General features: G+C 70.0%; 45 protein-coding genes and 4 tRNA genes (1 of these 49 cut by a window edge). 8 read left to right on the forward strand and 41 right to left on the reverse strand.

All coding sequences use genetic code 11. From position 1 onward, the window contains the following. Positions 1–26 precede the first annotated feature (26 nt). A tRNA-Ala gene (locus ACFWVV_RS15580) sits at positions 27–99 on the reverse strand. A gap of 171 nt (positions 100–270) precedes the next feature. Between ACFWVV_RS15580 and ACFWVV_RS15585 the strand changes: the two genes are divergently transcribed. Then, positions 271–1,599 carry a glycosyltransferase 87 family protein gene (locus tag ACFWVV_RS15585; RefSeq protein ID WP_384342185.1) on the forward strand — a complete coding sequence of 443 codons (1,329 nt, stop codon included), beginning with the start codon at positions 271–273 and terminating at the stop codon, positions 1,597–1,599. Here ACFWVV_RS15585 and ACFWVV_RS15590 read toward each other — a convergent pair. The 7 genes from ACFWVV_RS15590 to ACFWVV_RS15620 all read right to left on the reverse strand — a co-directional run bounded on the left by ACFWVV_RS15590 (position 1,578) and on the right by ACFWVV_RS15620 (position 6,016). Continuing rightward, the gene (locus ACFWVV_RS15590; protein ID WP_185026367.1) at positions 1,578–1,811 is read right to left on the reverse strand and encodes a hypothetical protein; all 234 of its coding nucleotides are present in this window, start codon (positions 1,809–1,811) and stop codon (positions 1,578–1,580) included. The two genes, ACFWVV_RS15585 and ACFWVV_RS15590, sit on opposite strands and share 22 nt — an antisense overlap. Before the next feature lie 108 nt (positions 1,812–1,919). After that, positions 1,920–1,992: transfer RNA gene (locus ACFWVV_RS15595), tRNA-Ala, on the reverse strand. A gap of 146 nt (positions 1,993–2,138) precedes the next feature. Next, the gene (locus ACFWVV_RS15600; protein ID WP_384342187.1) at positions 2,139–2,804 is read right to left on the reverse strand and encodes a histidine phosphatase family protein; all 666 of its coding nucleotides are present in this window, start codon (positions 2,802–2,804) and stop codon (positions 2,139–2,141) included. Then, complete coding sequence (gene rsfS, locus ACFWVV_RS15605; protein WP_384341785.1) at positions 2,801–3,244, reverse strand: ribosome silencing factor; 444 nt, start codon at positions 3,242–3,244, stop codon at positions 2,801–2,803. The genes ACFWVV_RS15600 and rsfS overlap by 4 nt, the downstream gene beginning before the upstream one ends. Positions 3,245–3,369: 125 nt before the next feature. Beyond that, positions 3,370–5,109 (reverse strand): LytR C-terminal domain-containing protein, encoded by a 1,740-nt coding sequence (locus tag ACFWVV_RS15610; RefSeq protein WP_384341787.1) that lies wholly within the window; start codon positions 5,107–5,109, stop codon positions 3,370–3,372. Positions 5,110–5,156: 47 nt separating this feature from the next. Continuing rightward, positions 5,157–5,798, reverse strand: coding sequence for a nicotinate-nucleotide adenylyltransferase (gene nadD, locus ACFWVV_RS15615; RefSeq protein ID WP_384341789.1), 642 nt, complete (start codon positions 5,796–5,798; stop codon positions 5,157–5,159). A 50-nt stretch (positions 5,799–5,848) separates the two neighbouring features. Further along, positions 5,849–6,016, reverse strand: coding sequence for a hypothetical protein (locus tag ACFWVV_RS15620; RefSeq protein WP_384341791.1), 168 nt, complete (start codon positions 6,014–6,016; stop codon positions 5,849–5,851). 221 nt (positions 6,017–6,237) lie between these two features. On the opposite strand from ACFWVV_RS15620, the gene ACFWVV_RS15625 reads away from it, so the two are divergent. After that, positions 6,238–7,359: a M48 family metallopeptidase gene (locus ACFWVV_RS15625; RefSeq protein WP_384341793.1), complete on the forward strand. Its 1,122-nt coding sequence runs from the start codon at positions 6,238–6,240 to the stop codon at positions 7,357–7,359. Between the two features lie 60 nt (positions 7,360–7,419). On the opposite strand, the gene ACFWVV_RS15630 is transcribed toward ACFWVV_RS15625, so the two are convergent. The 6 genes from ACFWVV_RS15630 to galE all read right to left on the reverse strand — a co-directional run bounded on the left by ACFWVV_RS15630 (position 7,420) and on the right by galE (position 13,853). Beyond that, positions 7,420–8,550 (reverse strand): hypothetical protein, encoded by a 1,131-nt coding sequence (locus ACFWVV_RS15630; protein ID WP_384341795.1) that lies wholly within the window; start codon positions 8,548–8,550, stop codon positions 7,420–7,422. A gap of 167 nt (positions 8,551–8,717) precedes the next feature. Then, positions 8,718–9,311 (reverse strand): hypothetical protein, encoded by a 594-nt coding sequence (locus ACFWVV_RS15635; protein ID WP_384341797.1) that lies wholly within the window; start codon positions 9,309–9,311, stop codon positions 8,718–8,720. Positions 9,312–9,399: 88 nt separating this feature from the next. Beyond that, positions 9,400–10,707, reverse strand: coding sequence for a glutamate-5-semialdehyde dehydrogenase (locus tag ACFWVV_RS15640; RefSeq protein WP_384341798.1), 1,308 nt, complete (start codon positions 10,705–10,707; stop codon positions 9,400–9,402). An 87-nt stretch (positions 10,708–10,794) separates the two neighbouring features. Then, a complete protein-coding gene (locus ACFWVV_RS15645; RefSeq protein WP_384341800.1) occupies positions 10,795–11,367 on the reverse strand; it encodes a hypothetical protein in 573 nt (190 codons plus the stop codon). Positions 11,368–11,538: 171 nt separating this feature from the next. Beyond that, positions 11,539–12,624 (reverse strand): glutamate 5-kinase, encoded by a 1,086-nt coding sequence (gene proB / locus ACFWVV_RS15650; RefSeq protein WP_384342189.1) that lies wholly within the window; start codon positions 12,622–12,624, stop codon positions 11,539–11,541. 260 nt (positions 12,625–12,884) lie between these two features. Then, positions 12,885–13,853, reverse strand: a complete 969-nt coding sequence (gene galE, locus ACFWVV_RS15655; RefSeq protein WP_384341802.1) for a UDP-glucose 4-epimerase GalE — start codon at positions 13,851–13,853, stop codon at positions 12,885–12,887. 250 nt (positions 13,854–14,103) lie between these two features. On the opposite strand from galE, the gene ACFWVV_RS15660 reads away from it, so the two are divergent. Beyond that, the gene (locus ACFWVV_RS15660) at positions 14,104–16,962 is read left to right on the forward strand and encodes a CDP-glycerol glycerophosphotransferase family protein (RefSeq protein ID WP_384341804.1); all 2,859 of its coding nucleotides are present in this window, start codon (positions 14,104–14,106) and stop codon (positions 16,960–16,962) included. After that, positions 16,959–18,119 (forward strand): glycosyltransferase family 4 protein, encoded by a 1,161-nt coding sequence (locus tag ACFWVV_RS15665; RefSeq protein WP_384341806.1) that lies wholly within the window; start codon positions 16,959–16,961, stop codon positions 18,117–18,119. The genes ACFWVV_RS15660 and ACFWVV_RS15665 overlap by 4 nt, the downstream gene beginning before the upstream one ends. A gap of 152 nt (positions 18,120–18,271) precedes the next feature. On the opposite strand, the gene ACFWVV_RS15670 is transcribed toward ACFWVV_RS15665, so the two are convergent. The 19 genes from ACFWVV_RS15670 to ACFWVV_RS15760 all read right to left on the reverse strand — a co-directional run bounded on the left by ACFWVV_RS15670 (position 18,272) and on the right by ACFWVV_RS15760 (position 44,602). Continuing rightward, the gene (locus ACFWVV_RS15670; RefSeq protein ID WP_384341808.1) at positions 18,272–19,888 is read right to left on the reverse strand and encodes a glycosyltransferase family 2 protein; all 1,617 of its coding nucleotides are present in this window, start codon (positions 19,886–19,888) and stop codon (positions 18,272–18,274) included. Between the two features lie 163 nt (positions 19,889–20,051). After that, positions 20,052–21,491 (reverse strand): GTPase ObgE, encoded by a 1,440-nt coding sequence (gene obgE, locus ACFWVV_RS15675; RefSeq protein ID WP_384341810.1) that lies wholly within the window; start codon positions 21,489–21,491, stop codon positions 20,052–20,054. 151 nt (positions 21,492–21,642) lie between these two features. Next, entirely contained in the window at positions 21,643–21,900 is a 258-nt protein-coding gene (gene rpmA, locus ACFWVV_RS15680) for a 50S ribosomal protein L27 (RefSeq protein WP_018103204.1), read from the reverse strand. Positions 21,901–21,911: 11 nt separating this feature from the next. Then, a complete protein-coding gene (gene rplU, locus ACFWVV_RS15685) occupies positions 21,912–22,232 on the reverse strand; it encodes a 50S ribosomal protein L21 (RefSeq protein WP_185026398.1) in 321 nt (106 codons plus the stop codon). A gap of 182 nt (positions 22,233–22,414) precedes the next feature. Continuing rightward, positions 22,415–23,515: an iron-containing alcohol dehydrogenase family protein gene (locus ACFWVV_RS15690; protein ID WP_384341813.1), complete on the reverse strand. Its 1,101-nt coding sequence runs from the start codon at positions 23,513–23,515 to the stop codon at positions 22,415–22,417. After that, positions 23,503–24,240, reverse strand: a complete 738-nt coding sequence (locus tag ACFWVV_RS15695; protein WP_384341815.1) for a sugar phosphate nucleotidyltransferase — start codon at positions 24,238–24,240, stop codon at positions 23,503–23,505. Before ACFWVV_RS15695 ends, ACFWVV_RS15690 begins: the two co-directional genes overlap by 13 nt. Before the next feature lie 69 nt (positions 24,241–24,309). Continuing rightward, on the reverse strand, positions 24,310–25,218 hold the full coding sequence (galU, locus tag ACFWVV_RS15700; protein ID WP_384341816.1) for a UTP--glucose-1-phosphate uridylyltransferase GalU: 909 nt from the start codon (positions 25,216–25,218) through the stop codon (positions 24,310–24,312). 188 nt (positions 25,219–25,406) lie between these two features. Then, on the reverse strand, positions 25,407–30,029 hold the full coding sequence (locus ACFWVV_RS15705) for an Rne/Rng family ribonuclease (protein WP_384341818.1): 4,623 nt from the start codon (positions 30,027–30,029) through the stop codon (positions 25,407–25,409). Positions 30,030–30,257: 228 nt separating this feature from the next. After that, positions 30,258–31,061, reverse strand: a complete 804-nt coding sequence (locus ACFWVV_RS15710; protein ID WP_384341820.1) for a TIGR03936 family radical SAM-associated protein — start codon at positions 31,059–31,061, stop codon at positions 30,258–30,260. Positions 31,062–31,673: 612 nt separating this feature from the next. Further along, positions 31,674–33,599, reverse strand: a complete 1,926-nt coding sequence (locus tag ACFWVV_RS15715; RefSeq protein WP_384341822.1) for a TIGR03960 family B12-binding radical SAM protein — start codon at positions 33,597–33,599, stop codon at positions 31,674–31,676. A gap of 216 nt (positions 33,600–33,815) precedes the next feature. After that, positions 33,816–35,354, reverse strand: a complete 1,539-nt coding sequence (locus ACFWVV_RS15720; protein ID WP_384341824.1) for a CHAD domain-containing protein — start codon at positions 35,352–35,354, stop codon at positions 33,816–33,818. Between the two features lie 62 nt (positions 35,355–35,416). Then, on the reverse strand, positions 35,417–36,619 hold the full coding sequence (rodA, locus tag ACFWVV_RS15725) for a rod shape-determining protein RodA (RefSeq protein ID WP_384341826.1): 1,203 nt from the start codon (positions 36,617–36,619) through the stop codon (positions 35,417–35,419). A 1-nt stretch (position 36,620) separates the two neighbouring features. Further along, complete coding sequence (gene mrdA, locus ACFWVV_RS15730; protein WP_384341828.1) at positions 36,621–38,852, reverse strand: penicillin-binding protein 2; 2,232 nt, start codon at positions 38,850–38,852, stop codon at positions 36,621–36,623. Between the two features lie 43 nt (positions 38,853–38,895). Beyond that, complete coding sequence (mreD, locus tag ACFWVV_RS15735) at positions 38,896–39,561, reverse strand: rod shape-determining protein MreD (RefSeq protein WP_384341830.1); 666 nt, start codon at positions 39,559–39,561, stop codon at positions 38,896–38,898. Between the two features lie 12 nt (positions 39,562–39,573). Then, positions 39,574–40,614: a rod shape-determining protein MreC gene (gene mreC, locus ACFWVV_RS15740; RefSeq protein WP_384341832.1), complete on the reverse strand. Its 1,041-nt coding sequence runs from the start codon at positions 40,612–40,614 to the stop codon at positions 39,574–39,576. 103 nt (positions 40,615–40,717) lie between these two features. Beyond that, positions 40,718–41,737, reverse strand: a complete 1,020-nt coding sequence (locus tag ACFWVV_RS15745) for a rod shape-determining protein (protein WP_362410885.1) — start codon at positions 41,735–41,737, stop codon at positions 40,718–40,720. Positions 41,738–42,090: 353 nt separating this feature from the next. Beyond that, the gene (gene ndk, locus ACFWVV_RS15750; RefSeq protein WP_384341834.1) at positions 42,091–42,504 is read right to left on the reverse strand and encodes a nucleoside-diphosphate kinase; all 414 of its coding nucleotides are present in this window, start codon (positions 42,502–42,504) and stop codon (positions 42,091–42,093) included. A 216-nt stretch (positions 42,505–42,720) separates the two neighbouring features. Beyond that, positions 42,721–43,065, reverse strand: coding sequence for a DUF4233 domain-containing protein (locus tag ACFWVV_RS15755; RefSeq protein WP_384341836.1), 345 nt, complete (start codon positions 43,063–43,065; stop codon positions 42,721–42,723). Positions 43,066–43,072: 7 nt separating this feature from the next. Next, positions 43,073–44,602: a bifunctional folylpolyglutamate synthase/dihydrofolate synthase gene (locus ACFWVV_RS15760; protein ID WP_384341838.1), complete on the reverse strand. Its 1,530-nt coding sequence runs from the start codon at positions 44,600–44,602 to the stop codon at positions 43,073–43,075. A gap of 130 nt (positions 44,603–44,732) precedes the next feature. Between ACFWVV_RS15760 and ACFWVV_RS15765 the strand changes: the two genes are divergently transcribed. Then, positions 44,733–45,794, forward strand: a complete 1,062-nt coding sequence (locus ACFWVV_RS15765; protein ID WP_384341840.1) for a rod shape-determining protein — start codon at positions 44,733–44,735, stop codon at positions 45,792–45,794. 105 nt (positions 45,795–45,899) lie between these two features. On the opposite strand, the gene ACFWVV_RS15770 is transcribed toward ACFWVV_RS15765, so the two are convergent. Beyond that, the gene (locus tag ACFWVV_RS15770; protein WP_384342191.1) at positions 45,900–47,054 is read right to left on the reverse strand and encodes a sensor histidine kinase; all 1,155 of its coding nucleotides are present in this window, start codon (positions 47,052–47,054) and stop codon (positions 45,900–45,902) included. 141 nt (positions 47,055–47,195) lie between these two features. Beyond that, on the reverse strand, positions 47,196–49,820 hold the full coding sequence (locus ACFWVV_RS15775) for a valine--tRNA ligase (protein ID WP_384341842.1): 2,625 nt from the start codon (positions 49,818–49,820) through the stop codon (positions 47,196–47,198). Between the two features lie 150 nt (positions 49,821–49,970). On the opposite strand from ACFWVV_RS15775, the gene ACFWVV_RS15780 reads away from it, so the two are divergent. Beyond that, positions 49,971–50,975, forward strand: a complete 1,005-nt coding sequence (locus ACFWVV_RS15780) for a hypothetical protein (protein WP_384341844.1) — start codon at positions 49,971–49,973, stop codon at positions 50,973–50,975. A 75-nt stretch (positions 50,976–51,050) separates the two neighbouring features. On the opposite strand, the gene clpX is transcribed toward ACFWVV_RS15780, so the two are convergent. From clpX to ACFWVV_RS15805, 5 genes are all read right to left on the reverse strand, one after another. Continuing rightward, positions 51,051–52,343: an ATP-dependent Clp protease ATP-binding subunit ClpX gene (clpX, locus tag ACFWVV_RS15785; RefSeq protein ID WP_384341846.1), complete on the reverse strand. Its 1,293-nt coding sequence runs from the start codon at positions 52,341–52,343 to the stop codon at positions 51,051–51,053. A 169-nt stretch (positions 52,344–52,512) separates the two neighbouring features. Then, positions 52,513–53,178 carry an ATP-dependent Clp protease proteolytic subunit gene (locus tag ACFWVV_RS15790; protein WP_384341847.1) on the reverse strand — a complete coding sequence of 222 codons (666 nt, stop codon included), beginning with the start codon at positions 53,176–53,178 and terminating at the stop codon, positions 52,513–52,515. A gap of 64 nt (positions 53,179–53,242) precedes the next feature. Next, positions 53,243–53,860, reverse strand: a complete 618-nt coding sequence (locus ACFWVV_RS15795; protein WP_384341849.1) for an ATP-dependent Clp protease proteolytic subunit — start codon at positions 53,858–53,860, stop codon at positions 53,243–53,245. Positions 53,861–54,213: 353 nt separating this feature from the next. Further along, positions 54,214–55,614 (reverse strand): trigger factor, encoded by a 1,401-nt coding sequence (gene tig, locus ACFWVV_RS15800; protein ID WP_384341851.1) that lies wholly within the window; start codon positions 55,612–55,614, stop codon positions 54,214–54,216. Positions 55,615–55,889: 275 nt separating this feature from the next. Further along, a tRNA-Pro gene (locus tag ACFWVV_RS15805) sits at positions 55,890–55,966 on the reverse strand. A 144-nt stretch (positions 55,967–56,110) separates the two neighbouring features. Between ACFWVV_RS15805 and ACFWVV_RS15810 the strand changes: the two genes are divergently transcribed. Beyond that, positions 56,111–56,181: transfer RNA gene (locus ACFWVV_RS15810), tRNA-Gly, on the forward strand. Positions 56,182–56,247: 66 nt separating this feature from the next. Here ACFWVV_RS15810 and ACFWVV_RS15815 read toward each other — a convergent pair. Further along, complete coding sequence (locus tag ACFWVV_RS15815) at positions 56,248–56,442, reverse strand: hypothetical protein (protein ID WP_384341853.1); 195 nt, start codon at positions 56,440–56,442, stop codon at positions 56,248–56,250. Between the two features lie 227 nt (positions 56,443–56,669). On the opposite strand from ACFWVV_RS15815, the gene ACFWVV_RS15820 reads away from it, so the two are divergent. After that, positions 56,670–57,671, forward strand: the 5' portion of a protein-coding gene (locus tag ACFWVV_RS15820) for an acyltransferase family protein (protein WP_384341855.1). 297 nt of this gene lie beyond the right edge of the window; only the first 1,002 of its 1,299 coding nucleotides appear in the window; it begins with the start codon at positions 56,670–56,672; its stop codon lies off the right edge, out of view.

Raw genomic sequence — 57,671 nt, forward strand, 5'->3', positions numbered from 1 at the left:
CGATCGGACGGCCCGCTTCTTTTCTGTGGAGCTAAGGAGAATTGAACTCCTGACCTCCTGCATGCCATGCAGGCGCTCTACCAACTGAGCTATAGCCCCGTGCTGTGCACTTCGTGTCGTTTTCCGTGGTCTCCCCCGGCGACATCGACAACTTTAGACGGTGGATCGCCGCATCACCAAATCCCTTTTCCCGCTCCCAACCGACCCCCCTCACATGCGCACGTCGTAACGATAACGTCACGCCGTGTGACTGCCACTCTCGTTCAGCGCATCGCCGCCGCATGCGGCGGACGCGCCCCGCGCCCGCCGATCGCCGCAGGTGCCGCCTGTCTTGTGTCCTTCGCCATTTTCTGGGTGGCGCAGCGGCTCGCGCAGGTGTCAATGATCGATCTGACGGTCTACCGGGCGGAAGGGGCGACCGTGCTGACGGGCGGTGACCTCTATGCCCTGCGTGTCACCGCCGCGCACCTCCCGACGACGTATCCGCCCTTCGCCGCGATTCTGTTCACCCCTCTGCCCCTCCTGGACAGCGGTCTGCTGCGCACGCTCGCCACGGCCGGCAATCTGGGTCTCCTGATCGCCCTGGTGCATCTGTCGCTCCGGTTGCTCGGCCACGCAGGGCCGGCCGCCACCCTGTGGATCGCGGCCGTCGCCGTCTGGTGCGAGCCGGTCTGGACGACCTTGCGCTACGGCCAGGTCAATCTGGCTCTCGCAGTCGTCGTGTTGTGGGACCTGACGCGTCACGACCGGCACCGCTGGGCCGGTGCGGGCATCGGCCTCGCCGCGGCGGTGAAGCTCACGCCCGGGCTCTTCGTCGTCTTCCTGCTGCTGACGGGGCTGCTGCTGGCCCGCCACCGCGGGTCGTACGGACTCGGCGGCAACCCATGGCTGCGGAGGGCCGCCGCGGCCTGTGCCGCGTTCCTCGCCGCCACCCTCGCGTCGGCCGCGGTTCTCCCGGCCGATTCCTGGAACTTCTGGACGCGGACACTCTTCGAGTCCGCGCGGGTCGGCCACACCGAGGACACCGCCAACCAGTCGCTCGGCGGGCTCCTCGCGCGTCTTCTGCACACCGGCGCGCCGGGTGGCTGGTGGGCCGCCTGCGCGGCGCTCGTGGCTGTTCTCGGGTTGTACGCGGCGGCCGACGCGGCGCTCCGCGGCGACCGTGCCCGCGCGGCACTGACCTGTGCCGTGACGGCCCTGCTCGTCAGCCCGATCTCGTGGTCGCACCACTGGGTGTGGTGTGTGCCGCTGGTGCTGTTTCTCGCCGACGGCGCCGTACGCGGCGGGCGGGTGCGGCGGGCGGTGGTCTGTGCGGCGGGAGCCGTCTTCTTCTCGTACGCCCTGTGGGCCGTGCCGCACGGGAAGCAGGACCGGCCGGAACTGCATCAGGGCGTCGGGGAGTTCGCCCTGTCCGCCCTCTACCCCTCGGTCGGCCTCGCCTTTGTGCTGGCGGGCGTCTGCCGTTCCTTTTCCCACGGGACCCTCGCCCGCGGGTCGTTCGTACCCGCACCGCCCTGCGGGCAGATCGCTCCGCGCCCGGATGCGCGGCACCCGGGGCCGGTTGACACGCCGACGGGTCAGGCCCTGGCGAAGGAGTAGAACCTTTTGAGGGTGCAGTGTTCGTCGAGCAGCCGACCGTAGATCGGCTCGCCCTCCAGCTCCCGGTACGTCTCGATCGGGTCGCCTTTTATGATCAGCGCGCGTGCGCACTCCTCGCACCAGTACTGGTACTCGGAGTTGACCGGTTCCATGTCCCGGACGATCGGCGTACCACTGCCGCACCAGTCGCATTTCCGCCTGTGTGCGCCCATCGTCCCCTCCCCTGCCGCGGTCGCCCCCTCCGGCGGTCGATTCTGTCACGGCTCCGCAAGAGGGACAGCAAAAGATCCCGCCCCCAGACGGGGACGGGATCCTGATTGTGGAGCTAAGGAGAATTGAACTCCTGACCTCCTGCATGCCATGCAGGCGCTCTACCAACTGAGCTATAGCCCCGCGTGTTCTTGGTGCTGTGCGGTTGTTTCCCGCTCTGCGCTGCGAACAAGAAGAACTCTAGCCTGCGACCTGCCGGAAAGCGAAATCCGGGTGGGCCGCCGTTCCGGGAACCTCCCGGCGCGGTGCCGGGAGTGCTGCCGGACTGCTCAGTCGTCGTCTCCGAGCACGGGTTCCGGGAGCGTCCCGGCGTTGTGCTCCATGAGCCGCCAGCCGCGGGCGCCCTCACCGAGGACGGACCAGCAGCAGTTGGAGAGGCCGCCCAGGCCTTCCCAGTGGTGCGACTCCAGGCCGAGGAGACGGCCGATGGTGGTACGGATGGTGCCGCCGTGGCTGACGACGACCAGCGTGCCGCCGTCCGCGAGCTTGTCGGCGTGTGCCAGGACGACGGGGGCGGCCCGGTCGGCCACCTCGGTCTCCAGCTCGCCGCCACCTCGCCGGATGGGCTCGCCGCGCTTCCACGCCGCGTACTGATCGCCGTACTGCGCCACGATCTCGTCGTGGGTGAGGCCCTGCCAGGCGCCCGCGTACGTCTCGCGCAGGCCGGCGTCGTGCGTGACGTCGAGCCCGGTGAGGGCGGCCAGTTCACCGGCCGTGTGCGCCGCCCTCCTGAGGTCGGAGGCGATGATGACGTCCGGCTTCAGCGAGGCGAGCAGCCGGGCCGCCCGGCGGGCCTGCGCCACCCCGGTGTCCGTCAGCCCGATGTCCGTGGTGCCCTGGAAGCGGCGCTCCAGGTTCCAGGAGGTCTGGCCGTGCCGCCACAGAACTATGCGACGGCCCCGGGTCACCGGGCCGCCGCTCTGGCCGCCGTTCAGAACAGGTCTCCTTCTCCGTCCAGCTCACCCGCGGGGTTCAGCTTGGCGTGCTCCTCGGCCTTGCCGCGGGTCTTCACCGCGTCCTCGGGCAGAGCGATTTCCGGGCAGTCCTTCCACAGGCGCTCCAGCGCGTAGTAGACGCGCTCCTCGCTGTGCTGGACGTGCACCACGATGTCGACGTAGTCGAGAAGGATCCAGCGGGCCTCGCGGTCGCCCTCGCGGCGGACCGGCTTGGCGCCGAGCTCCTTGTTGAGCCTCTCCTCGATCTCGTCGACGATCGACTTGACCTGGCGGTCGTTGGGCGCGGAGGCCAGCAGGAAGGCGTCCGTGATGGACAGCACGTCGCTGACGTCGTACGCGATGATGTCGTGCGCGAGCCGGTCGGCGGCCGCCTGTGCGGCGGCGTTGATGAGCTCGATGGAACGGTCAGTGGCGGTCACAAGCAGGCTTTCGTCGGCGGTCGGTGATTACCACAAGGGTCTCACGTGACGCCGCCGTGCCCCGCCGGAGTTTTCCGGCGGGGCAAAGAGGGGCGAGCGGGGCTGCCGGTTGCGGCGACCTGGGCCTATTGCGGTGCCGGCACCTTGTAGTCCTGGCCGAGAGTGACGGAGACCTCCGCGTTCTGGGCCGGTGCGCCCTTGGTCACCGCGGACGCCGGCAGGCCCAGGGTCTTGGCGACCTCTTCCGCCTTCGCCTTCTGTGCCGCGTCCGCGTAGGTGACCTTCGACGACGCGGTGACGGTGGCCCGGCCCGCGTCCGTGAACGCGTAGCCGCCGTTGACCAGGGCGATGCGGGCTGCCTCGGTGGCGGGCTGCTTTCCGCTCGCGTTGCGGACCCCCACCCGTACGGCAGAGCCCTGCTCGGGGGCGCTGGCGGTGCCGCCCAGGACGCTTTTGACGACGGTGTCGGACTCGCTGACCCGGCCGTCGGCACGCACCGGCAGCGGCACCGTCCGGTAGGCACCCTTCTTGGCGTGCTCGGCGAGCCTGGCCAGGGAGGCGGCGAGGGACTGTTCGGTGAGTGACGGGTCGAGGATCAGCACCAGGTGCTTGACGGTGATCTCGGCGACCTTCGGGTCGTCCGAGATCTTCTTCAGCACCCCTTGCATGACCGCGCCGAAGCGGGCGAGCTGCTTGGCCTCCGGCTCGCCGGGTGCACGGTAGGTGGAGTACGCGACGGCCATCCGCCCGCTGAGTGTCTGCCGGGCGCCCCGGTTCACCAGAGGGGAAGTACCCTTCTGGGTGTCGGGCACGGCGGTGTCGGTGTCGATCTCGATGCCGCCGACCATCTCGACGAGGTTCTCCAGGTACGGAGTGTCCAGCCGCCAGGTGCCGCCGATGCTGGTGCCGAGGGCGCTGCCGAGGGACTCGCGGGTGCCGGCGCCGCCGTCGTCCTCGACGGACTTCGCGAGGGTGGTGGTGACGCCGTTGTCGTCGGCGAGGGCGAGTGCGTTGGGCAGCAGGACGGTGGTGCCCTGCCGGGTGGTGGCGTTGTTGACGAGCAGCACGGTCGAGGTCGTGCCGGGCTTGTCGGTGTGGTGCAGGTGCAGGGCGATGACGTCGCGCTTCTGGGCTCCGTTGGCCACCGGTGCCTCGTTCTTGCCTGAGGACATGCCGGGCAGCATGTCGGCGTACCAGAGATAGCCGAGACCACCGGCCACGACGAGGGCGAGGACGACGCCGAGGGCCACGATGCGGGAGCGGCCGCGGCGCTTGGCCTCTTCCCGGCGCTCGGTGCGGCTCTCGGAGAACTTCAGCCAGTCGATGACGTCTTCGGAGTTCTCGTCCGGTTCCTCGACGAAGGAGAACTGTTCAGTGGCGTACGCGCCGCCGTCCGGACGTGGCCGTCCGGGAGCGGCTTCCGCCCGGGGAGTCCGGGGGACGTCGTCGGGGCCGTCCGCCCGGTGGCCCCGCTGCTGCGCGGGAATCTGCTGCGGCTCGGCCGCCTGCGGCCGCTGGGGGGCGTGCTGCGGCGCGGGCGCCTGCTGCGGGATCCACTCCTGCTGCGTGCCGGTGCCGTAGCCGTACGTCTCGCCCGGGTGCGGCGCCGTCTGCTGCGGGGCGGGGGCGTACGGGTCGTACGGGGCGGGCTGCTGCGCCTGGGAGGTGTACGGGTCGTATCCGTAGGCCTGCTGCTGGGGCGGCTGCTGCTGGGCGTAGGGGTCGTACTGCGGCGTCTGTTCCGGCTGCTGCTGCGCGGGCTGCTGGTACACCGGCTGCCCGTACGCGTCGTAGCCGATGAGTTCCGGCTGCTGCGCGTACGGCTCGTGCGCATATGGGTCGTACGGGTTCTGGCGGTCGTTCACCGGTGCCCCATTTCCGTGCTGCTCCTGCTGCTCCGTGCCGCTCGCCGTCAGTCCCGGTACAGCTCGCGCTTGTCGATGTAGCGGACCACTCCGTCGGGCACGAGGTACCAGACCGGGTCACCGGCGCGCACCCGCGCGCGGCAGTCCGTCGAGGAGATCGCGAGAGCGGGCACTTCCACCAGGGAGACCCCGTCCTCGGGCAGCCCGTCGGACGTCAGGTCGTGTCCGGGACGGGTGACACCGATGAAGTGGGCGAGGGAGAACAGCTCCTCGGCATTGCGCCAGGTGAGGATCTGGGAGAGCGCGTCGGCGCCAGTGATGAAGAACAGGTCCGCGTCGGCGTTGTCCGCGCGCAGATCCCGCAGGGTGTCGATCGTGTACGTCGGCCCGCCGCGGTCGAGGTCGATGCGGCTGACCGAGAACTGCGGATTGGACGCGGTCGCGATGACCGTCATCAGATAGCGGTCTTCGGCGGGCGTGACCAGTTTGTGGCTCTTCTGCCACGGTTGGCCGGTCGGCACGAAGATCACCTCGTCGAGGTGGAACAGCGCGGCCACCTCACTGGCGGCCACCAGGTGACCGTGGTGGATCGGGTCGAACGTGCCGCCCATGACGCCGATGCGGCGCTTGTCCGTGCCGCTCGCGCTGCTCCCACCGGCCGGGCCGGTGGGCGTTACCTGCTCTCCCATGCGTGCAGACCCTACTGGCCCGGCTGCCCGGCCCGGTCCCCCGGTCCGGTTCAGCGGTCCCGGTTGAAGCGGGTGGTGATCCACAGCAGCAGCATCAGCGCGATGAAGGCGCCGCCGCCAGTGACGAGGGGGCTGATGGAGGCGTGCTCATCGACGTGCTTGGAGCCTTCGCCGGAGGCGAGGGTCACGAGGTTGGCTGCGGTGCTGTGAAAACTCATCTTCGGCGGACCTATCGGGAGACGTCAGGGGAGACTTCGGCAACATCGTATGCGGCACATGCGGGCACGCTCACGCCGACTCAGTCGTTGAGGCGATATCGGCGCCCGGGCAACCGGCCCGGGCGGGGCGGCGTCAGCACAGGAGAGGTTCCCCGGCTGCGCCTCTAGGCTGGGGCCGTCCGGGGGACGGGACATGTCTCGTACGAGAGCAGGGGTCTTTCATGACAGACGGCAATCACGAGCAGGGACAGGGCAGTGAGCAGGGGGGCGGCGGGGCCGCGGGAGGGCAGGAGCGGCTGCCGGGGCGGCAGCGCAGGCGCTTCCCCGGAATCTCCTCCCGCGCGTACGAGCACCCGGCGGACCGGTCCGCCCTGGTGGCACTGCGCAAGCTGAGCGGTTTTGACACGGTCTTCAAGGCGTTGAGCGGGCTGCTGCCCGAGCGCAGTCTGCGGCTGTTGTTCCTGTCGGACTCGGTGCGGGTGGGCGACGAACAGTTCGCGCATCTGAACTCGATGCTGCGGGACGCCTGTTACATCCTGGACCTGGAGAAGGTTCCGGCGATGTACGTGACGCAGGACCCGAAGCCCAACGCGATGTGCATCGGTCTCGACGAGCCGATCATCGTCGTGACGACGGGGCTGGTGGAGCTGCTGGACGAGGAGGAGATGCGGGCTGTCGTCGGGCACGAGGTCGGGCACGCGCTGTCCGGGCACTCGGTCTACCGGACGATCCTGCTGTTCCTGACGAGTCTGGCGCTGAAGGTCGCGTGGATTCCGCTGGGCAACATCGCGATCATGGCGATCATCACGGCGCTGCGGGAGTGGTTCCGGAAGTCCGAGCTGTCGGCGGACCGGGCGGGGCTCCTGGTGGGCCAGGACCTGCAGGCGTCGATGCGCGGGCTGATGAAGATCGCGGGCGGCAATCACCTGCACGAGATGAATGTGGACGCGTTCCTCAAGCAGGCCGAGGAGTACGAGGCGGGCGGCGATCTGCGCGACTCCGTACTGAAGATCATGAATGTGCTGCCGAGGTCGCACCCCTTCACCACCGTGCGCGCGGCGGAGCTGAAGAAGTGGTCCGGGAGCCGGGAGTACCAGCGGGTCATGGACGGCCATTACCCGCGCCGGGACGAGGACAAGGACACCTCGGTGACGGACTCCTTCAAGGAGTCGGCGTCCCACTATGCGGACACGGTACGTACCAGCAAGGACCCGCTGATGAAGCTGGTCGGCGATCTTGCGGGCGGGGCCGGGGACCTGGGGAGCAAGCTGAAGGGGGCGTTCGGCGGGGGTAACGGGGCCGGCAAGGACTCCGGTTCCGCGTCCGCCGGTGGCGGGGCCTGACGTAGGGGCTCCTGTGCGGGACGGGGCGAGGTCCGGCACGGGGGCCTCGCCCGGCACCGTTCAGGAGGCTGGATTCCTGACGCCGGGCATCGCGCTGGGCGACAGCGTGCCGCAGAGGGCTCCCGTCGGCGCTCCTGGGGCGTAGGGGTCGGTGGGCGCGGCCGGGTGCGCGGATGCCTCCTGGCCGGCCAGGAGAGGGCTCCAGGACCGTGGCGACCCGGGGGGCCCGCCCGCGCCGCAGGACTGCGGGCCTCCGACGGCGTACGAGCCGAGCAGTTCCGTACGGTGGCGGCGCAGGTCCTCCGCGTCGTAACGGAAGTGCAGTATCCGCCGGACGGTGAACAGGGAGGCTTCGTCTGCCCGTTGGCGGGCCGCTCCGGTGACCGGGCGCAGCGGGTAGACGAAGGTGTGGTCGGAGGTCACGTCGAGGATGTCGGGGCCGGTTTCGGTGACGCGCAGGCGGCCGTTCGCACGGACTGAGCCTGCCAGGGCGACCTCGGCCGGGTCGAAGCGCACGAGCCAGCCGGCCGCCGCGGAGGCTTCCCTGCCGCGTGACGCGCGTGCGGGGTCGAGGTCGGCGTCGTACTGCTCCAGCTGGTCCGGGTCGAGGAGCAGGCGGGCGGAGCGGACCGTGCCACCGGTCAGGACGCCGGGGTCGACGGACGACTGGACCAGGTAGTCCTTGGCGATGGTGAGGGCGGCCAGGACCTGGCTTTCGGAGAAGTGGGCGGTGCTGCGGGCCACGGGCAGCTGGATGCCTTCGGCGCCGGTGCCGAACTGGGCGGCCGGGCTGTGCAGGAAGAGTTCCACAGGGATACCGCCCGGCACCTTTCCCTGCGGGGCCAGCGGTACCACCGTGGCACGCAGGGCCTCGGGCCGACGCTCGACGGTGGCCGCAGCGGGTGCACGTATGCCCATGTAGACCGCGGTGGCGAAGGCCAGTACGACGAGCAGCAGCAGTACGAGCACCTGCTTGCGGCCGCTGCCCGTGACGGCGGGGGCGGCGACCGGCGCGGGGAGGGTACGGACGGCCGGGGCATGGTCCCCCACCCGTTCCGACGCAGCGTATTCCTGGAGCCGGGCGGCGCGGACGAACGATTCGTCGAAGACGACGGACCGGTAGTCGTCGTCACCGCTGTTGGGGAAGCCCTCGGGCGGTGTGCCCTCGGGCGGTTCCGATCGACCTGTCATCGCTTCTCCCTGAGCACTGGGCCCTGCGGTGGGGAGAGGAGTCTCTTCTTTCAGAGTAGGTCGCGAGAGGCGAAGGTAAACGCCCCGGTACGCCAGAACTTCGCCCGAACTCGGTCTCGTTCGAGGCGAGTTGCAGGTTTCAGCCGGGAAACCGGGGTGCGGGGCGGTCAGGGGGTGCGGGGCTGGGCGGACGCCGCCGGTGCGGTGGATTCGGCCGACGCGGCCGGCTCACCGCGCGCCCGGCCGGCCCCTGCGCCGGTGCCTGTGTCGGCACCGGTCGCCGGTGTGTCGACGCCGGTGGCCGCCGGTGAGGGCACGTGTCCGTCCCTGCTTCCGGAGGCGCCGCGGTAGACGGCGGCGAAGGCGAAGGCGACCATGCCGATGCCCATCAGCAGTGCCAGCAGCCAGGCGACGGGGCGGTGCCAGCGGGCGGAGTTGCGGTACGGGCGCAGCGCGCCGCCATGACGTCCGTAGGGGCCGTCGAAGACCTCCAGGCCGTCCGTGTCGCCGTAGGGCTCGCGCGCGTCGTACGGTTCGCCGCCAGGGGGGCGCCGGCCTGCCCAGGGGTGGGCGGCCTCGGCGTCGGCACGCGCCTGTGCGGCGGCCAGCAGTCGCTCCACCGCGCTCGGTTCATGAAATTCGGCGGCTTTGACGAAGTCCTCGTCGAATACCACGGAGGCGAAGTCCTCGTCCGCGCCCCCGCGGTCGTCGTCGGGCTCCCAGCCATCCGGGAACGGCTTGCCCTCCACGTCGTCCGGCACTCGTTCAGCGTAGACCCGGTAGGTCGTTTTGGGCAGAGAACGGGCGCAGCGGGCGGGCGCGAAGTGTTCCGTGGAGGGCGGCGGCGACTCAGCGGATGTGGCCGTCGCCGGTCACGATGTACTTCGTCGACGTCAGCTCGGGCAGTCCCATCGGCCCGCGTGCGTGCAGCTTCTGCGTGGAGATACCGATTTCGGCTCCGAAGCCGAACTGCCCGCCGTCGGTGAAGCGGGTGGAGGCGTTGACCGTGACCGTGGTGGAGTCGACGAGCTGGGTGAAGAGGCGGGCGGCGGTCTGCGAGGTGGTGACGATGGCCTCGGTGTGCCCGGAGGACCAGCGACGGATGTGCGCGACGGCGTCGTCGAGGGAGCCGACGACGGCCGCCGCGATGTCGTAGGACAGGTATTCCGTCTCCCAGTCGGCGTCGACGGCGGGCACGACGGTGGCCTTCGACGTGCTTGCGTAACCGAGGACCGTGGTGTCCGCGTGGACGGTGACGCCCGCTTCCGCGAGGGCGTCCAGGGCGCGTGGCAGGAAGGCGTCCGCGATGTCCTGGTGGACGAGCAGGGTCTCCGCTGCGTTGCAGACGCTGACCCGGTGTGCTTTGGAGTTGACGAGGATGTCGACGGCCGTGTCGAGGTCGGCCTGTGCGTCCACGTAGACGTGGCAGTTGCCGGTGCCGGTCTCGATGACGGGGACGGTGGACTCTTCGACGACGGTACGGATCAGGGAGGCTCCGCCGCGCGGGATGAGGACGTCCACGAGGCCGCGGGCGCGCATCAGCTCGCGTACCGCATCGCGGGATTCACCCGGCACGAGCTGAACGCTGTCGGCGGGCAGCCCTGCTTCCCCGATCGCGTCGCGGACCACGGCCACCAGGGCCGTGTTGGAGGCGTACGCGGAGGAGGAACCGCGCAGCAGTACCGCGTTGCCCGACTTGAGGCACAGTGCTGCGGCGTCGACGGTGACGTTGGGGCGGGCCTCGTAGATGATGCCGACGACGCCGAGCGGCACGCGCACCTGGCGCAGGTCGATGCCGTTGGGGAGGGTCGAGCCGCGCACCACTTCGCCGACCGGGTCGGGCAGGGCCGCCACGTCGCGCACGTCGTGGGCGATGGCCATGACCCGCTCGGGGGTCAGGGTGAGCCGGTCGACGACCGACTCGGCGGTCCCCGCCTCACGGGCACGGGCGACGTCCTGGCTGTTGGCCGCGACGATCTCGTCCGTACGGGTGAGCAGGGCGTCGGCGACAGCGAGCAGCGCCGTGTCCTTGACGGCGCGCGGCAGCGGCGCGAGCGCGGCGGCGGCGTCACGGGCCCGGGAAGCGGCGGCCAGGACCGGGGAGTGGCCGTCGGCGGCGTCGGCTGTGGCGTCGGCGGAAGCGGAGTGCGAGGTCATGCCCGCAGGGTAATCCGGCGCCCGGGGCGCCCGTCCGCCGTCCCGGACTCCGAGACGGCGGCTTCCGTGCCCGGTGCCCCTTGGCTGTCAGTACGGGTGGACGCCGACGGGTGCGGCGGGCGGCGGCCCGTACCCCTCGGCCACCCGCTGGTGGTAGGTGTCGCGGTCGATGACCTCCAGGCCGACGATCTCCCAGGGCGGAAGCTGGGCCGTCGAGCGGTGTTCGCCCCACAGCCGCAGCGCGACGGCTGCCGCGTCGTGCAGGTCCCTGGCCTCTTCCCAGTAGCGGATTTCCGCGTGGTCACCTGCGTAGCGGCTGGTCAGCAGGAAGGGGTGGTCGTGGGCGAGCTGTTCGAGGCCGCGCCTGACCTCGGTGAGGGGTGTCTCGGTGCCGGAGACGCTGAGCGTGATGTACCAGAGGCGGGAGGCCTCCGGTTCGGGCCGGCTGGGCCCGGTGCGGGTCTCCCGGCCGCTCTGCGTGCCGGCGCCGCCGGATCCCGTCCGGCTGCTCCGGTTGTTTCCGGTGTCGGTGGTGCTGCCGTTCTCCCCGTTCTGGTGGCCGCTGTCCCCGCCGTCGTCGAAGTCGGCTCCCGCCCCGACGCTCGTCAGGGCTCGCTCGGCTGTCCCTCGGGGCGGCGCCCCCGGGCGCGCTCGTCTCACCGGCGGCCTCCTGATGCGTTTGTGTGCTGTATCCCCGTAACAGAGTTGACCAGTCCTGGGCCGGATGCGGGGGGTTTTCTGGAAGGTCTCCACCAGGAGGCTGGACTTTCGGCCGTTTCGTGGACGCCCGGGGAGAGTTCGGGGAGGCTTCGTCGGCTTCGCCCCGTGCGGTCAGTGGTGGAGCACCACCAGGTCGTCGCGGTGCACCACTTCGCGTTCATAGGCGGGTCCGAGTTCGCGGGCGAGGTCGTGGGTGGAGCGGCCGAGGAGTTGCGGGAGTTCTTTCGCGTCGAAGTTGACGAGTCCGCGGGCGACGGCGCGGCCTGTGCTGTCGCGCAGTTCGACAGGGTCTCCGGCACCGAAGTCGCCCTCGACGGCGGCGATTCCGGCGGGCAGCAGTGAGGTGCGCCGCTCGACGACCGCGTGTACCGCTCCGTCGTCGAGGGTCAGGGCGCCCTGCGGGGTGGACGCGTGCGCCAGCCACAGCAGCCGGTCGGCGCTGCGGCGTCCGGTGCGGTGGAAGTACGTGCCGGTGTCGCGGCCGGCGAGGGCGTCGGCTGCCTGCGAGGCGGAGGTGAGGACGACGGGGATGCCGGCGGCGGCGGCGATGCGGGCGGCTTCGACCTTGGTGACCATGCCGCCGGTGCCGACGCCTGCCTTTCCCGCGCTGCCGATCTGCACGTGGGCGATGTCGTCGGGGCCCGCGACCTCGGCGATGCGGGAGGTGCCGGGCTTGGCCGGATCTCCGTCGTACAGGCCGTCGACGTCCGAAAGAAGGACCAGCAGGTCGGCGCGTACGAGGTGGGCGACGAGGGCGGCGAGACGGTCGTTGTCGCCGAAGCGGATCTCGTCCGTGGCGACGGTGTCGTTCTCGTTGACGATCGGCAGGGCACCCATCGCGAGGAGCTGGTCGAGGGTGCGGTAGGCGTTGCGGTAGTGGGCGCGGCGGCTGGTGTCGGTGCCGGTCAGCAGGACCTGGCCGACCCGGACGCCGTAGCGGGCGAAGGAGGCGGTGTAACGCGCGACCAGCAGGCCCTGGCCGACGCTGGCGGCGGCCTGCTGCCGGGCCAGGTCCTTGGGGCGGCGGTGCAGTCCGAGGGGGGCGAGGCCGGCGGCGATGGCGCCGGAGGAGACGAGGACGACTTCGCGTGCTCCGCCTGCCCTGACCTTGGCCAGGACGTCGACGAGGGCGTCGACGCGGTCGGCGTCGAGGCCGCCCGAGGCGGTGGTCAGGGAGGAGGAGCCGACCTTGACCACGACCCTGCGGGCGTCGGTGACGGCCTGCCGGGTGGCGTCGTGCGGGTGTTGCTTCGGCTGACTGCTTGCCCCTGCCACGTGCGTGCGTCCCCTTGGTGAGTTGCGGTGGTGCGTCCTGCGCAATGTACGGGAGGGGGTGGGGGGTTCGCTGGGGGTTCTGGCCGGTGAGACGGGAGGGGCCGCCCCCGGGGGGCCGCCCCGCCCATGAGGGCAGGAGGGCAGGAGGGCAGGAGGGGCGGGCGAAGGGGGCCGCTCGGGGGTCAGGGGTGGCGGTGGCGCCAGCCGGCCCAGGCGGACTCGACCATGTCGCGCACGGAGTACCGGGCCTGCCAGTCGAGTTCGGCGCTGATGCGGTCCGCCGCGGCCACCACCCGGGCGGGGTCGCCGGCCCGCCGCGGGGCCACCTCCGCCTTGATGTCCTCGCGGCCGCTGATCTCACGGATGAGGTCGATCATCTCGGCGACGGAGACGCCCTCACCCTTGCCGATGTTGAGGATCAGCTGGGCGTCGGGTTCGGCGACCAGCTTGCGGGCAGCGGCGACGTGCGCGGAGGCGATGTCCGCGACGTGGATGTAGTCGCGGACACAGGTGCCGTCGGGCGTCGCGTAGTCGTCACCGAAGATCAGCGGCGCCCTGTCCGCGTCGAGCCGCTCGAACACCATCGGTACGAGGTTGAAGACGCCGGGGTCACCCAGTTCGGGGGACGCTGCACCAGCCACGTTGAAGTAGCGCATGCACGCCGTGGCCATGCCGTGCGCCTTGCCGACCGCGTTGACCATCCATTCGCCGGCCAGCTTGGTCTCGCCGTACGGGCTCATGGGCAGGCACGGGGTGTCCTCGGTGACCAGTTCGACGTCGGGCATTCCGTAGACGGCGGCGGAGGAGGAGAAAAGGAACTGCTTGACGCCGGCGGCGACGGACGCCTCCAGAACGGTCTGCAGACCCACCACGTTCTCGCGGTAATAGAACAGCGGGCGTTCCACGGATTCGCCGACCTGCTTCTTGGCGGCAATGTGGACGACGCCCGTGATGCCGTGGCGTCCCAGTACGTCGTCGAGCAGGGCACGGTCGAGCACCGAGCCCCGCTCCAGGGCGACTCCGGACGGAATCCGCGCCTCGGCTCCGGTGCTCAGGTCGTCCAGCACCACGACGCTTTCACCGCCGTCGACAAGCGCCTTTACCACGTGTGAACCGATGTATCCCGCACCGCCAGTTACCAGCCAAGTCATAGAGGCACTATACAGAGACGCAATGGTCACTGATCGGGCCATCTCCGGGCAGGGACTGGAGGGCTTCGTCCGTAGGCTAGCCTGGCCGGGACTGTGGAAAACTCCGGACTCTTCAGTCCGGGCGCATCAGTCGGCCATCCCTCACGTACCCGCAGTTGTGGGGGATCAGTAATCGAAACGTATCGAGGACGTGAACACAGAGGTGGCCTTGTCAAGCCCGTCTCCCTCGTCGGACAGCCTCCCGACGACCGTGCCGGACATCAGTGTTGTGGTCATTGTCTACAACGATGCCGACCGGTTGCCGACGGCCGTGCAGTCGGTCCTGGACCAGTCCCTGCACAACGTCGAGGTGATCATCGCCGACGACTGCTCCACGGACGGTTCGTACACCGTGGCCAGGAACCTTGCGGCACAGCACCCCGACCGGGTCCGGGCGATCCAGTTGGAGGAGAACAGCGGCGGCTGCGGTGAGCCGCGCAACCAGGGCATCGCCGTGGCGCGCGGCCGCTACGTGATGTTCCTGGACAGTGACGACACGCTGGAGCTGAACGCGTGCCGCAACATGCTGGAGGCCGCCGAGACCACCGGTGCCGATCTGGTGTCCGGCCTCTGCCTGCGGGTTCACGTCGACAGCCGGCACGGCAAGACGAGCGAGTGGTACCGCTGGCTGTACAACGCCACGCGCACGCTCGACTCCGTGGCGGAACTCCCGGACCTGCTCGTCTTCGACACGCTGTCGACGAACAAGTGCTACCGGCGCGAATTCCTGATCGAGAGCAACCTCAGCTTTCCCAAGCGGATTCACTACGAGGACCTGCTTTTCTCTGCCCAGGCTTATTTGGCAGCTTCTCGTATCACCCTCATTCCTAATACTGTTTATTACTGGAATGTGGTCGAGAAGACCGAGAAGAAGTCCATCAGTAACCGCCGCAACGAAATCAACAACTTTGCGGACCGGGTGGAGATCCACCGGCGGATCGACAAGATTCTCAAGTCCCGCGGCATGGACGACCTGAAACTGCACAAGGACATCAAGTTCCTGAAGCACGACCTGGTTCTCTACCTGCGCGAGCTGCCGTTCCTGGACGACGACTACCGGCACGCCTTCGCCGAGATGGCCCGGGAGTACGTCCAGTCGTTCGCCCCCGAGGCGTACAACGAGCTGCATCCCGCCCACGCCATCTGTGCGTACCTCCTGCTCCAGGAGGACTGGGACAACCTGATGCCCGCCATCGACATGCTCCTGAACCGGAGCAAGCTCGCGGTGCCGCTGGTGGAGAAGGAAGGCCGGATCTACTGGTGCGAGGAGCACCTGGAGGACAGCCACGCCCGCGCGCTCCTGGACGTCACCGACCTCGGCTACCACACCAGGCCGGTCGAAAAGCTGGACCTGCGCAACAGCCTGACCGGTTACACGGAGCGCGCCTCGGACGTCGTGGTCAGCGGCGCGGTGGTCAACCCGCTGGGCAAGATCAAGCCGGGCGCGAAACTGTCGGCCGAGATCGTCCTCAAGGCACGCCGCGCCAGCCTGCAGACGTTCCGCTTCCCCGTCCGCAGCGTCCGCGTGGACGGCGACCGGGTCCGCTGGGAGGCCACCCTTCCGCTGGCCAAGGAGCTGCGCCCGCTGGGCATCGTCGACGACGTGTGGAACGTCCGGATGCACCTCAAGGTCGACGGAAAGACCACGATCGGGGCCATCACCGTCGGCCAGGCCGACATCGAGCGGACCGGCATCCTGACCGTCAGGCCCCGGCTGACGCGGCTGGCGGGCGACCGCATAGAGGCGGAGGTCTCCGGGCGCGGTCACCTGGCGTTCCACGTCGTGCAGCACAGTGCGGCCTCGCAGAAGGCCCGCGCGCTGATCCAGAACAACATGGACAGCCTGCCCGCGCGGATCGCCAAGACCACGTACCGCAAGGCGCGGGACGTGCGCAAGGACCTCAACTCCGGGCCGCGCAAGATCGACGGCTACCACCGCATGATCAAGGCGCTGCCCGTGCGCAAGGGCTCCGTCGTCTTCGAGAGCCACCTCGGCAAGCAGTACAGCGACAGCCCCCGGGCCATCTACGAGGAGCTGAAGCGGCGCGGCGCACCGATCCACGCGATCTGGTCGTACGCCGGCGACAAGCCGACCGGTTTCCCGGCCGACGTCGAGCTGGTCAAGCGCTGGTCGTGGAAGTACCTGCGGGCACTCGCACAGGCCGAGTTCTGGATCGACAACCAGGGCTTCCCGCTGAAGCTGACGAAGCGTCCGGAGACGACGTACATCCAGACCTGGCACGGCTCGGCACTCAAGCGCATGGGCTTCGACGAGCCCGGTTACCGGCTGATGTCGGAGGGCGAGCAGGCCGCGTACCAGACCTCGCTGGACCGCTTCGACCACTTCGTCGTACGCACCGAGCACGACGTGCGGACGCTGGCACGCGCCTACCGGATGCCCGAGAGCAAGCTGCTGCGCACCGGCTACCCGCGCAACGACGCTTTGCTGAAGGGCCGCGACGCGACCGCCGACAGCAGTCAGGTCAAGGAGCTCAAGGAGCGTCTGGGCATCCGTCCTGGGCTGCCGGTGCTGCTGTACGCGCCGACTTTCCGCGCCAACGCGCAGGGCAAGGTGCAGAAGTTCGAGTTCCCGTTCTCCGTCGAGGAGCTGGCGGAGCGCTTCGGGGACAAGTTCACGCTGCTGGTGCGCACGCACTACCTCAACCAGGTGGCGCTGCCGCCGGCGATGGCCGGCCGGGTCATCAACGTGTCGGAGGAGCCGGACATCACTCCGCTGCTCCTCGCTTCGGACGTCCTGATCACGGACTACTCCTCCGTGATGTTCGACTACGCGCTGCTGCAACGGCCGATGATCTTCTTCGCGTACGACTGGGAGGAGTACTCGCAGGACATCCGCGGCACGTACTTCAACCTGCTGGAAACGGCACCGGGTCCGGTGCCGCGCGACGAAGAGGCACTGTTCTCGGTGCTGGAGGACCTGGAGGGTGTCCGTACGCAGTGCGGGCCGCAGGTCAAGGAATTCGTGGACCGGTACGGCGAGTACGACCACGGTGACGCGGCCGCGCAGATCGCGGACCGCTTCTTCGGCGGAAAGGGCCGTACCCGATGACGCAGCACCCGAAGACCCGACGCGACATCTTCTTCGTGGCCAACGAGGTCGACGAGCTGGGCGGGGTGGCCCGCTGGCAGGCACAGATGGCGGCGCTGCTCGCCGAGCGCGGTCACCGGGTGACCCTCGTCGGCATCGCGCCGGCCGAGGTCGCCATGGACCTCGGGGAGAACCCTCCGTTCCGGACGGTCACGCTGTACGACGAGCGCCCGGCCGGCCGCAAGCCGGTCGGCGGGTTGCGCGGCAAAGTCGATGTGCCCGCGCGGCTGCACAACTCGCGGCGCGAGGCCGGGATGCGGGAGGCCGCGGCGAAGCTGTCACGGATGTTCCGGACGGCGTCCCCCGGCGCGATGATCATCGTGACGCAGGTGTGGGCGATGGAGTGGGTGGCCCTCGCCGACACGGCGGGCCACCCGGTGATCGGCATGAGCCACGAGAGCTACGAGTACTCGCGGCAGTCCTCGCGATTCGGCCGTGTCCTCAAGCACTACAAGGACGTCGACCGGTTGCTGCTGCTCACGCAGGAGGACGCCGACAAGTGGGCCGTCAAGGGCCTCAACAACGTCGGCTTCATGCCGAATCCGCTGCCGATGATGCCGGAGACGGTGTCGCCGCGTTCGGAGAAGACCGTGGTCAGCATCGGCCGGCTCAGTCACCAGAAGGGCCTCGACATGATGCTCGACGCCTGGGCGGAGGCCGCGCCGCAGGTGCCGGGCTGGAAGCTGAAGCTGTACGGTGCGGGCGAACTTGAGCAGTCGCTCAAGAAGCAGGCGACGGACCTCGGTCTGGACGATTCGGTGGAGTGGGCCGGACAGACCCGTGATGTCGTCGGCGCACTGCACGGTGCGTCGGTGTTCGCCCAGTCGTCCCGTGGTGAGGGCTTCCCGCTCGCGCTGCTGGAAGCGATGGCGTGCGGGGTGCCGTGTGCGGCGTTCGACTGCGCTCCGGGTGTGCACGAGATCATCCAGGACGAGGTCGACGGGCTTCTGGCCCGGCCGGGCAACACGCCCGAGCTGGCGCGGCAGCTGGTGCGGCTGATGCAGGACCAGGAGCTACGGGACCGGATGGGAGACCTGGCCCGGGAGAACGTACGGCGCTACTCCCCCGAGTCGATCACCGACCGGTGGGAAGAGCTGTTCGCCTTCCTTGAGCGGTAGTCGTCGGCCCCGGTCCTGTGACGGACCAATTGCGCCGAAGTGGCCCCCTCCCGCACTGCGGAAGGGGGCCACTTCGGCTTGGCTCTGCGGCCCGGCTGCCTCGGCCCGGCCGCCCGGGGCTGGGCCAGTTCGTACGGGCTGCGCCGGCCCGGTCACTTCACCTTGCGCGCCAGCCTCTTGAGGCGTCGGCCCAGGACGTCCTGCGCTCCCCGCACTCCCCCGACCACGCGCACCGTCAGCGCCTGCCGGGGAGTCACATGTGCCTGGACGAGCAGGGGCAGTCCGGCGCCGAGGACGATGTTGCGGCGGGCCACGGAGGGTGCCGCCGCGCGCACCTCGGCAGGAATGCGGGTGCCGTCGGCGCACACCACCTCGGCGTGCACCCGCCAGGCCATCAGCCGCTCACGGTCCGCCAGGTCTCGTGCCCGTACGGAGATTTCGGCTTGCCAGGCGTCATCCCCCGCGCGGCGCAAGGGCTGTTCCCGTTCCTTTGCGGGGTGGGCACCGCGCTGGTCGGTCAGCCGCAGCAGGATCCGCTCGGGCCGCAGCGGGGCGAGCAGGCCGTGGAGTTCTCGTACGGTCAGGGTGAATTCGAGCGAGGGGCCGACAGTCAGCGTGCCGTCGACGGTCAACGGCAGCTTCCGTGCGGGAAGTTCGGCCAGTGAGTCCAGCTCGACCTCGGGCAGGCTCTCGGCGAGCACCGGCACCCCGTCCTGCGAGGTGTACGAGGGCGGCAGCAGCCGGGGCGGCTGGGCGGCGAGCGCTACCACCCGCTCCAGCTCGGCCGGGGCGTCCCGGGCCAGGAGGGCGCGGGCCAGCCAGCGCGAGGGTGCCTCGGCAGTCTCGTACGCCGCGGCGTCGAAGCCCTTGAGGTACGCGCGCGTGGCGGCCCACCAGTCCGTGCGGTAGCCGGCGTTGCGCTGCGGCAGTTCCCGTACGTACATGGGCAGGTCGTAGTCGAGGAACTTGGTCTGCGCGGCCACGGCGAGGGCGTCGCGGCCGGCGTCGCGGAAGACCTCGGCGACGCGGCGGTGCGCCTCGACGCGGTGTTCCCAGTTGGCGATGGTGGCACGGCGCAACGAGATGGAGAGTTCGGCGGCGTCGCGGCGGACGTGCCACACGTAGACCGGGCTGGCGATGACGGCGATGCGTGGGGCTGCCGCGTACACCTTCGCGGTGAAGACGAAGTCCTCGTAGTGGAAGGCTCCGTCCGGGAAGGCCGCGGCGTGCTCGACGAGGAAAGCGCGCCGGTAGAGCTTGTTGACGGAGAGAGTGTCGAGGAGGAATTCGGGGTGGGCGGCGATGCCGTCCAGGACGGTGCCCGGCAGGGTGGCGCCAGCGGCGGGGTCGTAGAGGGCGGGGGCCCATACCGTGTCGCGGCCCTCGGGTAGTTCGCGGCGTACGCAGGCGCCGGCGACGACGTCGATGTCCGGCCCTGCGGCGGCCATCAGGGCGTCGGCCGCGCCGGTGGGGTAGACGTCGTCGCTGTCCAGGAACATCACATACGGGTACTTCGCGGCGGCGATCCCGTCGTTGCGGGGGCTGCCGCAGCCGCCGCTGTTCTCGGCGCGGTGCAGGGGGCGGACCCGCGGGTGCTGCCGGGCGAGGGCGTCGACCGCTTCGCGGGTGCCGTCGGTGGACGCGTCGTTGACGACGATCACCTCGCCGACGGCGTCGCCCTGGGCGAGCGCGGATCGGACGGCGGTGGCCACCTGTTCCGCGTCGTTGTAGACGATGACGACAACGCTGACCGTTACGTCGGATTCCACCGGGCCGCTCCCAAATTTTTCTCGTCGTGTGCGGCTCCCATCCTTGCCGGTCGGCCCGTACATCCAAAAATCCGGCCAGGAATCCGAAAAAAGAGGGGCCCTGGTTGCGGACCCCTCTTTTGTCGGATCGCTCGTCCCTCAGGACAGGAGTGACCTCGAAGGACTAGAACGGCTTGAAGTCTTCGTATTCCTTCTGCGAGTTGTCGCGCTCGGCCTCGCGGTCCTTGCGGCGGGTGGCTGCCGGGCGCGGCTCGTCCAGACGGTGGTCCTCACCGCGGCGGCCCAGCATTTCGGCGCCGGCCATGACGGTCGGCTCCCAGTCGAAGACCACGGAGTTCTCGTCCGTGCCGATGGCGACGGCGTCGCCCGCGCGGGCTCCGGCCTTCATCAGTTCGGTCTCGACGCCGAGGCGGGAGAGCCTGTCGGCGAGGTAGCCGACGGCTTCGTCGTTGCTGAAGTCGGTCTGCTGCACCCAGCGCTCCGGCTTCTCGCCGCGCACCCTGAAGACGTTCTCTTCCTCGTCCTTGATGACCGAGAAGCCGCTGTCGTCGACGGCCTTGGGCCGGATGACGATGCGGGTCGCTTCTTCCTGCGGCTTGCGGGCGCGCATCTTGGAGATGCCCTGGGCGAGCGCGAAGGAGAGTTCCTTCAGGCCCGTGCGGGAGACGGCGGACACTTCGAAGACCTTGTAGCCGCGGGCTTCGAGGTCCGGGCGGATCATGTCCGCGAGTTCCTGGCCGTCGGGGATGTCGACCTTGTTGAGGACGACGACGCGCGGCCGGTCGTCGAGGCCGCCGTACAGCTTGAGCTCTTCTTCGATGGTGTCGAGGTCGGAGATCGGGTCGCGGTCGGACTCCAGGGTCGCGGTGTCCAGGACGTGGACGAGGACCGAGCAGCGCTCGACGTGCCGCAGGAACTCCAGGCCGAGGCCGCGTCCCTCGCTGGCGCCGGGGATCAGACCGGGGACGTCCGCGATGGTGTAGACGGTCGAGCCGGCCGTGACGACGCCCAGGTTGGGGACGAGCGTGGTGAACGGGTAGTCGGCGATCTTCGGCTTGGCCGCGGAGAGCACCGAGATCAGCGAGGACTTGCCGGCGCTCGGGTAGCCCACCAGGGCCACGTCGGCGACGGTCTTGAGTTCCAGGACGATGTCGCGGGACTTGCCGGGCTCACCGAGCAGGGCGAAGCCGGGGGCCTTGCGGCGGGCCGAGGACAGTGCGAGGTTGCCGAGGCCGCCGCGGCCGCCTTCGCCCGCGATGAAGGTGGTGCCCTGGCCGACCATGTCGGCCAGCACGTTGCCCTCCTTGTCGAGGACGACGGTGCCGTCCGGCACGGGCAGGATCAGGTCCTGGCCGTCCTTGCCGGAGCGGTTGTCGCCGGCGCCGGGCTGGCCGTTGGTGGCCTTGCGGTGGGGGCTGTGGTGGTACTCCAGCAGCGTGGTCACGGCCTGGTCGACGACGAGGATGATGTCGCCGCCGCGTCCGCCGTTGCCGCCGTCGGGGCCACCGAGCGGCTTGAACTTCTCACGGTGTACGGAGGCGCAGCCGTGGCCTCCGCTACCCGCGGCGACATGCAGTTCGACGCGGTCCACGAAGGTGGTCATGGGTGTCCTCCAGTACAGGTAATGCGGAATGTCTACATACGTAACACGCCGAGGGCGGACACGCTTCCCTAGCCGGGAAGTGCGTCCGCCCTCGGAACGTGCTGTGTATCGCTCTGAGCCCCGGATGGGGCTCTTACGAAAGCTGGCTTGTTCAGCCGGCGATCGGAACGATGTTCACGACCTTGCGACCACGGTGCGTGCCGAACTCGACCGCACCGGCGGCGAGGGCGAACAGCGTGTCGTCGCCACCACGGCCGACGCCCGTGCCCGGGTGGAAGTGGGTGCCACGCTGGCGGACCAGGATCTCACCGGCGTTGACGGCCTGGCCGCCGAAGCGCTTGACGCCGAGCCGCTGAGCGTTCGAGTCGCGACCGTTCCGAGTGGACGATGCGCCCTTCTTGTGTGCCATGTCTCAGTCCCTTACTTCGCAGCCGTGGGGATACCGGTGACCTTGATCGCCGTGTACTGCTGGCGGTGACCCTGGCGACGGCGGTAGCCGGTCTTGTTCTTGTAGCGGAGAATGTCGATCTTCTCGCCCTTGTGGTGGTCCACGACCTCGGCCGTGACCTTGATCCCGGCCAGGACCCACGGGTCGCTGGTGACGGAGTCGCCGTCGACAACGAGCAGAGTCGAAAGCTCGACCGTGTCGCCAACCTTGGCAGTGGAAATCTTGTCAACCTCAACGATGTCGTCGACAGCAACCTTGTGCTGGCGACCACCGCTGCGCACGATGGCGTACACGCGGATCTCACTCTCACTCGAAGACGGGACCCCTGATGCCAGCCGCTTCCGGCGTGAAACAGGACGAGCGGCCTCTCCCGTACGTGTTCTGCGAAGAGAACGGTCCGGGAGGGGATTGCTCAGGGGGTTTGGCGCACAAAAACACGCCGACGGTCAAAAGTACGGGACCTGGCCCGGCCGGGTCAAACCGGGGCGGCACCGGACGCCGGCCGTCCACCGGACACGCCGATGGCCTTCACCAGAGTGCTGTAGGCGTCCCTGATGCCGTCCTCGGACAGGTCCAGGTGTTCCAGGATGGTGAAGCGTCCCGGGCGGGTCTGCGGTGCGTACGTCACCGCCTGGACGAATTCCTCGACGGTGAAGCCGATGTCGCCGGGCAGCACCGGCAGGGCGTGCCTGCGCAGGACGTCCGCGAACAGCCCGGCCTCCTCGTGCGCCCCGCGCAGGTGCATCGCGAAGACGGCGCCGATGCCGACCTGCTCGCCGTGCAGCGCGGCGCGGCGCGGGAAGAGCAGGTCGAAGGCGTGGCTGATCTCGTGGCAGGCACCCGATGAGGGCCGGGTGTCGCCGCTGATCGACATGGAGATGCCGGACAGGACGAGCGCCTCGGCGAGCACGGTGAGGAACGCGTCCTGAGTGACGTCTCCGGGGTGGCGCAGCACGGCTTCGCCGGCCTGCCGGGCCATTGCGGCGGCGAGTCCGTCGACCTTTTCGCCGTTGACCTCGTGGGACAGTTCCCAGTCGGCGACGGCGGAGATGTTGGACAGCGCGTCGCCGATTCCGGAGCGTACGAAGCGGGGCGGGGCGTCGCGGATGACATCGAGGTCGATGAGCATCGCGATGGGGGTGGGCACGCCGTAGGAGCCGCGCCCGTTGTCGTTGTCCAGGATGGACACCGGGGAGCACAGGCCGTCGTGCGACAGGTTCGTCGCGACGGCGACCATGGGCAGCCCGATCCGGGCGGCGGCGTACTTGGCGACGTCGATGATCTTGCCGCCGCCGAGTCCGACGACCGCGTCGTAGCGTTTGCGGCCCTTCATCTCCTCGGCGAGGGCGACCGCGGCGTCAATGGTGCCCGCGCCGACCGGGTACCAGTCGGCGTCGGGCAGGACGGGTGCCAGCTTCTCCTGGAGCACCCGTCCCGACCCGCCGCTGATGGCGATGGCCAGCTTGCCCGAGCCGGAGATCCGCTGGTCCGCCAGGAGGCCGGCGAGACCGTCCAGGGCACCCCTGGAGATGTCGACGGCGACCGGCGAGGGGATCAGCCGGGTCAGTACTGGCACGCGATCTCCCGGCCCCTGGCGAGGTCGTCGTGGTTGTCGATCTCGACCCACTTGAGGTCGCCGATCGGGGCCACGTCGATGCGCACGCCGCGGTTGACCAGCTCCTGGTAGCCGTCCTCGTAGTAGAGGTCGGGGTCCCGCTCGAAGGTGGTCTTCAGGGCGTCGGCCAGGGCCTCGGCGGCCTCCGGCTCGATCAGGGTGACGCCGATGTACTCGCCGGAGGCCGTCGAGGGGTCCATCAGCTTGGTGATCCTGCTGACGGCGCCGGACTCGTCGGTGATGACCTTCATCTCCTCGTCGGCGAGGGTCTTCACCGCGTCGAGGGCGAGGATGATCTGCTGTCCGTCGCCGCGGGCGGCGAGGAGGGTTTCCTCGACGGACACCGGGTGGACGGTGTCGCCGTTGGCGAGGATCACGCCCTGCTTCAGGACGTCGCGGGCGCACCACAGGGAGTAGGCGTTGTTCCACTCCTCGGCCTTGTCGTTGTCGATGAGCGTGAGCTTCACGCCGTACTTCGACTCCAGCTCGGCCTGGCGGGCGTAGACGGCTTCCTTGCGGTAGCCGACGACGATCGCGACCTCGGTCAGCCCGACCTTGGCGAAGTTGCCCAGGGTCAGGTCGAGGACGGTGGTCTCGCCGTCCACGGGGACGAGCGCCTTGGGCAGCGTGTCGGTGTAGGGACGCAGACGCCGTCCGGCGCCCGCCGCCAGTACCAGGCCGATCATGGGTTTCTCCTTCGAGCAGGTCGTGCAGGTCGTGCAGAGCAGTGAGGCGGTGGGAGGGGGCCCGGGGGCCTACATCTCCTCCGCGACGTAGCCGCGCAGCCACGTCTTGAAGTCCGGGCCGAGGTCGGCGCGCTCGGCGGCGAGACGGACGATGGCCTTCAGGTAGTCGCCGCGGTCGCCGGTGTCGTAGCGGCGGCCCTTGAAGACGACGCCGTGCACCGGGCCGCCGACCTTCTCGTCGGTGGCGAGGGTCTGCAGTGCGTCGGTGAGCTGGATCTCGCCGCCGCGGCCGGGTTCGGTGTCGCGCAGGACGTCGAAGACCGCCGGGTCCAGGACGTAGCGGCCGATGATGGCGAGGTTGCTGGGGGCGTCGGCGGTGGCGGGCTTCTCGACCAGGCCGTTGATCTTGACGACGTCGCCGTCCTCGGTGGCGTCGACGGCCGCGCAGCCGTAGAGGTGGATCTGTTCCGGGTCGACCTCCATCAGCGCGACGACGCTGCCGCCGTACGTCTGCTGGACCTCGACCATGCGGGCGAGCAGCGGGTCGCGGGGGTCGATCAGGTCGTCGCCGAGGAGGACGGCGAACGCCTCGTTACCGACGTGTGGGGCGGCGCAGAGGACGGCGTGGCCCAGGCCCCGGGGGTCGCCCTGACGGACGTAGTGCATGGTGGCCAGGTCGCTGGACTCCTGCACGCGCGCGAGGCGGTCGGCGTCGCCCTTCTTGGTGAGGGCGGACTCCAGTTCGTAGTTGCGGTCGAAGTGGTCTTCGAGAGCGCGCTTGTTGCGGCCGGTGATCATGAGGACGTCGGAGAGTCCCGCGCCGGCGGCTTCCTCGACCACGTACTGGATCGCGGGCTTGTCGACGACCGGCAGCATTTCCTTCGGCGTCGCCTTGGTCGCCGGGAGGAAACGGGTGCCGAGACCCGCGGCCGGGATGACGGCCTTACGTATGGGTCGGGGGGTGGCGCTGTTGCTCATGGGGTTACGAACTCCGTCGTTCATCAGGGGTATGTCGCGGCCGTCCGGCCTGCGTCGCCCGGGGAGGTTCCCGGTTGTTCCCGGATACCAGGGTGGCCAGTGCCTGGTTCTGGCACTGGCCACCCTGGTTCCGGCCGGGGCCGGTTCCGCCGGGAACTGCGGGTGCTGCGGATACTTCCGGTACTGCGTCAGTCCTGCGCGGGCGCGGTCACGGAGGGCAGTGTCTGCTCCGCCGCGGCCGTCTTCTTCGCAGTCTTCTTGGCCGCCGTCTTCGTGGCCGTCTTGGTGGCGGTCTTCTTCGCGGCGGTCTTCTTGGCCGTCGTCTTCTTCGCGGCGGCCTTCTTCGCGGGTGCGGCCTTCTTGGCGGCGGTCTTGCGTGCCGTCTTCTTGGCCGGTGCCTCCGACGGTGCGTCCGCCGGTGCGTCGGCCGGAGCCTGGTCACCCTCGGACGCGGTGGCCTCGTGCCCCGCACTCTGGTCCGCACCGTGCGGTGCGGGCCCGTCCGTCGCGGCCTGCGGGGCCGTCGACGGCGTGGTCTCCACCACGAGTACGGCGGCCTCGGTCGACCCGGCGGGCGAACCCGCGGGTGCGCTGGCCTTGCGGGTCGCCCGGCGGCGGGCCCGCGGCGGGGCTGCCTCGGCGGCCGGCGCAGCGGCGGCCGGGACCTCGGGGGCCTGCGGCTCGGCGGCCGGAGCCTCCACTGCCTTCGGCTCCTCGGCCACGGCCGGCTCGGCCACGACGGCGGGTGCCTCGGCGGTCCGGGGCGAACCGGCCGGGGCCGACGCCTTCCGGGTCGCCCGGCGACGGCCTCGCGGCCCGGCCGGGGCGGCCTCCGTCTCCGCGGGTGCGGCGACGGCCTCGGCAGGGGCGTCGGCCGTGACGGCCGGAGCCGCCTCGGCCGCGGCCACCGGCTCTGTCCCCGGCTCGGACCCGGTCACCTGCGCCGCGTCGGTCTCCGGCTCGATCCCCGGCTCCGTGGGGGCCTGTTCGGCACTCTTCGCCCGCATCGGCGACGCGTGCTCGATGTAGTCCGCCGGCGAGGTCTTGCCGCGCGGCGCACCGGCCGGGGCCGACGCCTTGCGCGAGCGACGGCGGCCACGGCCGCGCGTCGCGGCTGCCTCGGCCTCCGCGGCGCTGCTGTACAGCTCCTCGTCGGGTACGAAGTCGGGCGACGGCAGGGCGATCGGCGCGGCGACCTCGGCCTGCACCTCCGCCTCGGTCTCGGCCTCGTGCACGTCCTCGTGGTCGTGCTCGTGGTCGGAACCGCTGTCCTGACCGTGTTCGTGCTCGTGGCCCGTGGTCTCGGAGCCGTTGCCGCCCTTGCCGCGCTTCTTCGAGCGCTTGGAGCCGCCGCCGCCGACCGCGGTGGGCTGCTCCATGTGGACGATGACGCCACGCCCGTTGCAGTGGACGCAGGTCTCGGAGAAGGACTCCAGGAGGCCCTGGCCGACCCGCTTGCGGGTCATCTGCACGAGTCCCAGCGAGGTGACCTCCGCCACCTGGTGCTTGGTGCGGTCGCGTCCCAGGCACTCCAGCAGACGCCGCAGCACCAGGTCGCGGTTGGACTCCAGGACCATGTCGATGAAGTCGATGACGACGATGCCGCCCAGGTCGCGCAGCCGCAGCTGACGCACGATCTCCTCGGCCGCTTCGAGGTTGTTCCTCGTCACGGTTTCTTCGAGGTTGCCGCCCTGGCCGGTGAACTTGCCCGTGTTGACGTCGACGACGATCATCGCCTCGGTCTTGTCGATGACCAGCGAACCGCCGGACGGCAGGTAGACCTTGCGGTCCAGCGCCTTCATCAGCTGCTCGTCGATCCGGTACGTCGCGAAGACGTCGACCTCGGAGGTCCAGCGGGACAGCCGGTCGGTGAGGTCCGGCGCGACATGGGCGACGTAACCGTGGATCGTCTGCCACGCCTCGTCACCGCTGACGATGACCTTGGAGAAGTCCTCGTTGAAGATGTCGCGGACGACGCGGACGGTCATGTCCGGCTCGCCGTAGAGGAGGGTCGGCGCGTTGGAGGCGCCGTTGCTCTTGGCCTTCTTCTGGATGTCCTCCCACTGCGCCTGCAGACGCTCGACGTCGCGGCGCAGCTCGTCCTCGCTGGCTCCCTCGGCGGCGGTGCGCACGATGACGCCCGCGTCCTCGGGGACGATCTTCTTGAGGATGGTCTTCAGACGCGCCCGCTCGGTGTCCGGGAGCTTGCGGCTGATGCCGGTCATGGAGCCCTCGGGCACGTACACGAGGTAACGGCCCGGCAGCGAGACCTGGCTGGTCAGACGCGCGCCCTTGTGGCCGATCGGGTCCTTGGTGACCTGCACCAGGACCGACTGGCCGGACTTGAGGGCGGTTTCGATGCGGCGCGGCCCGTGGGCCATGCCGAGCGCCTCGAAGTTGACCTCACCGGCGTACAGGACGGCGTTGCGCCCCTTGCCGATGTCGATGAACGCGGCCTCCATGGAGGGGAGGACGTTCTGCACCTTGCCGAGGTAGACGTTGCCGACGTAGGACGTCGACTGCTCCTTGTTGACGTAGTGCTCGACGAGGATGTTGTCCTCGAGGACGCCGATCTGGGTGCGCTCGCCGTTCTGGCGGACGACCATGACGCGTTCGACGGCCTCGCGGCGTGCCAGGAACTCGGCCTCGGTGATGATCGGGACGCGGCGGCGGCCCTGCTCGCGGCCTTCGCGGCGACGCTGCTTCTTGGCCTCCATACGGGTCGAGCCCTTGATGGACTGGACCTCGTCGAAGCCGGTGCCGGGCTCGCGCTCGGCGACGGCCTCCTTCTTGCGGGGCTCGCGGACCTTGACGACGGTGCGCTCCGGGTCGTCGGACCCGTTCGCCGGGGTGTCGTCGTGGCCGGAGTCACCGCTGCGGCGGCGACGGCGGCGACGGCGGCGGCTGCTGGAGGAGCCGGACCCGCCCTGGTGCTCGTCGTCGTCGTGGTCCTCGGAGTCGTCCTCCTCGACGGCGTTGTGCGGGGCGCTCTGCTGGTCGGCAGAGTCCTCGCCGCGGTCGCCGCGACCACTGTGCTCGTGGTTCTCGTTCTCGTCGGCGTCCAGGGCATCGCCCCGGCGACGGCGGCGGCCACCGCGGCGGCGACGGCGCGCCCTGCGGTCGTCGGCGTCGTCGAAGTCGTCGTGGCCCTCGGCGGCGGGCGCGTCCTGCTCGGTGTCCTCGGCGTCCTCGTCCTGCGGGGCCTCCTGGACGGGGGCCTCGGTGCGGCGCGGCTGCTCGGTCTCGGTCTGCTCACCGCGACGGCGGCGGCGACGGCGGCCACCGGACGGGGCGGGCTCGGCGGCCTCCTGGACAGGAGCCTCGACGACGGCCTCGTCCTCGGTGTCGGTCTCCTCGTCCTCCTCCGGCTCCTCGGCGGGCCCGGTGGCAGCGGCCATGGCCGCGGTCTCCGGGGTCTGGAACATCGGCTCGGCGAAGACCGGCGCCTGGAACACGGCGACGGCGGGACGCTGCGCACGGCGGCGCGAGCGCGGCGACGACTCCTCGGCCGCCTCGTTCTTCCCGGCCGCGGCGGGCTCGGCAGCGGCGGCCGGCTCGGCGGTGAACTTCGGGGTGGCGGCCGGACGGCTCGCCCGACGGCGGGTACGGCCGCGCGGTGCCTCCTCGACTGCCGGTGCCTCCTCGGCTGCCGGGGCCTCTGCGACGACGGGCTCGGGCACGCTCTCCTCGGTGGCCACGGCCTCTGCCGGGGCGGTCGCCTCGGCGGGGGCGGGTGCGGTGGCCTTGCGCACGGCCCGGCGACGGGTGCGCGGCGCCGGGGCGGCCGCCTCCTCGTCCTGCCGGACGTCCTGCGGCGCTTCCCGCACCGTCTCCTGCTGCTGTACGGGAGCCTCGGCCGGGCTCTGGGCGACGTCGGCCTCGGGGGACGGAACGGGCGAGCCCGCGGGCGCGGTCGCCTTCCGGGTCGCCCGGCGACGGGTGCGCGGCGCCGGGGCGGCCGCCTCCTCGTCCTGCCGGACGTCCTGCGGCGCTTCCCGCACCGCGTCCTGCTGCTGTACGGGAGCCTCGGCCACGGTCCGGCTCTCCTCTGCGACGGCCTCGGCGGCCGGGGCGGTGGTGGCCTTGCGCACGGCGCGGCGGCGGGTACGCGGCGCCGGGGTCTCCTCGGCGGCGGGTGCCTCGGCGGCCGGGGCTGCCTCGGCGACCGGAGCCTCCTGGGCAGCGGCCTCGGTGGCGGGTGCGCCGGCCGGGGCGGTGGCCTTGCGCACGGCGCGGCGGCGCGTCCGCGGCGCGGGGGTCTCCTCGGCGGCTGCCGGGGCCTCCTGTGCGGCGCTCTCCACGGGGGTCCCCACAGCGGCTTCGGCGGAGGGGTCCACGGCGGCTTCCGCGGGCGCACCCGCCGGAGCGGTCGCCTTGCGCACGGCACGGCGACGGGTGCGCGGCGCCGGGGCCTCGGCGGCGGCCGGAGCTGCGTCGGCGGCCGGAGCTGTCTCAGCGGCCGGAGCGGCCTCGTCGGCCGGGGCAGCGGCCTCGGTGCTCGGTGTGGGCGAGCCCGCCGGGGCGGTCGCCTTCCGGGTCGCGCGGCGGCGCGGGCGTGCCGGGGCCGCGGACTCTTCGTTGTTGCTGGTCTGGTCAGTGGTGTCGGTCACGGCACCCTCTCCGGCCGGTATGGCCGGAGCCGCGGCCTCCACGGTCTTGGCGGCATCCGACTGGTCCTGCTGGTCCTGCTGGGTCGCGCCGCCCCCGGGGGGTCCGGCGGGACGCGAGGCCGCGCGGCGCCTGCGGCGCGGCGGCAGTGTGTCGCTGGGCGAAGTGTGGTCGGCCTCAGCGGGTTCGATCGGCTCGAGCATGCGGGGTTCTCCCGTCACGCTCCCGGGCGCCGCGCCTGAATCCGGTCCGGCCGCGGCCCACGCGCGGTGCGCGGGGCCACCGTCCGGGGCGCGGGCGCCGCACGGGAGCTGTTGTCCAACTCGCCGGTTCCGTATGCCTCGTGACGTACGGCCTGGCGAAAGTCCTGGTCAGTACGCGGCCCGACCCAGGTGGCTCCCGAGTACCAGGGCTGCGCTACAACGACTGCCCTACGCGGAACCGGAACCTTCCAGCGCCTTCGCGGTGGCGGGTGCGGGGGCTGTGGTAGAGCCTGCCCACGCCGCCTCGCAGTCGGGCGCGAGCGGGTCGGTCACCGTTCCGGACTCCTCGTCGAGAAGCCCCTGCGCCAGCCTGGTCACCGCTGCGGGGACCGGCGGCGCCAGGTCGGCCACAGCGTGGAGACCGGAAAGGACGTCGTCGGGTCGTACGGCAGGTGTCATGTGCCGCACTACCAGCCGCAGTATCGCACAGGGCTCCGCCGTGGTCCTATCGCCGGCGTCATCCGCCGGTGCCTGGGGGGCGGGTACCGCGGTCATCTCGACGACGGCCTCGCGGGCGTCGAAGCTGCGCATGCCGTTCTTGGTACGGCGCTGGACCTCGACGGTTCCTGCGGCCAGGAAGGTGTCCACGGCCTTGGCCGCCTCCTCCTGCGACACGCCGTTCAGCCGCAGCTCCCAGATGGAAGCGGTCAGCCGGTCGGCGAGTCCTGAGGTGCGGGACTCCACGGCGTCGATGATGTCGAGGCCGTCGGGCATCGACTCGTCGAGCAGTCCGCGCAGGGTCGCGGGGTCGCGGGGTGCGGTGAGGGCGATCTCCAAGTACTCGGCTTCAGAGCCGGTGCCGGTGGGGGCCGCGTTGGCGTAGCTCACCTTGGGGTGCGGGGTGAAGCCCGCCGAGTACGCCATGGGCACCTCGGCGCGGCGCAGGGCCCTCTCGAAGGCGCGCTGGAAGTCACGGTGGCTGGTGAACCGGAGGCGGCCGCGCTTGGTGTAGCGCAGTCGGATGCGCTGCACCGCCGGTGCGGGCGGCGGGCCTTCGGGCTGTCGCTTGCCCAGTGGTTCTTCTCCTCGGTGCGGGGCGGCGCGTCTTCCGCGCGCCCACAGGCCTGTGGGTGACCCCGTGCGGCATCTCCGTGGTCCGGCTCACCCCTGCGGGTTGCTCCGCAGGGAGATCTCGGGTCCGGGTGCTGCGCCGGAGGCAGTCGTTGTACTACCCAGAGTACGCGCCGGGGGCGCACTTGGTTCCCCGGCCTGCAACGGCGCGGGGGCGAGCAGCCGTGCGGAGTGCCGCGGGGAGGGCGGCTCCGCCCCGTCGGCCGGTACCCGGCGGGCGTCCTCGCAGGGCGTACCGCAGGGGTGTGAGCAGCGGCTCGTACGCCCATTCCGGGAAGGTGACGAACAGGGCCCGCCGAAGTCACCTCGTCGTGCGGCCCGCCAGGAGGGCGTGCAGGTGCTGCGGCAGCGCGAAGGCCCGGCCGGGGGTTTCCCCCGGCCGGGCCTTCGGCGGCGCATGTTCCGCGCCGGAGCCCTCGCCACGCGCGCGTGGTTCGGTGCCGTCGCACTCGGACGCGGGGAGCGCGGCCTCTCCCTTTCGCCACGCGCGCGTGGGCGCGGTTGCCCGCAGTGCTACTTGACGACGCTCAGCGGGAGCAGCTTCCGGCCGGTCGGGCCGATCTGGATGCTCGTGTCCATCTGCGGGCACACTCCGCAGTCGAAGCACGGAGTCCAGCGGCAGTCCTCGACCTCGGTCTCGTCGAGCGAGTCCTGCCAGTCCTCCCAGAGCCAGTCCTTGTCGAGCCCGGAGTCGAGGTGGTCCCAGGGGAGGACTTCCTCGTAGGTGCGCTCTCGGGTGGTGTACCAGTCGACGTCGACGCCGTACGCGGGGAGCGTCTTTTCGGCGGCCTGCATCCAGCGGTCGTAGCTGAAATACTCGCGCCAGCCGTCGAAGCGGCCGCCGCCCTCGTAGACGGCGCGGATGACGTCGCCGATGCGGCGGTCACCGCGGGAGAGCAGGCCCTCGACGATCCCGGGCTTGCCGTCGTGGTAGCGGAAGCCGATGGAGCGGCCGTACTTCTTGTCGCCGCGGATCTTGTCGCGGAGCTTGGTGAGACGCGCGTCGGTCTCCTCGGCGCTCAGCTGCGGGGCCCACTGGAAGGGGGTGTGCGGCTTGGGGACGAACCCGCCGATGGAGACGGTGCAGCGGATGTCGTTCTGGCCGGAGACCTTGCGGCCTTCGGCGATGACGTTGACCGCCATGTCGCCGATCTGCAGGACGTCGTCGTCGGTCTCGGTGGGCAGGCCGCACATGAAGTACAGCTTGACCTGGCGCCAGCCGTTTCCGTACGCGGTGGAGACGGTCCGGATCAGGTCCTCCTCCGAGACCATCTTGTTGATGACCTTGCGCATGCGCTCACTGCCGCCCTCGGGGGCGAAGGTGAGGCCGGAGCGGCGGCCGTTGCGGGTCAGTTCGTTGGCGAGGTCCACGTTGAAGGCGTCGACGCGGGTCGAGGGGAGGGACAGGCCGATCTTGTCCTCCTCGTACCGGTCGGCGAGGCCCTTGGCGATGTCCGCGATCTCGGTGTGGTCGGCGGAGGAGAGGGAGAGCAGGCCCACCTCTTCGAAGCCGGTCGCCTTGAGGCCCTTTTCGACCATTTCTCCGATGCCGGTGATGCTTCGCTCCCGTACGGGGCGCGTGATCATGCCGGCCTGGCAGAAACGGCAGCCGCGGGTGCAGCCGCGGAAGATCTCCACGGACATGCGCTCGTGGACGGTTTCGGCGAGCGGGACGAGGGGCTGCTTGGGGTAGGGCCACTCGTCGAGGTCCATGACGGTGTGCTTGGACACCCGCCACGGGACACCCGACCTGTTGGGTACGACGCGGGCGATGCGGCCGTCCGGGAGGTACTCGACGTCGTAGAAGCCGGGGACGTAGATGTTGCCGGTCTTGGCGAGGCGCAGGAGGACTTCCTCGCGGCCGCCGGGGCGGCCCTCCGCCTTCCAGGTCCGGATGATCGCGGTCATGTCGAGGACGGCCTGTTCGCCGTCGCCGAGGACGGCGCAGTCGATGAACTCGGCGATCGGCTCCGGGTTGAAGGCCGCGTGGCCGCCGGCCAGGACGATCGGGTCGTCCAGGGTGCGGTTGCGGGACTCCAGGGGAATGCCGGCCAGGTCGAGCGCCGTGAGCATGTTGGTGTAGCCGAGCTCGGTGGAGAAGGAGAGTCCGAAGACGTCGAAGTTCTTCACCGGGCGGTGGGCGTCGACCGTGAACTGCGGGACCTTGTGTTCGCGCATCAGCGCTTCGAGGTCGGGCCACACGCTGTAGGTGCGCTCGGCGAGGACGCCCGCCTGCTCGTTGAGCACCTCGTAGAGGATCATGACGCCCTGGTTGGGCAGGCCGACCTCGTACGCGTCCGGGTACATGAGCGCCCAGCGGACGTCGCACTCGTCCCACGGCTTGACGGTGGAGTTCAGCTCACCGCCGACGTACTGGATGGGCTTCTGCACATGCGGCAGGAGGGCTTCCAGGCGGGGGAAGACCGACTCAACAGGCATCGCGGTGTCTCTCATGAGCGGGCAGGGGGACCCTCAAGCCTAACGCGGGTTCGGAGATCTCCCGCACGGCCGGGACACGCACGGCCGGGACACGTCGGCAGGGACCCGCACGGCGGGGGCGCGCCGACGGGGACGCGCCCGGCGGGGAGAGCGCCGGCGGGGAGAGCGCCGGCGGGGAGAGCGGGTCCGGGAGGCCGTGCCGCCCGGACCCCGGCTCTATGCCCCGAGCCACCCCACCGTCTTCTTGTCCCGGGCCTTGCGCCACACTTCCGGCAGTTCTCGCTCCCGTTCCGCCGCGGCGGCCTCCTCCTGGCCGTGGAGCAGGCCCCACACGAAGGCCGTCTCGCCCGCAGCGTGCGCCTGGATGGCCAGGTTCCGCAGTTCGGCACGGGCGACGACGCTGTCCTGGTGCTCGCCCAGTACGCCCTGTACGGCCTTGACGCGGGTGCGCAGCCGGTTGGCGGGGGCGCCCAGGGCCGGGCGTGCGGATTCCGCCGCGTACCGCAGCCGCTTCGCCGCTTTGCGTGCCTCGTGCATCGCGAGGTCCCGCGCTGTTCCCGGCGGCAGGGACAGGGCGTGTTCGGTGCGGGTGGCGAGGCGGGCGAAGTCCTTGGCGAGGGCCTTGGGCAGGACGTCCGCCGCGCTCTTCGCCGCCGCCTTGCGCAGGGGCGGGTCGGCCAGCAGTGCGTCCAGCGACAGCAGCAGTTGCAGGTAGCGCTCGGAGTCCAGTACGGCGAGTGTCCTCTGCCGGGAGCCGCTGCCGCGGGCCACCGACCAGATCCGCAGCCGCCCGTGCACCGGGCCGAGCAGCAGGGTGCGGGGCAGGGCGGCGAGGCGTGCCCGGAGGCGGGCGGCCAGTACTTCCTGGTCGCGGTCGACGCCCAGTTCCCCGGCCAGCCACTTCAGTTCTTCGCCGATCGGGTCGGTGACGGCGGGGTCCAGGATCTTCTTGTACGTCTTGAAGGCGCTGCGCATCCTGCGGGTGGCCACCCGCATCTGGTGCACGGAGTCGGGCAGGTCGCGCCGTACGGCCGGGTCGTGGGCGATCAGCGCCTCGGCCTGTGCGCGCAGGTAGCCGAGGACCTGTGCTGCGGCCGTGCCTCCCGAGGGGGCCGGTGCGGGGGCCGGGCCGCCGCCGGTCTCCGCCAGTGCCCTGGCCAGCTTGGACGGCGCCGCCGACGGCAGCACTCCCGCTTTTCGCAGCCTTTTCTCGACGGCGTCCAGGATCGCCGGGTCGCCGTCGTCTGCGACTTCCACCTCGATCTCTGTCCAGTCGGCGGTCGTCTTCTCCTCGCCGGTCCGTTCCGCGTGCACCGCGTCGACGCTGACTTCGGCGAGGGTCTGCCCCGCCGCGTCGAGCAGGTGGCGCACCCGGCGGGACGACTTCACCCGGACGGTGGGCAGCAGTGGTGCTCCCCTGGTGCGCGCCCGTACCAGGGCGTCCAGCGCGCGGGGCACGCCGGCGCCGTCCGCGCCCAGGGGGGCGCGGATCTCGTCCCGCACGTCGGGGGACACCGGGAGTTTGAGGTGCCAGCCGGCGTCCTCGCCGCCGGTGCGGCGGCGCAGGGTCGTCGCGTGGGCGGCGAGCGCCAGGTCCGCGGTGTCGTAGTAGAGGGCGTCGAGTTCCTTGACGCCCTCGTCCCGGACGGACGAGACCCCGGCCGCCTTGGTGAGGTCGGGCAGCCGGGGTTCTTCGCCGGGGGTTGTCGTCGTGGCTTCGTACTTTCGCTCGATCTCGCGCTTCGTGTCCGCCATGTCATGAATCTAGACGCGATACGGGCCTTCAAACAGGGTCCGGCCGGGCGGCAGGCGGCCGGCTATGCCGTTATCGGCCGCTGCACCCTGATCGACTGCAGCAGTCCGATGGCCACCCACACCGCGAACATCGACGATCCGCCGTAGGAGACGAAGGGCAGCGGCAGGCCCGCGACGGGCATGATGCCCAGGGTCATGCCGATGTTCTCGAAGGACTGGAAGGCGAACCAGGCGATGATGCCTGCGGCGACGATCGTGCCGTAGAGCTCGGTGGTCTCGCGGGCGATCCGGCAGGCCCGCCAGAGCACGACGCCCAGCAGCACGAGGATGAGTCCGGCGCCCAGGAAGCCGAGTTCCTCGCCCGCGACGGTGAAGACGAAGTCCGTCTGCTGTTCGGGGACGAACTGTCCGGTCGTCTGGGATCCCTTGAAGAGCCCCGTTCCCGTCAGGCCTCCGGAGCCGATGGCGATGCGGGCCTGGTTGGTGTTGTAGCCGACGCCGGCCGGGTCGAGGTCGGGGTTGGCGAAGGCGGCGAAGCGGTTGATCTGGTACTCGTCGAGGAGCCCGAGGACGGTGACCAGGACGGCGCCGAGCACGCCGGCGCCGACCAGGCCGAAGACCCACCGGTTGGAGGCTCCGGACGCCAGCAGCACACCCAGGATGATCATGGCGATGACCATGACGGAGCCGAGGTCCGGCATCAGCATGATGATCGCGATGGGGACGACGGCCAGGCCCAGGGACTTGAGCACGGTGCCGTGGTCGGGGTGCTGCTGGTCGCCCGCGTCGACACGGGCGGCGAGCAGCATCGCCATCCCCAGAATGATCGTGATCTTGGTGAACTCGGACGGCTGGAGCGAGAAGCCGCCGCCGATGACGATCCAGGCGTGTGCGCCGTTGACGGTCGCGCCGAGTGGGGTGAGTACGGCGAGGACCAGCACGACGGACAGCCCGTACAGCACAGGGACGGCGCCACGCAGGGTGCGGTGGCCGAGCCAGATCGTGCCGACCATCAGCGCGAAGCCGATTCCGGTGTTGAGGAGGTGACGCAAGAGGAAGTAGTACGGGTCGCCGTGGTTGAGGGTGTCGCGTCCGCGGGTCGCCGACCAGACGAGCAGCGAACCGATGCCGGACAGGGCCAGTGCGGAGAGCAGCAGGGGCCAGTCGAGCTTGCGGAGGAGGGAGTCGCGGGCGGTGAGTTTGGCGAACGCGCCGCGCTCGGGGGCGTACCGCCGTACGGAGAAGCCGTGTGCGCTGCCTGCCATGTCAGTCCCCCAGCGGCTGGTTGGTGCCCGTTCCCGTACCGCCGCCGCGGCCGGGGGCGGTGCCCCGGCCGGGTCCGGTCGCGGGCGGTCCGGCGAGCGCGTCGGCGCCCTCGGCGTCCTTGGGCTCGGGGACGTAGGGCTTGATCTCGGGGGCGGTGATGGAGCCGTCCGCCTCGATCTTCGGCAGTCCCTGCTGCGGCTGCGGCAGGAGGGCCTTCTTCGGGTCGAACTTGCCGTCCTTGTCCAGCCCGTACAGCGCGTTGTAGATCTTTCGCACGGCGGGTCCGGAGGCGCCCGAGCCGGTGCCGCCCTGCGCGATGGTCATGACGATCGAGTAGTCCTTGGTGTACGTGGCGAACCACGAGGTGGTCTGCTTGCCGTAGACCTCGGCGGTGCCCGTCTTGGCGTGCATCGGGATCTTGTCCTGGGGCCAGCCCTGGAACCTCCAGGCGGCGGTGCCCCGGGTGGCGACTCCCGCGAGAGCTTCGTCTATCAGTTTGTGGGTGGCCTGGTTCATCGGGAGCCTGCCGTTGGCCCTGGGCTTGAGCTCTTCGACGTGCTTGCCGTCGGCGCTGACGACGGCCTTGCCGACGGACGGGGCGTACATGGTGCCGCCGTTGGCGATCGCGGCGTAGACCGATGCCATCTGGATGGGGGTGACGAGGGTGTCGCCCTGGCCGATGGAGTAGTTGACGGAGTCACCGGCGCGCATCTGGTTGCCGTCGATGCAGTTCTCGAAGGCGATCTTCTCGACGAAGCTGCCGTTCTTCTTGCCCTGCTTGCACCAGGAGTCCTTGTTGGCGGCCCAGAAGCGCTGCTTCCACTGGCGGTCGGGGACCCGTCCCGCGACCTCGTTGGGGAGGTCGATGCCGGTCTCCTTGCCGAGGCCGAACTGGTGGGCGGTCTTGTAGAACCAGTCCTTGGCGTCCTTCTTCGGCTTGGTGCCGCCGTCGCGCTGCCACTGCTGGTGGGCGAGTGCGTAGTAGACCGTGTCGCAGGAGACTTCGAGTGCGCCGCCGAGGCTGATGTTGCCGTGGCCCTTGGACTCGTAGTTGGTGAAGGTCTGGCCGCCGATGGAGTACGAGCTGGGGCAGGGGTAGCTGCCGTTGAAATCGTAGCCGGCGTTGACCGCGGCGGTCGTCGGGATCACCTTGAAGATGGAGCCGGGGGCGGCCTGGGCCTGGATTCCGCGGTTGAGCAGCGGGAAGTTGGAGTCCTTGCCGGTGAGTCTGGCGTAGTCCTTGCCGGAGATGCCGCCGACCCAGGCGTTGGGGTCGTACGTCGGGTTGGACGCCATCGCGACGACCCGGCCGGTCCTGGATTCCAGGACGACGACGGCGCCGGCGTCGGCCTTGTAGTTGGTGTTGGTGTTCTTGTCGAAGGCCTTGCGGGCTTCCTTCATCGCGTCGAGGAGTTCGTACTCGGCGACGGCCTGCACGCGCGCGTCGATGCTGGTGACGACGTTGGATCCGGGCTTGGCCTTGTCGGCCTTGGCGAGGCCGATGACGCGGCCGAGGTTGTCGACCTCGTAGCGGGTGACGCCGGCGTTGCCGCGCAGGTACTTGTCGTAGGTGCGCTCCAGTCCTGAGCGGCCCACCTGGTCGGAGCGCAGGTAGGGCGAGGAGGTGTCCTTGGCCTTCTCGATCTCCTGGTCGGTGACGGGCGAGAGGTAGCCGAGGACCTGGGCCGTGTTGGCCTTGCCGGGGGCCGCGTAGCGGCGTACGGCGGTGGGCTCGGCGGTGATGCCGGGGAAGTCCTCGGCGCGCTCGCGGATCTGCAGGGCCTGCTGGGTGGTGGCCTTGCTGGTCACCGGGATCGGCTGGTACGGGGAGCCGTTCCAGCAGGGCTGCGGGGTCTTCGCGTCGCAGAGCCTGACCTTGTCGGCGACGTCCTTGGGTTTCATGCCGAGGACGTCGGCGAGCTGGGCGAGGACCGCCTTGCCGTCGTCCTTCATCTTCATGAGTTCGGTGCGCGACGCGGAGACGACGAGCTTGGTCTCGTTGTCGGCGAGCGGTACGCCGCGGGCGTCGAGGATGGAGCCGCGGACGGCCGGCTGGACGACCTGCTGGACGTGGTTGTTCTTCGCCTCGTTGATGTACTCCTCGCCGTTGCGGATCTGGAGGTACCAGAGGCGTCCGCCGAGGGTGAGCAGGAGGGAGAAGACCAGCACCTGGATGACGATGAGCCGGATCTGGACGCGGGGAGTTCTTCCGGTCTCGGGGATGTTGCTCATCGCGCTCCCCCACAGGCGGCGGGGGCGGGGGCGGGGCGGGGCGTCACAGGCGCTTCACTCCCTTGATGCGTCCGGCGCGCGAGGCGCGGTTGCGGGCGGCACGCAGTCGGAGGCCGCCCTTCTGCTGGCCGATGCTCAGGCCCGTGCCGGAGGAGAGCCAGCCGGAGGAGACGTCGGCGCCGGAGGACGAGGAATCGGACAGCGGGTCGTTCTCGGCGCGGCGGGCGAGCGCCATGATGCCGGGGACGACGAACGGTGCGAGGAGCAGGTCGTACAGGGCGGCGGTGAACAGCAGTCCGCCGAGGCCGACGTGGCGTGCGGCGGTGTCCCCGACGAGCGAGCCGACGCCCGCGTACAGCAGGGTCGAGCCGACGGCGGCGGCCACCACGACGAGCATCGGCGCGGTGGCGGAGCGCAGGCGACCGTTCTCGGGTTTGGCGAGGCCCGCGAGGTAGCCGATGACGCACAGCACGAGGGCGTAGCGGCCGGCGGCGTGGTCGGCGGGCGGGGCGAGGTCGGCGAGCAGCCCCGCGCCGAAGCCGATGAGGGCGCCGCTGACATGGCCGTAGACGAAGGCCAGGCCGAGGACGACGAGGAGGGTGAGGTCCGGTACGGCGCCGGGGAGCTGGAGTCTGGCGAGGACGGTGACCTGGATGACCAGGGCGACGACCACCAGGGTGGCGGAGAGCAGAATCCGGTTGAAGCGCATCAGGTTCAGCTCCTACTGGCCGTCGGGGGTGCCGTTGTCGGCCGCGCCGTCGGTATTTGCGTTGCCATTGCCGTTGTTGGCCGCGTTGTTGTTGTTCTGGCCGTTGTTCTGCCCGTTGACCTGGCCGTTGTTCTGGCCGTTGTCGTTCGGCGGTTTCGGGGTGACGGTGACGGTGACCGTCGGGGCGGGCTGCGGCTTGTTCGGCAGGACGGTGTCGCGCGGGTCGGTGCGCGGGGCCTGGACGACGACGCCGACGATGTCCAGCCGGGTGAAGCCGACGTAGGGGCGGACGTACACGGTCCGGGTCAGGTTGCCGCCGGACGGGTCGACGCGTACGACCTCGCCGACCGGCACTCCGGGAACGAAGGGCTTGGCGGCGCGCGAACCGAAGGTCACCAGGCGGTCGCCGGGCTTGACCTTGGCCTTGCCGTTGAGGAACTGGACGCTGAGCGGGCGGTCGCCCTGGCCGGTGGCGAAGCCGAGCTCGTTGGTCTTCTCCATCCGGGTGCCGACCGTGAAGTCGGGGTCGTTGGCGAGCAGCACGGTCGCGGTGTTGGGGCCGACCGTGGTGACCCGTCCGACGAGACCGTCCGCGTTGAGGACGGTCATGTCGCGCTGGATGCCGTCATTGCTGCCGGCGTCGATGGTGACGGTCCAGGAGAAGCCCTGGGCCGCTCCTATGGCGATGACTTCGGCGCCCTTGATGCCGTACTGTCCGGCGCCGGCCTTCTTCAGCATGCCGTCCAGCTCACGCACCCGGCTCCGGTTGCGGTCGTCACTGCCCAGTCGCTGCCTGAGCTCCTGGTTCTCCCGCTCCAGCGCCTTGACCGCGTCGTGGGTCTCGCCGGAATTGCGGACGGCGCCGATCGCGTTGCCGATCGGGTCGACCGCGGTGGCGACGCCCTTCTCCACGGGTCCGAAGACCGTGGCGGCGGCCTGGCGGGCACCGTCGACCGGCGAGTCCTCGCCGCCGCGGATGTCGACCGTGATCAGCGCGAACGCTACGGCGACCAGCAGCACCAGGAGCAGCCGGCTCTCTCGTGTGTCCCTCACGTGCGGCGGCCGTGCCTTCCTCGTCGGAGAAATCTCTGTGCGTGTATATCAACGATCCGCCGCACGGGACGGCAGTCCCGTACGGCGGATTTCTCTGCACGTGCTATCTGCGCGGCTGGGCGTCCAGCACCTGCTGGAGCGCCTCGAACTCCTCCACGCACTTGCCGGCTCCGAGCGCGACGGAGTCCAGCGGGTCCTCGGCGATGTGGATCGGCATGCCGGTCTCCCGGCGCAGCCGCTCGTCCAGTCCGCGCAGCAGCGCGCCGCCGCCGGTGAGGACGATGCCGCGGTCCATGACGTCGCCGGACAGCTCCGGCGGGCACTTGTCGAGTGTGGTCTTCACGGCGTCGACGATCGCGTTGACCGGTTCCTCGATGGCCTTGCGGACCTCGGCCGCGGAGATCACGACGGTCTTCGGCAGGCCGGAGACGAGGTCGCGGCCGCGGATCTCGGTGTGCTCGTCCTTGTCCAGGTCGAACGCCGAACCGATGGTGATCTTGATCTGCTCGGCGGTCCGCTCACCGAGGAGGAGGCTGTACTCCTTCTTGATGTGCTGGATGATCGCGTTGTCCAGCTCGTCGCCGGCGACCCGGATCGACTGTGCTGTGACGATTCCTCCGAGCGAGATGACGGCGACCTCGGTGGTGCCGCCGCCGATGTCCACGACCATGTTGCCGGTGGCCTCGTGGACGGGCAGGCCGGAACCGATGGCCGCGGCCATGGGCTCCTCGATGATGTGCACCTGTCGGGCACCGGCCTGCGTGGACGCCTCGATCACGGCGCGGCGCTCGACCCCTGTGATGCCGGAGGGCACGCACACGACGACCCGCGGGCGGGCCAGGTAGCGCCGCTTGTGGATCTTCAGGATGAAGTAGCGGAGCATGCGCTCGGTGATCTCGAAGTCGGCGATCACGCCGTCCTTCAGGGGCCGTACGGCAACGATGTTGCCCGGCGTACGGCCGATCATCTTCTTTGCCTCGGAGCCGACGGCGAGGATGCCGCCGGTGTTGGTGTTGATGGCGACGACGGAGGGTTCGTTGAGCACGATGCCCTTGCCCCTGACGTACACCAGCGTGTTGGCGGTCCCGAGGTCGACAGCCATATCACGGCCGATGAACGACATTGGTTCCCTCTTCTTCCCCATGAGGATGCGTCGGGCCTTCCCGAGTGGAGCGTGTGATGGCTTTGATCGGCAGGCGAAGTGGGTGGTGCGCTGAATGCTGCGGGCGCGGTGACTGCCATCGTAGTGCCGCATGTGCGGTTACCGCGCGAGGGTCCTTCGCCATTGTCGGGCGGATGGTCCACCCGCCTCAGTAATGGTGACGCTGTGTCGGAGGGATGCGTTCCCTCCGGTGTGACGCATATACCGAAGGGCGACCGAATTACTTCGGTCGCCCCAGGGCGAGGACGCTGTTTGGCTGGCACTGCGTCAGAAAGGTGTCGGCGGGCGTGTCCGCGGTCCGGTTGTCTTCCGCGTCAGACGAGCCCGGGGAAGAACAGCTTCAGCTCCCGCTCCGCCGACTCCTCGGAGTCCGAGGCGTGGATCAGGTTCTCGCGGACGATGGTGCCGAAGTCACCGCGGATGGACCCGGGTGCCGCGGCGATCGGGTCGGTGGGGCCGGCCAGCTGGCGTACGCCCTCGATGACCCGCTCGCCCTCGACGACCAGCGCGACGATCGGACCGGAGGACATGAAGCCGACGAGCGGCTCGTAGAAGGGCTTGCCCTTGTGCTCGCCGTAGTGCGCTTCCAGGGTCTCCTGGTCGAGGCCGCGCAGCTCCAGCGCGCTGATCGTCCAGCCGGCCTTGCGCTCGATACGCGAGATGACCTCGCCGATCAGGCCGCGGCGTACGGTGTCGGGCTTGAGCAGGACGAGGGTGCGCTGGGTCACGGTGCGGGCTCCTTGGGTGCGGTACGGAAGCGGTGTCCCGCAGATTACAGGGCCGAACGGGTGCACTGTCACGCAGCGTCAGGCCCGGGGCCCGGCGGAGCGGCGGGGCCGCCGACGGCGCCGCTCCCCCATCTCCCCCACGTCCACCCGCACCGCCCGTGCCTCCGCCCGGCCACCTGCGTTTCCGCCCGGCCGCCCGCGTTTCCACCAGGCTGCCTACGCTTCCGCCTCCGCCTGCGCCGCCCACCTGGCCTTCGCCTCGTCGATCTTGCGGCCGTAGTGGATCGACGCCCACCACAGTCCCCCGAAGACCGCGCCCAGGAAGAACATCACCGGGACCCAGAAGCCGCTGACAATCAGCCCCGCCTGCAGGGCCCAGCCCAGCTGGAGCCCGCCGGGCCGCGTGATCATCCCGCACAGCAGCACGGACAGCAGCATCGCGATGCCGCACACCGTCCACACGGTGCCCATCGACAGGTCCTCGGACTTCATCGCGACCAGACCGGCGAAGCCGATCACGAAGAACTCACCGATCAGCGTGGAGGCACACAGAGTGCGCACGGCGTCCTCAGCCCCTTCCGAGCAGCAGCCGGGCCTCGCCGACCGTGATCACGGATCCGGTGACCAGCACGCCGCCGCCCGAGAACTCGCCGTCCTCCTCGGCCAGCGTGATGGCCTCCTCGATGGCGTCGTCGAGCCGCGGTTCGACCTGGACGCGCTCGTCGCCGAAGACCTCGACGGCCAGTGCGGCCAGTTCGTCCACGTCCATCGAGCGCGGCGTCGAATTCTTCGTCACCACGATCTCCGCGAAGATCGGCTCGAAGGCCTCGAGTACGCCGCGGACGTCCTTGTCTGAGCTCGTCGCCACGACGCCGATCAGCCGGCTGAAGCCGAACGCCTCGCCGACCGCCTCGGCCGCCGCCCGCGCACCCGCCGGGTTGTGCGCGGCGTCCAGCACCACGGTGGGGCTGCGCCGGACGACCTCCAGGCGGCCGGGCGAGGTCACCGAGGCGAACGCCTTGCGGATGGTGTCGATGTCCAGCGTCCGTGCCTGCTCGGCACCGATGCCGAAGAAGGCCTCGACGGCCGCGAGCGCCACCGCCGCGTTGTGCGCCTGGTGGGCGCCGTGCAGCGGGAGGAAGATCTCCTCGTACTCGCCGCCGAGTCCGCGCAGGGTGACCAGCTGGCCGCCGACCGCGACCTCGCGGGCGACCACGCCGAACTCCATGCCCTCGCGGGCTACCGTCGCGTCCACCGAGACGGCCTTCTTCAGCATGACCTGCGCCGCGTCGACCGGCTGCTGGGCGAGCACGACCGTCGCGCCCTGCTTGACGATCCCGGACTTCTCGCCCGCGATCTCGCCGGGCGTGCTGCCCAGGCGGTCGGTGTGGTCCAGGGAGATCGGGGTGACGACGGCGACGGCCGCGTCGATGACGTTGGTGGCGTCCCAGGTGCCGCCCATGCCGACCTCGACGACCGCCACGTCCACGGGTGCGTCGGCGAAGGCCGCGTACGCCATACCGGTCATGACCTCGAAGAAGGAGAGCCGGTACTCCTGCGAGGCGTCGACCATCTCGACGTACGGCTTGATGTCCTCGTACGTCTCCACGAAGCGCTCGGCGCTGATCGGCACGCCGTCCAGGCTGATCCGCTCGGTGATCGACTGCACGTGCGGGCTGGTGTAGCGGCCGGTGCGCAGCTCGAAGGCGCCGAAGAGGGCCTCGATCATGCGGGCGGTGCTGGTCTTGCCGTTGGTGCCGGTGAGGTGGATCGAGGGGTATGCCTTCTGCGGCTCGCCCAGGACGTCCATCAGGGCGGCGATCCGGGTCACCGAGGGTTCGAGTTTGGTCTCGCCCCAGCGGCCCGCGAGCTCGGTCTCGACCGCGCGCAGCGCCCTGTCCACCTCCGGGTCCTGGGGGCGGGCGGGCACGTCGTCGCCGACCGGGGCGCCGCCCCGGGTGCGCAGGGTGCGGCTGCCCGCCTCGATGACGGCGAGGTCGGGGTCGCGCCGGGTCTCGGCCTCGACGATCTCCTCGAAGGCATCGCCCTCGGAGGCGTGGTCGTCGGCGTGGTCGTCGTTCGGGGGGAGGTCACTCACCCCGCCAGTCTACGGAGGGGGTACGACAACGGCGGACAGCGCCTTCGCCGGAGGGCCGCGGCACCCTTTTATCCGTTCCATACCGAACGAGTGTGTGACCCTGGTAGATCACGATTGGGGAGGATATCGAGTGAGCGAAGAGACGACGCAGCCCGCGGTACGCGCGCGTGGTGGCCGCGAGAGCCGGGACATAGGCATCGACCTGGGAACGGCGAACACCCTGGTGTACATGCGGGGGCAAGGCATCGTTCTCAACGAGCCCTCCGTGGTGGCGGTGAAGGCAGGTTCGACGACGGCGCTGGCCGTCGGCACCGAGGCCAAGGAGACGATCGGCCGCACCCCCGGCTCGATCACCGCGATCCGCCCCCTGCGGGACGGAGTGATCAGCGACTACGAGGCGGCCGAGGAGATGATCCGGCACTTCGTCCGCAAGGCCGTCCGGGGCCGCCGTCCGCGCACCCGCATGGTCGTGTGCGTCCCGAGCGGGGTGACGCCCGTGGAGCGGCGGGCCATCGTGCACGCCGCCAACCGGGCCGGCGCGCGGGCCGTGCACCTCATCGAAGAGCCCATGGCGGCCGCGATCGGCGCCGGTCTGCCGGTGTCCTCCGCCCGCGGTTCGATGGTGGTGGACATCGGCGGCGGTACGACGGAGGTGGCGGTGATCTCGCTGGGCGGGATCGTGACCGCCCAGTCGCTGCGGGTGGGCGGCGACCGGATGGACGCCGCGATCACCGATTACGTGCGCAAGGAGCACCAGCTGCTCATCGGCGAGCGGACGGCCGAGGACATCAAGGTCGCGATCGGTACGGCGTGGCCGGTGCCCGCCCGGCCGGAGCTGGAGGAGGCCACCTTCACGATCCGCGGGCGGCAGAAGGTCGGCGGGCTGCCGATGACGCTCGCGCTGTCGGTGGACGAGGTGCGCTCGGCCCTCGACGAGCCCGTCGAAGCGATCATCGCGGCGGTGCGCGCCACGCTGGAGGAGTGCCCTCCCGAGCTGTCCGGCGACGTGATGGAGCACGGCATCGTGCTGACCGGGGGCGGCGCGCTGCTGCCGGGGCTCGATCTGCGGATCTCGGCGGCGACCGGCATTCCGGTCCATGTGGCGGACAATCCGCTGGACTGTGTGGCGCTGGGTTCCGGCAAATGCGTGGAGGACTTCGACAACCTGCAGAAACTGCTCGCGGCGAGCTGAGCGGGCGCGGACTCCTGGGCTCCGGGGGCGCGGACTCCTGGGCCCCGGGAGCGCGGTCACCCGGTACGCACCGTCGTGGTGCCCCGCCGCTCCGGAAGGCGGCGGTCAGACCCCGGCGGGAAGTACCGCGGTCACCCGGTACTCGCCGTCGTGGTGCCCTGCCTCCAGGGTTCCGCCCATGGACAGCACCCGCTCCCCCATCGAGAACGTGCCGGTTCCCGCGGACACGGGCTCTTTGCCGGGCACCGAGCTGGCGAGGCGGTTGGTCACCTCGATGCGCAGGTGGCTGCCGTCGAGCGCGATCCGCACCTGTACGGGCTCGCCCGGTGCGTGCTTGACGGCGTTGGTGAGGCACTCCTGGACCACCCGGTGGACGGCCGCCTGCCGCAGCGGTGACAGGGCGGCGGCCCGTCCGTCGATGTCGAGCGCCACCGGGCTGCCGGCCAGCTCCCCCTCGGCCGCCAGCTCGGCGAGCGCGTCGATGCCGGGGGTCGCGTCCCCCTCCCGGGCGCGCTGCACGATGATCTCGTTGAGGATGCGGTGTGCCTTGCGCGCGGTTTCGGAGAGTTCGTCGAAGTCCTTCTGGTGGGCCTGGCCACGCGCGCGTACCGCGAGCACTTCGGCCCGTACCGCGAGCAGGGTCAGTTCCCGGCCCACGAAGTCGTGCACGTCCCTGGCGACGGATGCCCGCTCCTGCTGCACCGCCTGGAGGGCCGCCGTGCGTCCCCTGTGGACCTCCAGTTCGCGTACGAGGTCCTGCCGGTTCGCGGCGACGCCCACGCCGGCGGCGAGGACCCCGATGGGCACGATGAGGCTCAGGAACTCGACGAAGGTGTCGGCCTGTTTCTCGGGCCAGCTCCGGTGCAGGTAGAGCGCGCACGCGAAGCCCACGTAGCCCAGCGTCGCCGCGGTCGCGGCGGCCCGTCCCCGGTAGCGGCCGATCTTGTACAGCGCGAACTGCATGAGGGTGAGTTCGTGCAGCCAGCCGAGCAGGCCGAGCGCGACGAGGTACGGGATCCAGGGGAACCTGCGGCGCAGCAGCAGCGAGGCGGCACCGGCCCCGAGCACGGCGGTGGCGGTCAGGCGGTTGAGCGAGTTGTCCGACTCGGCGACGCCCGGCACGTCGAGCAGCATCAGGGCGAAGCAGATGAGCGGGACGAGCAGGTCCAGGGTGTGCCGGTGGACCGTGCGGCCCTCCAGCCAGCGCCGGCCCGCCGCCCAGGCCCGGGGTACCGGCGAGGCGGTGGGCTTGTCGTGCATACGTTCCATAGTGCCGGGTCCTTCGCCCCGGTTCGGCGGACTTACGTCCCTTTGGGAGTGAGGTGCGGCACTTCCCGGGCGGTGCGACGAGGGCCCCGCTCCGGTGCGTCCGGTGCGGGGCCCTCCAGGTGCCGTGCGTGCCTAGGAGGCCGGGGGCAGTGCCTCGATCTGCGCGGAGATCCGCGTGATGTCGGCCTCCGCCTTGGCCAGCCGGCCGCGGATCTTGTCCACGACGTTGTCGGGCGCCTTCGCGAGGAAGGCCTCGTTGCCGAGCTTGGCGTTGGCCTGGACGACCTCCTTCCTGGCGGCCTCCAGGTCCTTGGTGAGGCGCTTGCGCTCGGCCTCGACGTCGATCGTGCCGGACAGGTCCAGTTCGACCCTGGCACCGGCGACCGGCAGCGAGGCCGTCGCCTGGAAGCCGTCCTCGGCGCTCTGCAGACGCAGCAGCTGGCGGATGGCCGCCTCGTGCGGGGCGAGCGCGGTGCCGGTCAGGTCGAGCCGGGCCGGGACCTTCTGGCCCGGCTGCAGCCCCTGGTCTGAGCGGAACCTGCGGACCTCGGTGACGACCTGCTGGACGAGCTCGATCTCCTGCTCGGCGGCGGTGTCGCGGAACCCCGCGTCGGTGGGCCAGTCGGCGACGACCAGGGACTCACCGCCCGTGAGGGTCGTCCAGAGCGTCTCCGTGACGAACGGCACGACCGGGTGCAGCAGGCGCAGTGTGACGTCGAGGACCTCGCCCAGGACGCGGGCGGAGACCTTCGCCTGCTCGCCCTCCGCGAAGAACGTCGTCTTGGACAGCTCGACGTACCAGTCGAAGACCTCGTCCCACGCGAAGTGGAAGAGGGCGTCGGACAGCTTGGCGAACTGGTAGTCGTCGTAGAGGGCGTCGACCTGCGCGACGACCGTGTTCAGCCGGGACAGGATCCAGCGGTCGGTGGCCGTCATCTGCTCGGGGGCCGGCAGCTCGCCCTCGACGGTCGCGCCGTTCATCAGCGCGAAGCGGGTGGCGTTCCAGATCTTGTTGGCGAAGTTGCGCGAGCCCTGGACCCAGTCCTCGCCGATGGGCACGTCGACACCCGGGTTGGCGCCGCGGGCCAGGGTGAAGCGGACGGCGTCGGAGCCGTACTTGTCCATCCAGTCCAGCGGGTTGACGACGTTGCCCTTGGACTTCGACATCTTCTTGCCGCTCTCGTCGCGGACCATGCCGTGGAAGGCGATGGTGCGGAACGGGACGTCGCCCATGGCGTACAGCCCGAACATCATCATCCGGGCGACCCAGAAGAACATCAGGTCGTAGCCGGTGACCAGGACGGAGTTCGGATAGAACTTCTCCAGCGACTCCGTCTGCTCCGGCCATCCCATGGTGGAGAACGGCCACAGACCCGAGGAGAACCAGGTGTCGAGGACGTCGGTGTCCTGGTGCCAGCCCTCACCGGTGGGCGCCTCGTCGTCCGGGCCGACGCAGACCATCTCGCCGTTCGGGCCGTGCCAGACCGGGATGCGGTGGCCCCACCACAGCTGGCGCGAAATGCACCAGTCGTTGAGGTTGTCGACCCAGTCGAAGTAGCGCGGGGTCAGCTCGGCGGGGTGGATGTTGACGCGGCCGTTGCGGACGGCGTCGCCGGCGGCCTTGGCGAGCGTCTCGACCTTGACCCACCACTGCATCGACAGCCGCGGCTCCAGCGTCGTCTTGCAGCGGGAGCAGTGGCCGACGGAGTGGACGTACGGGCGCTTCTCGGCAACGATCCGGCCGTCCGCGCGCAGGGCGGCGACGATCGCGGAACGGGCCTCGAAGCGGTCCAGGCCCTGGAAGGGGCCGGGCGTGATGATGATGCCGCGCTCGTCGAGGACCTGGATGGTCTCCAGGTCGTGGCGCTGGCCGATGGCGAAGTCGTTCGGGTCGTGCGCGGGGGTCACCTTGACGGCGCCCGTGCCGAACTCCGGGTCGACGTGCGTGTCCGCGACGACCGGGATGGTGCGGTTGGTGAGCGGCAGCTTGATCTGCTTGCCGATGAGGCGGGCGTAGCGCTCGTCGTCGGGGTGGACGGCGACGGCGGTGTCGCCGAGCATCGTCTCGGCGCGGGTGGTGGCGACGACGATGGTGTCCTCACCGTCGCCGTACTTCATGGAGACGAGCTCGCCGTCGTCGTCCTGGTAGTCGACCTCGATGTCGGAGATGGCCGTCAGACAGCGCGGGCACCAGTTGATGATGCGCTCGGCGCGGTAGATCAGGCCGTCGTCGTACATCTTCTTGAAGATGGTCTGGACGGCGGTGGAGAGGCCCTCGTCCATGGTGAAGCGCTCGCGGTCCCAGGCGACGCCGTCGCCGAGGCGGCGCATCTGGCCGGAGATCTGGCCGCCGGACTCTTCCTTCCACTGCCAGACGCGCTCGACGAACGCCTCACGGCCCAGGTCGTGGCGGGACTTGCCGTCCTTGGCGAGCTCGCGCTCGACGACGTTCTGGGTGGCGATGCCCGCGTGGTCCATGCCGGGCTGCCACAGCGTCTCGAAGCCCTGCATGCGCTTGCGGCGGGTGAGGGCGTCGATCAGCGTGTGCTCGAAGGCGTGGCCCAGGTGGAGGGACCCCGTGACGTTCGGCGGCGGAATGACGACGGTGTACGCGGGCTTGTCGCTCTTCGCGTCGGCGGCGAAGTAACCGCGTTCTACCCAGCGCTCGTACAGCGGCCCCTCTACGGCGGCCGGCGTGTAGGTCGTCGGCAATGCGTCGGTGGCTGCGGGCTGCGGAGTCTGAGAGTTCTCGGTCACCGGGCCAGTTTACGGGCGCGCGGGCACCACAAAGAATCGCGTTTCAAAACGCGGTTCTTTGGTAACAGTGCGGCCCCCGGCAGACCGCCGGCCGTACCCGTCGGTGAGGATGTTCGCGACGCATAAGCATCTGGAGGGGAACCCCGTTACATGAGCTACCAGCAGCCGGGCCCGTACGGCGGCCAGCAGCCGCAGCAGCCGCAGCAGCCGAACCCGTACGGCGGCGGCCAGAGCGGTCCGTACGGCCAACCCGGTCCGTACGGCCAGCAGCAGCCGCAGGGCCAGCCTGGTTACGGGTACCCCCAGCAGGCGCCGCCGCCGCAGGGTTACGGTTACCCGCCGCAGCAGCCCCAGCAGCCGTACGGCCAGCCCCAGCAGCCCAACCCGTACGGCCAGCAGCCGCAGTACGGCCAGCAGCCCCCGCAGGGCCCCTACGGCCAGCAGCCGTACCCGGGCGGCGGCGAGAGCCCGAAAAAGAAGAAGACCGGCCTGATCGTGGGCCTCGCGGTGGTGCTGGTGGCGGCCGCGGGCGGGGGCGCGTACTACTTCCTCGCGGGGGGCGTCTCGGACGACGGGCCGCACAAGCTGACGACGCCGGAGACGGTGCTGGGCGGCGAGTTCAAGCGCACGGGCAAGGAGTCCACCGACGAGAAGGACCCGGAGGGCCAGAAGATGTTCACCGCCGCCGGGGTCAAGGACTTCAAGATGGTGAGCGGGATCTACACGACCCTGAACAAGGCCGAGCTCAACCCCAGTGATCCGTCGTCGCTGGAGAAGATGAAGAAGGCCAAGTCGCAGGTGCTCATGGGTGCCTGGGGCACGATCGAGGACCCGGAGAAGTCGCTCGACTCCTTCTTCGCCCAGTTGAAGGCGTCGAACGAGGCCGCCAGGGCGAAGGGCAAGAAGGGCACCTCGGAGTTCCTCGGCAGCCCCGTGTCGGTCAGCCCCTCCAGCCTCGACAACGCCGTCATGAAGTGCCAGGCCGTCAAGGGGCAGAACGCCCTGGGTCAGCCCCAGGAGGGCACCGTCTGTGCCTGGGCGGACCACAGCACGATCGCCATGGGTTCGAGCTCGGTGGCACAGGTGTCGCTGGCCAGGGACGACTCCGCCGAACAGCTCGCCAAGCTCCGCAGCGAGGTCCGCGTCAAGAAGTGACCGCGTCACCGGCAACGAACAGGGCCCGCCCGGTGTGCACCGGGCGGGCCCTGTTCGTACGTACCGGAAGAACCGCTACGCGGACTTCTCGTGCCGCCCGCCGTCACCCTTGCCGATGATCCGCGGCTCGCGCGGCACCAGGGTCGGGTTGACGTGGGAGTGGACGACTTCCTCCGTGATGACGACGCGGGCCACGTCCTTGCGGGACGGGACCTCGTACATCACCGACTGGAGGACCTCCTCCATGATGGCGCGCAGACCGCGCGCGCCCGTGCCGCGCAGGATCGCCTGGTCGGCGATGGCCTCCAGGGCCGGGAGGTCGAAGTCGAGCTCCACGCCGTCGAGTTCGAAGAGCTTCTGGTACTGCTTCACCAGTGCGTTGCGCGGCTCGACGAGGATCTTCAGGAGGGCTTCGCGGTCCAGGTTGTGGACGGAGGTGATGACCGGGAGGCGGCCGATGAACTCCGGGATCATCCCGAACTTCACCAGGTCCTCCGGCATGATCTCCGAGAACTGGTCGCTGGCCTGGATCTCGCGCTTGGAGCGGATCGTCGCGCCGAAGCCGATGCCCTTGGCGCCGGCCCGCGACTCGATGATCTTCTCCAGTCCCGAGAAGGCACCGCCCACGATGAACAGCACGTTCGTCGTGTCGATCTGGATGAACTCCTGGTGCGGGTGCTTGCGCCCGCCCTGCGGAGGTACGGAGGCGGTGGTGCCCTCCAGGATCTTCAGCAGGGCCTGCTGGACGCCTTCGCCGCTCACATCGCGGGTGATCGACGGGTTCTCGCTCTTGCGGGCGACCTTGTCGATCTCGTCGATGTAGATGATGCCGGTCTCGGCCTTCTTGACGTCGTAGTCGGCCGCCTGGATCAGCTTCAGGAGGATGTTCTCGACGTCCTCGCCGACGTATCCGGCCTCGGTGAGGGCGGTGGCGTCCGCGATGGCGAAGGGCACGTTCAGCATCCGGGCGAGGGTCTGCGCGAGCAGCGTCTTGCCGGAGCCGGTCGGGCCGAGCAGCAGGATGTTGGACTTGGCGAGCTCGATCGCGTCCTCGCGGCCGGCGCCGTTCTCACCGGCCTGGACACGCTTGTAGTGGTTGTAGACCGCCACCGAGAGGGCCTTCTTCGCGGGCTCCTGCCCGACGACGTACCCCTCGAGGAACTCGTAGATCTCACGAGGCTTGGGGAGCTCCTCCCAGCGGACCTCGCTGGTCTCGGCGAGCTCCTCCTCGATGATCTCGTTGCAGAGGTCGATGCACTCGTCGCAGATGTACACACCGGGACCTGCGATGAGCTTCTTCACCTGCTTCTGGCTCTTTCCGCAGAACGAGCACTTGAGCAGGTCTCCGCCGTCACCGATGCGTGCCACGAGGTGAATCCCCTTCGCCTGGGAGCCGCCGGGTGCAGCGACTCCTGGTGCCTCAAACTTCGACGGTACCTTGCCCGACCCCCCGTTCGGGCCCCCCTCGGCACGGTTCACGAGGACGTGCGCCGTGCCGAGGGGTAGGGCAGGGCCCTTTGTTTCACGTACGAGAGGCTCAGGCCGCAGCCGCTGCCGTGGTCTTGCGGGTCGAAACGATCTGGTCGACCAGGCCGTACGCCAGGGCGTCGTCGGCCGTGAGGATCTTGTCGCGCTCAATGTCGTCGCGGATCTTCTCGATCGGCGTGGTGGAGTGCTTCGCGAGCAGGTCCTCCAGCTGGGTCCGCATGCGCAGGATCTCGTTGGCCGCGATCTCCAGGTCGGAGAGCTGCTCGCGGCCGGTCTGCGAGGACGGCTGGTGGATCAGCACGCGGGCGTTGGGAAGCGCCATGCGCTTGCCGGGCGTACCGGCGGCGAGCAGGACGGCGGCGGCGGAGGCCGCCTGGCCCATGCACACCGTCTGGATGTCCGGCTTCACGAACTGCATCGTGTCGTAGATCGCGGTGAGCGCCGTGAAGGAGCCACCGGGCGAGTTGATGTAGATCGAGATGTCGCGGTCGGGGTCCATCGACTCCAGGCACAGCAGCTGCGCCATGACGTCGTTGGCGGACGCGTCGTCGATCTGCACACCGAGGAAGATCACGCGCTCCTCGAAGAGCTTCGCGTACGGGTCGTACTCGCGCACGCCCTGCGAGGTGCGCTCGACGAAGCGCGGCACGATGTAGCGGTTGTCCACCTGCGGGCCGGTGTAGAGGCCGTTGGCAGGGGCGGAGTAGTTGCTCATGTGGGTGTTCACCGTCCTGGTGGCGTTCTTGGGGCTGGGTGGCGGAGCAGTGGCAGGCGGGGTCTCAGGCCCCGGTGCCGCCGCCGCCCGGAACACCCGAAGCAGCGGAGATGATCTCGTCGATGAGGCCGTATGCCTTGGCTTCCTCCGCCGTGTACCAGCGGTCCCGGTCGCCGTCGCGGATGATCGTCTCGACGGTCTGGCCGGAGTGCTTGGCGGTGATCTCCGCCATGCGCTTCTTGGTGCGCAGCAGGTACTCGGCCTGGATCTTGATGTCCGAGGCCGTACCGCCGATGCCGGCGGAGCCCTGGTGCATCAGGATGTCGGTGTTCGGGAGAGCGAAGCGCTTGCCCCGGGCGCCGCCGGTCAGCAGGAACTGGCCCATGGAGGCCGCCATTCCCATGCCGATGGTGACCACGTCGTTCGGGATGTACTGCATGGTGTCGTAGACCGCCATGCCGGCCGTCACCGAGCCGCCGGGGCTGTTGATGTAGAGGTAGATGTCCTTCTCCGGCTCGGCGGCCAGGAGGAGCAGCTGCGCCGTGATCTTGTTCGCGATGTCGTCGTCGACCTGCTGGCCGAGGAAGATGATGCGCTCGCCCAGAAGTCGGCTGTAGACCTGGTCGCCGAGGCCTCCACCGAGGGACGGCTCGCCGGCGGCGTAGGGCATCAGATTCGTCACGTATTCCACCTGCTCGTCTCTGACGGCTCCGGCCGTCTCAGCGTCTTTGTACGGGGAGTCGGGTATCCCACCCAACCCGCCTACTCATGGACCCTAACGCGCAGGTAGGACAACGCCATCCCGCTTCCCGAACTGTTCGCTCGGAGCGCAAGGTGGTGGGCTCAGGTGTACGCACGGGGCGGCCGGTGCGCACGCGCGCGGGAGGGGTGCCGGGGAAGGGTGCGTCGCAGGCGCGCCACGCGCGCGTGAGGGAGGCGGTGCGGTGCGTGGAGGCGGCGGGTACGACGGCGGGCCCGGACGCAGCGAGTGCGTCCGGGCCCGTCGTCGTGACTGCTTGCGGGAGGGGCGGGGCCTTACTTGGCCTCGGTCTCCGCGGCGTCCTTCGCGGTGTCGTCGCCCTCGGCGGCGGCGTCGGCCGGGGTCTCCGCGGAGACCTCGTCCTCGTCGTCGTCGAGCTCGACGAGCTCACCGTTGGTGTCCTTGACCGTGGCGGCCTCGACGACGACGGCGAGCGCCTTGCCGCGGGCGACCTCGCCGACGAGCATCGGCACCTGGCCGCCTTCGACGACGGCCTGGGCGAACTGGTCGGGGGACATGCCGGAGGACTGCGCGCGACGCATGAGGTGCTCGGTGAGCTCCTCCTGGTTCACGTTCAGCTTCTCCTTGTTGACCAGCTCGTCGAGGATGAACTGGGTCTTGATGCCCTTGATCGCCTGGTCGGCGGTCTCCTTGTCGAACTCTTCCTCGGTCTTGCCCTGGATCTCCAGGTACTTCGGAAGGTCGATGCCCATCTGCCCGAGCTGGTGGTGCTCCAGGTTGTGCTTGCGGGTCTTGACCTCGTCCTCGAGGAGCTTCTCGGGGATCGGGACCTCGACGAGCTCGATGAGCTTGTCGAGCACGCGCTCCTGGGCCTGGGTGGCCTGGTCGTAGCTCTTCATGTTCTCGAGGCGCTTGCGGCTGTCGGCGCGCAGCTCCTCCAGGGTGTCGAACTCCGACGCCATCTGGGCGAAGTCGTCGTCCAGCTCGGGGAGTTCGCGGGCGGCGACGGCGGTCACCTTGACGGAGACCTCCGCGTCCTTGCCCTCGGCGGAGCCGCCCTTGAGCTGGGAGGTGAAGGTGGCCTCGCCACCGGCCTCCAGGCCCTTGACGGCCTCGTCGATGCCTTCGAGGAGCTCGCCGGAGCCGATGGTGTACGAGACACCCTCGGCCACGCCGTCCTCCAGGACCTCGCCGTCGACCTTGGCCTCGAGGTCGATCGTGACGACGTCGCCGTCTTCGGCGGCGCGCTCCACCGGGTTGGTGGAGGCGAAGCGACCACGCAGGTCCTCGACAGCCTTCGCGACGTCCTCGTCGGAGACGGTGACGGCGTCGACCTCGACCTCGATGCCGGAGTAGTCCGGGATCTCGATCGACGGGCGGATGTCGACCTCGGCGGTGAAGGCCAGCAGTTCGCCGTCCTTCAGCTCCGTGATGTCGACCTCGGGCTGACCCAGCGGGTTCAGCTCACCCTCGTTGACGGCCTCGGTGTAGAACTTCGGGAGGGCGTCGTTGACGGCCTCCTCCAGCACAGCGCCACGGCCGAACCGCTGGTCGATGACTCGGTTCGGGATCTTGCCCTTGCGGAAGCCCTTCACCGTGACCTGCTGGTTGATCTTCTTGTACGCCGCGTCGAGGCTGTCCTTGAGCTCCTCGAAGGGCACCTCAATGCTGAGCCGAACCCGGGTCGGGTTCAGGGTCTCCACGGCGCTCTTCACGGTTCGGTCTCCTTGGTGGCTGACTTCTGGGGTTCTGCCGAACCGCTCAGTGGGCGGTCCTGCTGATCGGGCCCGGTATCAGACACACGGGCACGCAGCTTGCATAGTAACGGCAAGCGGACGTCCTCCCACAATGCGATCTTCGGGCGGACCTGCGCGATCTTGTCGACCCGGCCGGACGGCAGCCCCGGGGGACTCACCTGCCGGGAGGCCTGCCGGGGACGTGCCCGGAACTGCATGGGGGAACTGCATGGGGGAACTGCTGGGGGACCTGCTGGTCGGGGTGGCCGGATTCGAACCGACGACCTTCCGCTCCCAAAGCGGACGCGCTACCAAGCTGCGCCACACCCCGTCGGTGCGACACGAAGGGTACATGCCCGCGGGCACCGCGTCGGCCGCATTTGCCGCCGGGGCGGAACGGGTGTGCGCCGGGGCGCCCGCACCCGCTACAGTGCTGTCCGTACCCCGGTCGCTCCGGCGCCCGCGGGGTACGTGTGCGGGCGTAGCTCAATGGTAGAGCCCTAGTCTTCCAAACTAGCTACGCGGGTTCGATTCCCGTCGCCCGCTCTTGTGGCCTCCGGCCCGGTCGAGTTCGCTCGCCGGACCGGGGGCCTTTTTCATGCGCACCGGGCCTCAGAACTTGATGTTGTTGAGCGAGCTGGCTATGGAGTTGAGGAAGCGCTGGATGTCGTCGGCCATGCCGGTGGAGGCGAGGAAGAAGCCGAAGAGCACGGCGACGAGCGCCGGTCCCGCCTTGAGACTCTTGCCTCGTATCAGCACGAAGAGGACGACTGCCAACAACAGCACCACTGACAGTGAAATGGCCACAACTGATCACACCCTTGGTCGGTCCGCCTTGCCGGCCCGGGGATACACGGCCCAGTGCTTCCCCCGCCGGACCATCGTGCCACCAACACCCTTCGGCTGGCTGCCGGGTGACGGACAGTTGATGGCTGGATCACATCACTGGTCACACGGGTCTCACGTGGTACGGCGCGGAAAAGGAAACCATTCCTTGGGTGACGGAACTGGACCACGCCACTAGGGTGCCTCAAATGCTTCAGGATCCCCGTGAGCACCAGAGCACCCCCCTCCCTCCACTCAAGGAGGTGGTGCCCGCCCTGCGGCCGCTGCGGCCGGCGAGATCCCCGCGCAAGTCCCCCGCGCCCCAAGCGGCGGGGCGCGACGCGTACTTCGACAACGCGAAGTACCTGGCGATCGTGCTGGTGGCGGTCGGGCACACCTGGCCGCTGGTGCTCTCGGGAAGCCGGGCGACCGAGGCGCTGTACATGCTGGTGTACGTGTTCCACATGCCGGCCTTCGTGCTCATCTCCGGCTATTTCTCGCGGAACTTCGACATGCGTCCGCACAAGCTGATGCGGCTCGTCTCGAGCGTGGCAGTGCCGTACGTGGTCTTCCAGACGGCGTACGCGGTCTTCTTCGCCGTGATGGAGGACGGGCACGCCCTGGTACGGCTGGTGTCGCCGTGGTTCCTGATGTGGTTCCTGATGGCGCTGTTCCTGTGGCGGCTGCTGACTCCGCTGTTCCTGGCGATCAGATGGCCTCTGCAGATCTCGCTGCTGATCGCGGCGGCCGCGGCGGGGACCCCGGACATCGGGGCGTCCTGGTCGGCGCAGCGGGTGCTGCAGTTCCTGCCGTTCTTCGTGCTGGGGCTGCGGCTGCGCCCCGAGCACTTCCGGCTGGTGCAGCGGTGGTCGGTGCGCCGGGCGGCGATTCCGCTGTTCGCCCTCTCGCTGGCGTTCCTGTACTGGGTGACGCCCAAGGTCCAGCTGGACTGGGTGTACCGCAGTCACGCCGCGCAGGACATGGATCAGCCGTGGTGGGTCGGGGTGTTGATGACGTTCGCCATGTTCGGTGCGGCCCTGGTGCTCACGGCGTGCTTCCTGGCGTGGGTGCCGCGGCGGCGGATGTGGTTCACGGCACTGGGCGCGGGCACGATCGGCGGATATCTGCTGCACGGCTTCGTGATCAAGTTGGCCGGATACGAGGGGTGGGTGGAGCGATTCCACCTGGCCACCCCGGTGGGCCGGATCGTG

It is taken from the genome of Streptomyces sp. NPDC058663 (assembly GCF_042716745.1).
In the GTDB taxonomy this organism is placed as follows: Bacteria; Actinomycetota; Actinomycetes; order Streptomycetales; family Streptomycetaceae; genus Streptomyces.

Excerpts from the sequence above, each read along its gene's own strand:
- ACFWVV_RS15590 (WP_185026367.1), bottom strand. The coding sequence starts at position 1,811 with ATGGGCGCACACAGGCGGAAATGCGACTGGTGCGGCAGTGGTACGCCG.
- nadD (WP_384341789.1), bottom strand. The coding sequence starts at position 5,798 with ATGGGAGAGCAGGTAACGCCCACCGGCCCGGCCGGTGGGAGCAGCGCG.
- ACFWVV_RS15620 (WP_384341791.1), bottom strand. The coding sequence starts at position 6,016 with ATGAGTTTTCACAGCACCGCAGCCAACCTCGTGACCCTCGCCTCCGGC.
- ACFWVV_RS15625 (WP_384341793.1), top strand. The coding sequence starts at position 6,238 with ATGACAGACGGCAATCACGAGCAGGGACAGGGCAGTGAGCAGGGGGGC.
- ACFWVV_RS15630 (WP_384341795.1), bottom strand. The coding sequence starts at position 8,550 with ATGACAGGTCGATCGGAACCGCCCGAGGGCACACCGCCCGAGGGCTTC.
- ACFWVV_RS15640 (WP_384341798.1), bottom strand. The coding sequence starts at position 10,707 with ATGACCTCGCACTCCGCTTCCGCCGACGCCACAGCCGACGCCGCCGAC.
- galE (WP_384341802.1), bottom strand. The coding sequence starts at position 13,853 with ATGACTTGGCTGGTAACTGGCGGTGCGGGATACATCGGTTCACACGTG.
- ACFWVV_RS15665 (WP_384341806.1), top strand. The coding sequence starts at position 16,959 with ATGACGCAGCACCCGAAGACCCGACGCGACATCTTCTTCGTGGCCAAC.
- obgE (WP_384341810.1), bottom strand. The coding sequence starts at position 21,491 with ATGACCACCTTCGTGGACCGCGTCGAACTGCATGTCGCCGCGGGTAGC.
- rpmA (WP_018103204.1), bottom strand. The coding sequence starts at position 21,900 with ATGGCACACAAGAAGGGCGCATCGTCCACTCGGAACGGTCGCGACTCG.
- ACFWVV_RS15695 (WP_384341815.1), bottom strand. The coding sequence starts at position 24,240 with ATGATCGGCCTGGTACTGGCGGCGGGCGCCGGACGGCGTCTGCGTCCC.
- galU (WP_384341816.1), bottom strand. The coding sequence starts at position 25,218 with ATGAGCAACAGCGCCACCCCCCGACCCATACGTAAGGCCGTCATCCCG.
- ACFWVV_RS15705 (WP_384341818.1), bottom strand. The coding sequence starts at position 30,029 with ATGCTCGAGCCGATCGAACCCGCTGAGGCCGACCACACTTCGCCCAGC.
- ACFWVV_RS15715 (WP_384341822.1), bottom strand. The coding sequence starts at position 33,599 with ATGCCTGTTGAGTCGGTCTTCCCCCGCCTGGAAGCCCTCCTGCCGCAT.
- ACFWVV_RS15720 (WP_384341824.1), bottom strand. The coding sequence starts at position 35,354 with ATGGCGGACACGAAGCGCGAGATCGAGCGAAAGTACGAAGCCACGACG.
- rodA (WP_384341826.1), bottom strand. The coding sequence starts at position 36,619 with ATGGCAGGCAGCGCACACGGCTTCTCCGTACGGCGGTACGCCCCCGAG.
- mrdA (WP_384341828.1), bottom strand. The coding sequence starts at position 38,852 with ATGAGCAACATCCCCGAGACCGGAAGAACTCCCCGCGTCCAGATCCGG.
- mreD (WP_384341830.1), bottom strand. The coding sequence starts at position 39,561 with ATGCGCTTCAACCGGATTCTGCTCTCCGCCACCCTGGTGGTCGTCGCC.
- ACFWVV_RS15745 (WP_362410885.1), bottom strand. The coding sequence starts at position 41,737 with ATGTCGTTCATCGGCCGTGATATGGCTGTCGACCTCGGGACCGCCAAC.
- ACFWVV_RS15770 (WP_384342191.1), bottom strand. The coding sequence starts at position 47,054 with ATGCACGACAAGCCCACCGCCTCGCCGGTACCCCGGGCCTGGGCGGCG.
- ACFWVV_RS15780 (WP_384341844.1), top strand. The coding sequence starts at position 49,971 with ATGAGCTACCAGCAGCCGGGCCCGTACGGCGGCCAGCAGCCGCAGCAG.
- ACFWVV_RS15790 (WP_384341847.1), bottom strand. The coding sequence starts at position 53,178 with ATGAGCAACTACTCCGCCCCTGCCAACGGCCTCTACACCGGCCCGCAG.